A 57,466-nucleotide genomic window follows, 5' to 3' on the forward strand; every position below is an offset into this window, starting at 1 on the left:
CTGCAGCGTCGAGAACGGTGCTGTTCGACGACGAACTATCGGGGTGTACCACCATCGACGGCGTCGAGATCGGGCTCGTCGAACTCGAGTGCGTTCGCGACAGCGTCGGGAAGCTCCGGACGGGGTGCCGATTCGTGGCGCTCGATTTTCTCGGTCTTGCGCGTGTTTTCGTAGAGGGCACGTGCGACCGGAAGCCCACGGAGATACTTGTAGTCGTGGAGGACCTCGACCCCCCGCTCTGTGAATCCGTAGAACTGGGCGGGGAGATCACGTTTCCCCTCGCTTGGATCGTACGTGTAGCGTGCGAGGAGCCCGGCGTCGATCAACGTCTCCAACTGGTCTTTGATGGCCGCCTGGCTCTTCCCGGTCATATACTCGAGTTCGGCGAGCGACATTAGATGGGCGGGATGGCCCAGCAGCTCCTGGATGATGAGATGGCGCGTATCCTGGGACAGCAGCTTGAACAGCCGCTGCTGTTCCGCGAACGGCCCTGCATCGGCCGCACCAGTGTCGGTTTCGCTCATACGTGCTGGTACGAGGGAGGGCGCTATAACAGTTAGGGTTATCCAAGTTGGTGAATATAGAAAAAGCCAAAGTGGTTCAGAAGGGATAAGATGGTATGGTTTGAATCGGCAGCTAATGACCGACCCAAGCCCGCCGCCGGACGCTGGAGAAATTATGACCGTTGTTCACGAGGCCGTCGGGGGCATCGAACTTGAGCCTGCAGAGAAACGGGAAATCTGGCGGTTCACCCAGCGTGAATTGCCGTATCTCTGGAGTCAGCGGACATCGTATTTCATCTTGGGGAGCTATCGCGACCCCTATATCCGCCGGCTTCGCGCCGTCCAGAACGAACTCACGAAGCAGCTCGGTGCCTATCCGATCATGGGTGACCTCCTTGAACTCCCGACTGACCGGCTCAATACGTTCGATATTATGTTTTCGTTGCTCGCGACGTACAGCGACTACATCGTCGGGGTCTTCGAGAAGGAGAGTGGTGGGGAGGCGCCTGAATTGGGCGAGATTGATGACCCACCGTATTTCGACAAATCGTACGTGTTCCCACGTGATTACGCGTGGGCGACTGACGAGAACTTTGATTCGACACAGCACGTCGTTCAGGCCGCCCTTGAGATTGCGTTCGCAGACGATTTGTCGGAGGATGACGTCCAAGCAAAAATCGAGTCGCTCGTTGATCGCGCCCAAGAAAGCGGTCTCGACATCGACGAACAAGAGGTGTGGGATGTGATCGACGACCGGACAAATGAGGACGAAGAGCCGGCAACGTACAGTTGGGTCCATCTCAACAAATTCCGTAAATTCGAACTCCACGAACGGTGCTTCCCGTGGACGACAGAGGACGAACTTCGAACTAAGGTTGACGAACTCCCGTCCCCGACACCACGTCCGGAGTGGGAAGAGCGTGAGGACCAGTGAATTATCCTGTCCTACTCGCTTGGCGGTACACTCATCATAGTGAGTCGGCTCGGTAGTTTACTCTCGGGTAAACTACTTTACTACGCCCGGTCGAATACATCGTTATGGAGGCTGGTTCGGGTGTCGGTGACGACACGACACCACGGGAAGTCATCCACTTCATTACACAGCAGACACGGTTTTCGCTTATCAGCGATATTCTCGCTCACCCCCAACAGCTCCCATCGATGTACGAACTCGAGGAGCTCAATCCCAGTGTGAGCGATGCGACCGTCTACAAGCACATCCAGAAGCTGATCGACGCCGGCATCGTCACGGAGGTCGCCCTGGACGACGACCAGCACCGGCAGGGGTATCCCTGGAAGTTCTACGGCCTCACCGAAGACGGCCGCGAGTTCTTGGAGACGCACAATCTGCTCGCCGCTGAAGAGACGCTTCAGCAGATCTACGACACCATCGCCGATAAGCCCGAGAAGATAGTCAAGTACGAGAACGCGCCCCGTCCGGACGCCGTCTAACGGCACCTGACTCTGTTGAAACCCTCAGAACTTGATAAGAATGGCGTGCTGAATAGAACGCGCATGTCCAGCACGTAGGCATGCGGAGACGTCGGTTCCGAACAGGATTATGTATGCTGCTCTCGACCCACTGAGTATGATCGCCGGTGTTCCTGCGCAGTTCGAAGACAAATTCTGGGCCCGTCACTCGAATCCATGGAGCGGTTGGACACGTGTCCCGTCGGGCGCTATCATCGTCTACTCAATATATCGCCGTAACTGGCGGCTTTTCGCTGCCGCACTCGTGTGGACGGCAATCAATCCGTTCCTGTTCTCGCCACCCGACACCGAGGACGCGTGGATGACCCGCGCGATCCTCGCCGAGCGGTGGTGGGTCAGAGAGCGGACCAACCGGACCGTCGGCCTCGGGTACCCGAACGTCTGTAACACTGCTGGCGCGCTCGGGTTCATCTACGCACTATACGCCGCGTGGCGACAGTCACCCACGGGAGCGTCACTCGGCGTTGTGGCCAGCATCAGCCTGAAACTCTGGTGGCTCCGGGTGCTGGTCAGACAGTACGATCAACGAACAGACTGATGGTACTCCCTCCTGTTCGAGCTGACTCTAGCCTCTGTATCGGTCACGCCGGTTCTGACAGCGATTGAGTAGGTGTTGAAGGGACTGCTGTATAGAGGATGCGTATCAATCAGTCATTTCCGTCGGAACGGTCGATGCGCCCGAAGCGTTTTCCACCTTGGCGGGCTACCAAGCTGTATGGCACGAGCGGACCCGGCTGATTCGGAGGGGCCTGACCGAGAGATCCGGTTGCTCAAGAACCCGGACGGGCAGTGGACCGCTCGTGATCTCCGTGCGAACGTGACTGCCCAGGGCGAGAGTCGCAGTGCCGCGCTCGAAAACCTCGACGCCGTCGTCGAGGCAGTGGAAGGGGAAGGTGGTCACCCGCCGACCGACGAGGAGATTCGGGACCTCGGCGTCGATCCCGACGTAGCCCGATCGCAGGACGACGACCTCCCCGATGCGTTGCAGTAGCGATGGTGACGCGGGATTTCTCCGGTCAAGACATATACAAAGTCCTCGTGAACGTCGGTGGCTTTCGGCACGTCCGAACGACAGGCGACCATCTGATTCTTCGGTGGGACCCACCGGAAAGCCACGACACTACTGATCCACGGATTGTGACTGTCCCGGCCCACGACTCGATCAGTATCGGTACCCTCCATAATATCGCCGAAGACGCCGGGGCATCCGATTTCGAGGCGTTCTGCGAGTGGGTCGACGAGCACCGCTAACGTACTTCCATCAGACTCAGTTCTCGCTGTCGAGCGATCAATTCACGCTCTATATTCAGCACGACCGCTAAAACATATCACTACCTGAGGGTTTCAACAATACCCGGCACGTCTATTTCTGAATAGTTTGCTATTCGTACTCTTCCGCCCGTGACGGGATGGTACTCGATTAACCAACAAATCTATGCCGATACGGGCTCTGTTGGTTAACACGAGGCGACCGCTGATAGAGATTCCAAGCTTCTTCTCCTCTTCCCGTGAGTGACAAGAGATCTACACCCTGTCAGAGCCGGAGAGCGGACAAGCGGGGATCAAGGGGACAGCAGAATCTGACAATCGGCCGTTTTACTCCGTAGCCGAATTTTCTCACCTTTTACTTTCACTCTGTATGGCTAGAAGGTATATCTCTCAAGGCCAACGTCTCTACTACGGCGACGATGGGTGACGTGACGAAAACACTAGAGCTGAAGCTTGTCGATCCAAACGCACACAAGGAGCACAAGCTTCGGGAAACCCGAGACACCTATCAGAGGGCACTTCAGGCCGCCTTCGCCGCTGGCTGTGACACACAGGCAGCTGCCAACGACGTGGTTGTCGAGTACGACCTGAGCGGCTACGCGAAAAACGCCCTCAAGCAGTACGTCCCACAACTTCACAACAGCTACGACGCCGACGAGCTTCACGACGACCACCCGGTACGCTTCACCAACGAGGGACTGCAACTTGACCATCAGCCACAGAACGCTATCGAGTGGTACGTCAAAATCCCGCATCACGAGGATTACCACCTCTGGATTCCGGCACGAGCCAATCCCGAACAGCGGGAGTGGCTCGAAGCATTGTACGCAGACGACGCCGAGACGGGTGAAAGCCGGCTGTTCGAGCGGGACGGAACGTGGTATCTCCACATCACCGCGACCCGCGATGTGGAGGACGAATCCGAGGCATCCGCTGACGAGCGGACGCCGATAGGCGTGGACATTGGAGAAGCGAGTCTTGTCACGGTGTGTCACCGCGACGACTCTGGTTCTCCTGTTCGCCCCCGCCTGTGGGCCGACGACGGCAAGGCCGTTCGTCGGCTCCGCAAAACCTACTTCACCGCCAAGCGACGGCTTCAGCAGCGCGGCAGTGAGCGAATCGCAGCGTCCTACGGTGACGCACTATGGGACCGGATCGACGACATATTCCACCGTGTGACGCGCGAGGTAGTTGAGTACGCCAAGTCCGTCGAGAACCCGGTGCTGGTGCTAGAAGACTTGACGGACATCCGCGAGAACATAGATTACGGCGAGTATATGAATCGACGGTTGCACGGGTGGGGCTTTGCCAAGCTTCACGCACAGATTCGCTACAAAGCCGCCGAATCGGGGATTCCCGTCGCAACGGTGAATCCCCGAAACACGTCGAAGACGTGCCACGCCTGCGGTGAACATGGCTTCCGGCCACGACAGGCGACGTTCAGATGCTCGAACGACGGCTGTTGGGTTGGTGAGTACCAAGCCGATGTGAACGGGGCAATAAACATTGCAGACCGCTACCGTAGTGGAGAGAGTCACCGCCGAAGCGATCGGAATTCCGGGCAGAAGGCCGGTGACGATGACTCGGCTACGGATGGGGCCTCTTTGACCGGGCCACAAGACAGCCACGCAGATGCTGAAACCCAGCAGGAGACGCGTGGACCGTATGCGTCTTGAAACCAACAGGCCGCTACACTCGGCCTGAAATCCCGTGGTGGGATTCCTCCGCGTAAACGCGGAGGAGGAGGTCAATCAGCTCGCTGGTACGTATTGAGCCGACCGCTACGATCGACGGTGATCTGTCCTTCCTCTTCGAGCTTCCGGAGTTTGTTGTAGATCTGGTGATCGGGGAAATCCAGCTCTTCTCGGAGGTCTTCGATTGTTTTCGGGGCGTCCAACGAGACGAGTAGCGCGTTCTCGAGACAGTACGAGACGAGCCGGTCCGTGATTGGCGTGACAATATTGTGTCGCTCGTCGAGGACATCGAGCGTATCGAGCACAGCAAACGAGAAGAATTGGCCAGTGCGATCTTCCTGGGTCTTGATCTCTCGGAAGATGCTCTCCCAGTCGAGGTCGGCTTGTCTGGCGATCAGTGCGGCATCTTCGAGATCGCCTTCGCGTTCCGTAATCGATTTGAACACGAAGATATCGGTCAGCGAGAGCAGATGTACGTGAAGATCGCCGTACTCGAATGATTGGTCGCACCGCTCGATCATCGCCGGCGTCAACTGGAGCTGGCCGGCGACCGCCTCCACGAAAATATCCCAGCGCGGAAACCCTTCCTTCTCCAGCACAATACTGGGATCAAGCTGGTTGTATGCCGCTTCCAAGTCACTACGCTCCTCGTATCCCAGGTCCTGAAGCGCTTCGGCGATTGCAAAGAACGTCTGTCCGTCCTCAACGACGATGTCGACGTCTTTCGTCGAATCTTTCAACCCACGCAGAATGAGGTTGCCGCCTCCGAGAAGATACACGTCGACAGGCGTCTCCAGGTGGTCGCCAAGCTCTTCGAGCCCCCGTCGAAGGCTATCTTCCGGATGTTGGCCGCGCGGATAGACCCCATAATCGTTCGCGAGATCGATGAATTCCTCCCACGGGAGAAAGAGCTCATCGTGGTGGACCTCCCGCTGGTCGATGTATGCAAAGAGATCTGCCCATTTCTCGACGCACTCCCACCTGTTTGCGAGCCGCCACAGGTCGCTGGCGTCGAGGCTCGCGCGGTGGGTCAGATAGAATACGCCAGCCATCGCCATCTGTTTCTTGTTCTCAGCGACGGTCACCGCATGGATCAGAACCTCCTCGAGTCCCAGCGACCGATCACCTTGATAGACGTAAGTCTTCGCTGGGTGATAGTCAACACCGTAGCGAGTGAACGCCGAGAACGCAGTCGGCGTCCCATCGACGGTGTCCTTGCTCGTTGCGACCAGTCGGTCGCCGTTCGCGCGATATTCGGTTTCGAACGGTGTCGTTCGGGTTCTCGCTTCGAGGAACGACCGAAGCGTGTCATCGGTGATAGCATACCCGTCGTCCGTGTGTGCGATCGCACCCGTCTCCTGGATCTCGTTCAAATGCTTGTAGAGCGTGGACTTGGCGAACCCCTGTGTTTGTAACTCCGAAATCGTCTTCGGACCGTCGAGCAGCGCACCCAAGATGTCCTCTTTCGTCCCTATCAGCACGTTCTCGAGTGCGTAGCGGTCGAGGAGCTCGGCAAGCAGTGATGCTTCGTATGTTGGGGCCAGTTGGACGCCGTCAGTTCGGTCTACAAGATGGGCGTTTTCGAGGTCGCCAACGACCTCCGACGTCCAGCTCTGACTTTTATCGATGGCATCGGCTAATTCGCCAACAGAGTAGGACTGATCCCGCAAACAGTCGATTACCCGTAGCTCCGCTTCTCTCATATATTCCAATTCCACCGATGTGTTTATAACTATATCGGTGAGGATGGAATACAAACACCGGACGCTCAGTGTGGGTCGTCAAATGGTGAGTTTCACAGCACCAATTGAATTATCGACCCCCTCTATTGTGAGGCTTCTTTGATTGCCGTTGGTTTGACATCGGCAGCGTTCCCGGGTTGCTATTTTTTGAATAGTTTGCTATTCATACTCTTCAGCCCGCGAAGGGACGAAATCCGATTAACCAACAAATCTATGTCGGTACGCACTTTGTTGGTTAACACGAGGCGACCGCTAATGTCCTACGAGCCACCGACGCCGCCAGCCGAACTCCCGACAGAGATCGTCGACACGCTCAACGGCTACTCGCCAGACCAGCTCCAGCATGTCGCACGCTATGCCGAGGAGCTGGCAGAGCACAAAGCTCGCGAGGCCCGCCTCGAGGAGGAGTCGGAGGACGACGAGGTCGACGAGCGGCCGGACGATCTGCCGGACGACGTCCCGTCGAAGGCCACGATCACGATCAAGGAGATCAACGACAACCGCTACTACTACTGGCAGTGGAGGGAAGGAGAAACGGTGACATCTAAATATAAAGGTCCGGTCAACCCCGACGAATAGGTCGTGTTTAGTTAAGCGCCAGAGTAATATCCAATGTAGAAGAGCTGCAATGTCGATAATTACCGGAGAAACTGAGTTTCCGGTTACGGTTAGTAACTTAGTACACGGCAAACTCTGAACGGAACGCAGATGTGTGAGACTACTCGAAAGCTCACGAATCAGATCCTACACAAAATAATTACTCGCAGTATTAACTAAACACGACCGACGAATAACCCCGGACATTCATCAGTGATGACGGTTGCTAATGGTCGGCGAAAGGCCGAACCATGCCCGTCGAGGTTGAGTGTGATTTCTGCGGTGAGACAGTTTCAAGACCGCCGTCCGTAGTAGAGCGTGCAGAGCACCACTTCTGTGATAAAGCGTGTTACGGAAAGTGGCGGTCTGAACAAGAGGACGGCAGGATCGTCCTCCAATGCGACTACTGTGGAACAGAGTACAAACGATACGAAAGAACGCTCAAAAACGACCAGACAAACACCTTCTGTAGCAACGAGTGTAGGGGACAGTGGCAGATAGAAAATCGGCTTCAGACCGAATGTACGTACTGCGGGGAGAGCATCAAACGGATCCAGTCCGATATCGAATCAGCGGACCGGCATTTCTGTAGTCGAGAATGCAAGTGGGAGTGGCAGCAGGAGACAGCTACCTACGACTGGGAATCGACGCCGAACTATGGACCGTTGTGGAAAGAACGGCGTGAGCAGGTCTTAGAGCGAGATAATCGAACCTGCCAGGGGTGTGGCCGTAGCGAAGACGAACTCGGATATACGCCACGAGTGCATCATATCCGCCCGTTCTCTGAGTTCGACGAGGACGAGATCGAAGCAGCTCACGACCCATCGAATCTCGTCGCGCTCTGTGAGCCTTGCCATACCCGGTGGGAGGGTATCCCACTCCGTCCGAAGCTGATCTGATGGACACCCCGTGTGCAAAATGAAATTCGAACGGTGAACATCAAGAGAACCGGAGACTGAACCGATTTTCACTTCGATGACGGGGGGATGGTCGACCCTGCGTGTACACTTCGATAGAGGGGTGTGTCCGGATGAGACCATCCGAAACACATCGATAGAGGGGTGCCTACTGGGACTGACAGCATCTACTGATGAGGGTGAATTACGAAATCGGTCAAGCGGGTAGAAAATCAGCTTATGCAAAAATACTGCATTTCAAGCCCTCTAAGTGCATATTACATATCGATAGAGGGGTGTTTGGGACACATCACGGCGAAGATCCAGTTATCCCTCAATGTTATTCTATTATCAATTGGGATTTGCTATCAGACCCAACATACACTTCGATAGAGGGGTGTCAGGTAAGTCTAAGTTTGGTTCCTGATCTGGGCTTTGACGACGGACTGGACCTCGTCTTCAGAGACCATCTCAAGTCGTGAATCCTCACGAAGCGTTTCCAGAATCGTGTCCGGTCGCTCCGCAAACTGAAACTCCAGAAACATCCCGGAACTGGGGCCGTGGCTCCGTCGCTCAAAGTCAACAAGTGAATACGTGGTCAATTCTTTCATTTTGTTCACATATGTTTCTTGGTGATACTGATCGGCATCGATAGCCTCGGTGAGGAACTGGTAGACTCGATATCCCGTCGTACTCCGGGCAGCACCAGTATCAGTTTCGGCTGCGACGGCCGCTGTCGCATAGAGACACAATTTCTTTTGAGTACTGATGCCGCGAACGACTTCGAGAACGCGGTTCTTTTCGACTTTCGCCTGTGCGGCTCGTACGTGCTCCTCACGGACGCGTGTATCGCCCTCCCGTTCGGCGAGTTCGCCAGCAACCCGGATCAGATCAATCGCTTTTCGCGCATCCCCGTGTGTCTGGGCGGCAAAGGCGGCTGCGAGCGGGATCACATCGTCATCAACGACGTCTTCGTAGAATGCATCCTCCCGTCGCCGGAGGATTGATTGTAACTGATTCGCGTCGTAGTCGTCGAAATGAACGTCCTCTGGCGTAAACGAGCTGACTGCACGGCTGCCGACGGCGTCCATCATTTTCGTGTCATTCGAGATCGCGACGACAGACACGTGGGCACTCAGTTCGTTGTTTGCGCCGGCGCGAGAGAGTTGATACAAGAGTCGGGAGAACGCCGGCTCTTGTTTGTCTCGGCGACCCACAAGCATATCCAGTTCATCGAGGACGAAGACGACGGAATCGAAATTCTCGTTGACGATTCGATAGAGTTCGTCCCATTTTTCTTTCGTCGCGACGCCGTGTTTTGGGACCTGGATATCGACGTTCGCCTCATCTGCAGCCTGTTGGACGAGTTCATACACTGCAACGCCGAGCGTATCGAGATCCTGGCAGTTGACTTCGATCGTCCCGAACTGGATATCACGAGAGTCACAGATCCGACTGATGTTGTTACAGACGGCCTTCGTAATGAGCGACTTGCCCGTGCCTGAGGGACCATACAGGAACAGGTTCGGCGGTCGATTGTCGCCGAGGGCGACACGGAGCATCTTGGTGACTTCCTGCAGTTGTTCGTCCCGACCGACGATCCGGTCTTCTTCGACGACATAATTCGGATCTAAAAGGGATCGGTCTCGAATGAGTCCCTCCTCATCGTCGAACTCCAGCAGCATATCCTCGATCGACTGTGCCGATTCCTCGGTGGTTGTCGTCGATTCCGAGATGTCCTCAGGGTGGGTCGAATCCGGGAGATCTTCCGAAACGTCCGATTCAGTAGATTCAGAACGGAAATCGGTGTTCGTGATAGTCTCATCCTCCGGTGTTCTCGAATCAGATCGAGAACGGTCGGAGTCGTCAGTTCCCATATGGAAGGCCATACAACCAAGTTACAAAAAGATTCCCACCCCTATCGAAGTGTGATCATACGCATCAGGTTATGATTCTACGCGAATTCAAAAATTCAATCGTTGGTTGAGAATCGTATTCCCAACGTCCGACGAAGTGTTAACTCAGTCGGTGGATACAGACACACACCCCTCTATCGATGTGTTCGCCGTGTCGATGGGGTGGGAAGGGATACTGGAGAGTATCTTCAGTTCACACTGCCGTTAGCCTTCTTCGCTCGAATTGTACCTACGAGCCGACTAAATCCCCAAACCTTGAGAAATGAATTTCTTTCTTTTCTTCTAGCTTTTTAGAACACACTCACACACACCTCTATCGATGTGTTCGATGTGTCGGCTTTCTCTCCTCCTAACCGGTTTCAGTTCTCGTTAGCATAGATTCGCTTTACGGCAAATAGAGCAACGCTACTCGATAATTTCTCCAATTCATTGATGTCGATATCGTTTGTATTCGGTCAAACACCTCGCGTCCACCTATGGAACACATCGATAGAGGGGTGTCTGTATTTTCGGCTAGCTTCGCTTCTCGAGTCGCGGTTGACTTCTCCACGACTAGTGGCGTGACCTTTCGGCTCGGTTCCCTGGGGACCAGCACAAAACACATCGATAGAGGTGTGTCGCCTGCTGCCGTGTTCTTTACTACCTGCCGTCCCCGTCCCACCGTGATCAGGTAATCTCGTCTTGGCCCTATTGGGTTGCACCGGAGCCCAGCAGTACGTGGCCGGAAACGATATTAACCAACACAAAACCGATATACCCGGAAATGTTGGTTAACCCTCGTGATTCAGGGTAAAGGCAGTCAGCTTCGTTTTTCGAGTCTCAGCGATCTTCCGCCGGATCTCGCTGCGGCCCCAGCCAAGCGGTGCCAGCACACTCTCGACAGCTCTGACGAGTTGCGCCTCGTAGTACGACGCATCATACGACTCTATCTCTTCGTGGGCCAACGCGACCCGCTCTCGCGAGCTTTTCTCGTCATCGACGACTACGTACTCGATGTTCTGTCCCGGGTGGATGGCGAGGTCTTGGTCCCGTGCCCGCTTCAGCGCCGCCACGTTCCGTGTGTTCTGCGTGTATCCCTCCAGCGGCTTGGAGACACGATTCCGTTCGACGAGCTGCTCGACCGGCACCGTTCCAGCGTGGAGCCGATCGATGGCGTCCTGAAGACGGTCGAGTACGGCGTCCGGAGATCGAGTCGCGTCGAGCCGTTCGAGACAGTCCCGTTGGACGTCCTCGATGAACGATGGGGTCGAGCGCTGCCGAGCTTCGATCCCGCGTATCATAAACTCGTCGCCGGCGACCTTCCCAAAGTACTTCGTCAACGCGCCAGCGTCGCTCTCGCGCTGCGGCACGAACGCCACCCAGTCGTAGTGAGCCTCGTGTTCGAGGCGGATCTCGACGCGCTCGGTAATCTCCGTCGCGAGCGCCTCGAGGTCCTTGCGGTCCTTGTCGTCGACGTCGGGATCCGGGGTCACCCAGATGGAGTCAACGATGCCGTGGACGACCCGCCAGCCGCCGGCTTCCAGGCGCTGTTTCGCCGTCAGCAGAATCTCGCGAGCAAACGCATTGATTGCCTCGTGACACTCGATGCAGCCAAACTTCGCGTTGCTGAACCCCTGGTAGCCGAAGCAGGCGACCAGGATCCATTTCAGCGCGCCCGACCGCCCCTCAAGCTCCGCCAACCGCTCCTCGTCGGGGTCGTCTCGATCCTTCTCGCGACGGATGGCCGCCTTGATCTCGTCGCGAGCGTCGATGATCGGCTGGAGGACGTCGACGAGGTAGCCTCGCTCGTCGCAGATCGAGTACCCGAGCCCGGGGACGTCGTCGCGGTCGCTGTGGCAGTCACATCGGATGACGTCCGGCGAGACGTTCCGGGTACAGATGATGTTCGGGTACAACGAGGAGAAGTCGAGTTCGTGGACGTTTTCGTGGAGGCCGACCTCGGGCGCGAAGATGAAGCCGCCGCGGTCGGCATCGTGGAGCGTCCCCATCGGCTCGTAGAATTCGTGGCGCCAGGAGTTCCACGGGACGAGGACGCCGCGGTCGTGGGCCTCACAGATCTGGATCGCCGTGAGGACGTTCCCGATCGACGCCCACGCGAGCTCCTGGACGGGCTTCTTTGAGCGCGACACGAGGTCGAGGACGCCGTCGAGGTTCGTCTCCCCGTGGAAGAACGTGTTCGACTCGTCGATGATTGCCCGCCCGGGTACGTTGTACCTCGCCGGCGAGTGGCCGACGCGGCCGTAGCTCGAGTACGTCGACCGGCTCGCGAGCTGCTGATAATCGACGTCCGGCCACCGACTCAGCGAGAAGTCGTCGACGCCGGCGTCCGTCGCCATCTCGTACAGGGCCGGGACGATCTCGCTCGTCGAGCAGACCAGGACATCTGGATCGTGTGCGTCGAGCGCCCCCTGGACGGCGGTCAGGATCTCCATCGGCGAGCCGGTGACGGTGTCGTCGGCGACGGACAGTTCCTCGTAGACGTCGTTGCTCGTTTCGGTCACCGGGACGCTGAGCCGAAGCGTCGACAGCTCGCTCGCCGGCGTCGGATCGGCGCCGGTCTCCAGACAGTACCGAAACTCTCGCGAAAAGTCCACGTTGAAACAGGCGAGATCCCCGACTGGATAGGCCGACAGCTGGCGCGCTTGCCGGGCGAGTGGAGTGACGCGATCGATGTGGGCAACGTCGACTGCGAGAACGGCCTCCTCGTCTCGTCGAAAGCCGGGGCGTCGCGTGACCATCTCGGTCGCGACGACGTCTGGGTGCTGGTCGTACACTGACTGGAGTGTCGTGAGGTCGAGGTCGGCAGCTGGGTCGCGAGGGGCGACGTAGAAACGCGGGGTGTACTTGTCTCGTTCTGTTACGACGGCACCGTCGGTGGTCGCCTCCCACTCTAGGACGCGGCCGTCGTCCAGGAAGTCGATTGTGAACGGCATTCCTGTAGACCCAATAGTTGGTATTCCGGATAACCGATGGCGTGTCACTTCCGGATTTCAGAGAACGATGTTCTTTCTCGCAACCTCCTCGGTCGTGGCGACGACGGATGCTGGTCGTACACCGACTGGAGGATCGTAAGGTCGGGGTCGGCCTCTGGGGCGTGAGGGAAGACGTAGAAGCGTGGGGTGTATTGACATCCTCCCACGGCTGAACCGTGGGATTCCTCCGGTGAGGCTGTGGGCTATGCCGTCCCCACGGAGGCAAGTTTCCCGTCGCCGGTACTCCGGTATGTGCGCTCCTCGTTGGGACTTGCCCTCTCGGGAGAGCGTGGTGACTCCGACATTCATGGTCGTCCCACGTGAGGCGCACGGGCCGTGCCATCGACCCTGTCTCGAATTCAGTGCCAGTCTCCCGTTCAAGAAACGTTCGTGAGGCGTCGAGATCAGCGTGGCTCTCGTGTCCACACGAACACCGAAACACGTCGCCATAACGCTCTGTTTCCACCTGCTCGCCACACTCGACACAGGTTGCCGTCGTGAACGCCTCTGACCGCTCTTCGACAAGGATTCCGTACTCCTCGGCAGTGTCTTTGAGACGGTCGACAAACGAGCGGTGTGCCCAGAACTGGTGGGTCTTCTCGTTGACTTCTGGGTGCCAGTGTGTCGAGAGCACGTCAGTAAGGTCGCCCACGTACACCGTTGCTACGCCCTCATCATACAGCCGTTCCATCAGATCACGACAGAGTGCTTCCTGCGCGTGGTCACGGCGACGCGTTCGCTTACGGTACAGTCGGCGAATCCGCTGACTGCTGTACCGACCCTCGCGGAGTTTAGATTGTAGACGGGCGATCTCTTCGGTCGTCTCACGGAAGTCAGCGAACAACTCGCGACCCTCGTAGAGGAACCGTTTGCCGGTCGTCGTCGTACAGGCGACGAAGTTGTTTGCGCCCACATCCAAAGCAGCCGATTCGTCGGCTAATGGTGAATCCCGTTGCGAATCTGGTACTGTGACGGGCTGAAAGGCTCTGAACGTGTCGCTCACTTCGTCGTACTGTATTTCCAGCTGCCCTTTCTCGCCGTCCCACTTCGGGTTCCCAACAAGTTCCAGACGGAGTCGCTCGTAGTATCCGAGTCCGTACTTCTCTTTCAGATCTTGCCCTACAGGGATCTCGACTCGACTCCGCTCGCCGAGCTCAAGCGTGTACTGGTCGTTCCGGATAAACGTACGTAGCTCACGTCCAGCGTCTTCGCTACCCCAGTAACCGGGCGGAGCGGCATCCTCGCTGTCTTCACGGGCAGCAAAGAACGACTTCCACGCCGACTTATTCTTGCGGATTACTTGTTGAGCGGTGGCAGAGCCGAGGACACCGACGTACTGTTTCCGGTAGTCGGCGGTGTCCCACACTGACTTGCCATCAAAGAACTGTTGGCGACGTTCGTAGTTTAGTTCGTTCCAGAGACTGGCGGAGGCGTCCAACAACTTGCGGAGTAGCCGCTCATCGCCGTCAGTAAGCGGTCTGACCGCGAAGGTGTTGGTTCGCCTCACGACAACAGTTTCTTGTCATTATCTGACTAAAGGTCTTTTGGACGATGAGACCAAACATCGACATCAGCCACACGCTGGCTGGACGCGTGAAGGACTACAAGGAGGCTGCCGATATGGACAGTCTGAGTGAGGCGTATCGAGAGGTGATCGAAGCGGGGTTGGAAGCGGTGGAACGTCCAGACGAGTCGTAGTCAGTGAATAGACAGGGCCATATTGGCGGTCAGACCACCCCTGAAGATGTTGGCTCCGCTCGCTACGTGTCATCGCGCTCCGTCGCGACGGCGCCGTCGGCGGTTGCCTCCCACTCTAGGATGCGGCCGTCGTCAAGGAAGTCGATGGTGAACGACATTTGTTATTCACCAATCCACTGGGCATCCGAATCCGATAAGCGACGGCGTGTCACTTCCGGGCTCCAGCAAACAGGCTCGAAAAGCGTCCTCAACGCCACATTCTAGCTTGTTGTCCGTCATCGTCCGCTTCCGGAACGATTTCCGGAATCCGTCAGTCGATGTTAACCAACACACTCGGAGGTTCGCACCAAGTGTTGGTTAAGGCGTAACAGTGACGCTAACGGCAGCCGCGGATATGCCGTGAAAGCGGTTTTATTCAGTGGCTTGCTTAAGTGACTGATCGAGAGCCCGGTTCGTTTGTATCTTGACGAGATAGGCCCGATACGAGGCCGATGCCTCGGTATCCTCCACCAACCTTGATGGATCGAGGTCGGAACCCGCTCGCGACGCGAGGTCGCTCACGAGGACATCGTCTATATCTCCACCGATAAGAGCGGATTCAACGGCTTCGAGCCGTACGACGCGGTCGTAGACGCCCGTCGCAGCGATCCGAGCGGTCACGACCGTCCGGTCTTCGACGGCGACGTGTGCAGCGACGCCGACGAGCGTGTAACGCGAGGTAGGACTCGGCCGTTTGCAGTAGACGCTCCCGGTGCTTTGCTCGTGGAGTGGAACCGTGATCCGAGTGAGCAGTTCGTCGCCAGCGAGACCCGCTCGTGGTGATGTAAGCGCCGTTTCGGCGTCGATGTGTCGCTTGCCGTCGCGGCTGCGCGCGACCAGCGTCGCGTCGCCAGCGACCGCCGCGGCCGAGAGGTCCGAGACGGGATACGGGGTCACGAGGTTGCCGCCGATCGTTGCTGTGTTGCGGACCTGGGTGTCGGCGGACTTGCCGACGGCCTCCGTAAGTGCTCCCACGTGTTCCCCGAGTTCGGAGTGCTTGTGGACGGTCGCGTACGTCGTCAGGGCGCCGACGTCCGCGACGTCATCGCCGCACTCGACCCCGCGCATCGCTTCGATGGCCCCGATGTCGATGACCGCAGTCGGGCCACCGTCGCCCTGTCGGAGCGCCGGGAGGAGACTCTGTCCGGCGGCCAACACCTCTGCACCAGGATGTGCCTCCAGCAGTTCCAGTGCGCGGTCGATGGACGTGGGACGGGCGTACTCGAAGGACTCGGTCGCCATTAGCGGTTCCCTCCGACCGCTGGCGCCGTCTGCGGGCCGGGTTTGGGTGCCGGTGAGACACCGACACCGGCGGCGTACCGCCGTTCGAGGCTATCGTCTCGCACCACGGAAATGGGAACGAGCAATCACTCGGCCCCGTTGAGTCGGCGGAGTACCTCGTCGGGCGAGGCCGTGAGCTGATCGGCTGCCAGCGGACTGGACACGAAGTGAATGAGGCCCGAAGACTGGAGCAACTGTCTGACCGTCGACTGGGACAGATCGACCTGTCCGGCCACCTCGTGTATCGTCCGAGATCGGTTGATGGCCTCGGTAAGATCGGCGACCGTCAACCGCTCGGGAAGCTCTACGTCCGCATTCGACACCCCACTCTCCTGCCCGGGGGAGGCCTCGGCGAGGACGTCACCGACCGGTCGGTGCGTCCGTGGCCGGTCTTCCGCGTCGGTGTCCGCCGACGCGCTTCCGCCGTCGGTGACGGCGCTCTGTGCGGCCGACTCGCCGTCCGAATCCGCCTCGGGGCGGGCGGCCCCCTCCGCATCGGCGTCGGCCGTGGTCGAAGTCGACTCCTTCGACTGTGTCGATACGGTCGAGGCTTCCGACCCGTCCGCGTCGCGGCTGACCGACATGTCGCTGCGAGCCATTGCGTCGGCATACGACTGCGGCGTGTCGTCCGCCGGGTCGTGAATGTCGTGCTTGACCATATGTCGTCGCACGGTCTCGGAAGTCACGTCGACGTTGAGCGCGTCGGTCATCTCCGGGAAGGTGTCGTACTGCTCGTAGACAGCCTCCAGGGCTTCTGGATCCTTGTACTCGGGGACGGCAGCGGACGCGGACGGGCGTCCGTCGGCGTCGGCCGCCCGGGGTTCCGCAGTCGGCGCCGGTCCGATCGACTCGCCCGAGACCGCAACGGACAATTCGACGGCGACGCTGCCGTCTTGGACGGTCGCGTCGGCGAGTTCGATTGAGACGACGTCGTCGTCCGCCTCGGACAGAATCGGAACATCGACGACCAGATCGGCAGTGACAGATGTATCGGAGTCCGATAGGTCCTGATCGATCCCAGCGTGTTGGATGACAGTGTCGGACGATTCCAGTCGTCCGAGAACCTCTGATAACTCTTTGAAAGCGGTACTGACTCGCATAGTAGTGCTCTTACCGAAGATTGATCACGGGCACAATTTAATAAATCTTCCTCTCGATCGTTTTTGATTATCGAATTCAGATTGAATAATACAGTATTATTTGGTGTATATATAAACGAACAGCCAATAAAGGGGTGAGATCCCCGGCATCGGTGGGGAGGTGAACTACCCCCCCTCGATTCCGGAACGAGTGGGAGATGTACCACAGGTATGCCATCACCCCGAAAAACTTCTTCAAACCTGATTTTTAGCTTCTTCTCCGGTAAGTCTCTTAATTAGCTACTCAGGCACTTGTAATAGAATCTGTGAGATATATTCCAGTAATTTTGATAGAAAGGTTAAAAAACGTGCATATAGCACTGCGTGTATGAAACGAACCGGTCGCTGCGGCCGCCGAACCATGCGAGGGAGCGTGTGAGATGGAGATCCGACTCACGCTGAACGGCGAGGAGATCATACTTGACGCCTCCCGATCCGATTCGTTGTTGGACGTCCTCCGGCGGGCCGGATACACCGGTACGAAGCGCGGCTGTGAAACCGGCGACTGTGGGTTCTGCACCGTCCTCGTCGAGGGGGACGCGGTGAAATCGTGCATCCGGCCGGCCGCGAGAGCGGATGAAAGCGCGGTGGAGACGATCGAGAATCTGGGGACTCAAGCGGACCTTCATCCGATTCAGGCGGCGTTCGTCGACAACGCGGCGCTCCAGTGTGGCTTCTGCACCCCGGGAATGATTATGCGGACGAAGGCACTGCTCGCTGAGAATCCCGACCCCGAGAAGGCCGAGATCCGGGAGGCGCTCTCGGGGAATCTCTGCCGGTGCACCGGGTACGAAAATATCGTGTCCGCAGTGGTCGACGCGGCGGACCGACTGGCTGCCGGCGACCGTTCCGATGCGGCGACCGACGGTGGCCGGCAAAGGAAACAGTGTACCGCCTGTGATTACGAAGGAGTCCAGGAATGAGTCGGCCGGACGGTCCGGGCGGGGATCAGGACGCCGCGTCGACGTCGAGTTCCAAACCCGACTCGGCAGATGGCGATACGCCGGACGACGTATCGAGCGCGGCCGGACGCGACGCGGTGTCGACCGCCGCAGAGAAACGCGACGCGCGGAAGATCGTCACTGGCGAGGCGAAGTACACCGCCGACTACGGAGGGCGGTTCCCGGACCTCGCCGAGGCCGCCGTCCGCCGCTCCGACATCGCCCACGGGGTCGTCACCGACATCGACACGAGCGACGCGGAGGCGATGGAGGGGGTTTACGCCGTCCTCACGCCGGACTCGCCGGAGGTTCCGGACGGACCCTACACCTCGGCGGGCCAGTCGTATCCGGAACCATCGCCGAGGGATTTGCGCGCGCTCCGACGGCACGTCCGGTACGTCGGCGACCCGATCGCCGCTGTCGCCGCTGCGGACACCGGCACCGCGCGCGCCGCCGCCCGGGCGATCGACGTCACATACGAGGAGCGCCCGGCCGTGTTCGATCCCGACGTCGCAGTGGGCGAAGACGCGCCGCGGATTCACGACCCCGACGCGGTGGAAAACGTCCAGCCGGGCGCGGATTACGACCGAAACGTCGAGGCTCACCTCGCGGGGGAGATCGGAGACGTCGAAGCGGCTTTCGCCGCGGCGGCCGAGCGCGACGACCGGTCCGTCGTCGAAACGACGTGGGAGACCCCGTATCAGTCCCACTGCGTGCCCGAACCGCATACGACTATCGCGCGCCGCGACGAGGACGACCGGTACCACCTCGTCTCGAGTACCCAGGTCCCCTATCACGTGCGCCGACAGTTGGCGCACCTCTTCGACGTCCCGATCCGCGACGTCCGCGTGACCAAACCCCAAATCGGGGCCGGGTTCGGCTCCAAGCAGTCGATGGTGATCGAACCGATCGCGCTGGCGCTTGCGATCGCCGCCGATCGGCCGGTCAAACTGGAAGCGACCCGCGCCGAGGAGTTCCACGCGATGCGCTTTCGGCGACCATCTAGGGGTCGGATCCGGAGCGTCGTGACCGACGACGGCGACCTCCAGGCGATCGATATGTCGGTTACAACCAACTCCGGCGCTTACGGCCCGCACGGGATGACTGCGGCCGTCTCGGTCGGTAAGAAGCCGCTTCCACTGTACGCGGGCACGCCGAACCTCCGGCTGGACGCCACGGCCGTCCACACGAACCTCCCCGTCGCGGGCGCGATGCGAGGGTACGGCGCGCCGCAGGGCCACTTCGCCGTCGAGACGCACATTGCTGAAGTCGCTAGGGAGATCGGAATGGATCCGATCGCGTTCCGGCGGCGGAACCTGATCGGAGAGGGCGATGTCGAGACCGCATCGGCGATTCTCAAACCGGGCGACGGCCACGGTCGGCGGATCCGCTCGTGCGGCATCGACGAGTGCATCGAGCGCGGCAAGGCGGCGATCGGGTGGGACGACGTCGACCAGCCGCCGGAAGACCACCGCCACCGGGCCTGCGGTGTCGCGCTCGCCACCCAGGGCAGCGGCATTCCGGGCGACGAACTTGGTGCCGCGCACATCAAGATGAACGAGGACGGCTCGTTCATCCTCCAGACGGGCGCCGTTGACCTCGGCACCGGCGCCGATACCGTGATGGCTCAGATTGCCGCCGAGGTGCTTGGGGCCCGCCCCGAAGACATCCTCGTGCAGCCGTCGGACACGGACGTCTCGCCGTTCGACTACGGCGCGTACGCTTCCTCAACGACGTACGTGACCGGACAAGCCGTAAGGAAGGCTGCGACGGAGGCCCGCGACCAGCTGTTCGCCGTCGCCGCGCGGCTGCTCGATGAACCGGTCGACGACCTTGTCGCCCACGATAGGGCGGTACACGCCGAATCGAGCGGGGCATCTGTCACACTGGAGGATCTCGGGTACGCGTCGATCTACGGCGACGACGTCCGCGAGCAGGTGATGGGGGAGGCGAGCCACAGCACCGACGAGTCGCCGCCGCCGTTCGCCGCGCAGTTCGCCGACGTGACGGTGGACGAGCGGACCGGCGAGTTCGAGGTACACGAACTCGTCTGTGCGGTCGACTGCGGCGTCGCGATCAACCCGGACCTTGCGAGGGGACAGATCACGGGTGCGATGCATATGGGCTACGAGCTAGCGGCCGGCGGCGAGCTCACCTTCGACGAGGAGGGCCGACCGAACGTCGCCGGCTTCCGCGACTACGGGATGCCACGAACGGCGGACCAGCCGCCGCTGACGCCGATCCTCGTCGAGACCCACGAGCCGACGGGCCCTTTCGGCGCGAAGTCCGTCGCCGAGGTTCCGACGAACGCCGTCCCGCCGGCGCTGAGCAACGCGATCCGCCGGGCTGTCGACGTCCGGATCACCGATCTGCCGATCACGCCCGAGAAAGTCAAATCCGCGCTGGATCAGCGACGCGAGAGTGCCGACGATGTCTGACTCGACCGACGCGGTCGATCTCCTCGTCAGGGGGACGGTCGTCGACGTCACCACCGGCGTCGCCGCGGAGGGCGCGGTGGCCATCGACGACGGCGAGATCGTGGCGCTCGCAGAGCGCCCGGCTGACCGGGTGCTCGAAGCCGAGTACGTGACGCCCGGACTGATCGATGCCCACACGCACGTCGAACTCTCGATGGTCCCGCTCCCGGCGTACGGGGCGGCGGTCATCCCCCACGGCGTGACGAGTGTGATCCACGATCCCCACGAGATCGCGAACGTGCTGGGGCCCGCCGGCGTCCGCGATTTCGACAACGACGCGGACGCGACGCCGCTGAAACCGCGGCTGACCGTCCCGTCGTCGGTCCCGGCGACGGAACTGCAGGACGCCGGTGGGATCGTGGACCCCGCCGCGGCCGCGAATCTGCTCGGCCGCGAACGGGCCGTCGCGCTCGGCGAGGTGATGGACTTGCCCGCCGTGCTGGCCGGCGAGGACTCGGTCCACGCGAAGATCGAGGCGGCGCGCGACCGGGATCTGACCGTGGACGGACATATTCCCGGCATGACCGGTGACGACCTCCAGGAACTCGCTCGGTATCTCGACACGGACCACGAGAGCGTCGCGCTCGACGAAGCGAGAGCGAAGGCCGAAACCGGGTTCCGCGTCTACCTGCGCGAGGGATCGACGAGCCGGAACCTCGCGGATCTGGTCGATCTCGTTGACGAGGTTGATCCGCGCCGCCTCTCGCTGTGCACCGATGATCGCAATCCCGTCGACGTGCTCGAACGCGGCGGGATCAACGAGGCCGTCGTGCGGACGATGGAACTGGGCGTCGATCCGGTCACCGCGGTCCAGATGGCGACGATCAACACGGCCGAGGCGTACGACCTCCCGTTCGGCCGGATCGAACCTGGCGCTCCGGCGGACCTGGTGCTGCTCTCGGAGCTGGAGTCCTGGTCGGTCAACCACGTGATCGTCGACGGCGTCGTCGATCCGGTGGCAGACTCGCCGCCGACCGACTCCGCAATCCCCACCGACACGGTCTCGTTCGACCCCGTGACGCCCGCCGAGTTGGCGATCGAACACCCGGGGCCGGGTCCCGTGGACGTTCGCGTCGAATCCGCTGTCGGCAGCTTCCGGACTGAGGAGCGGATCGCCTCGGTGCAAATCGAGACGGCCGATGCGCCCGACGGCGTCCTGGTCGGCGATACTGAGGCGGACATCCTGCCGATGGCGGTGATCGAACGCCACGGCGGGCCCGGTACCGTCGGCCGCGGGTTCGTTCACAACCTCGGGCTCGACCGCGGCGCGGTCGGCACGACCGTCGCCCACGACGCCCACAACCTGATCGTGGCCGGTGTCACCCACGAGTCGATGGCCGCGGTCGCGAATCATCTCCGTGAGATCGGCGGCGGCATCGCCGTCTTCGATCCCGAACGCGAGGCGATCACCACGCTTCCGCTGCCGAGGGCGGGACTGCTCTCGGACGAACCACTCGTGGAGACGGCCCGGTCGTTCGAGGCCGTCGCCGAGGCGGCGGTGGAAATCGGGCTGTCGGTCCCCGGTGGGCTCCTGGAGGTGACCTACCTCTCGCTGGAGGTCATCCCCGCACTGCGGCTGACGAACGAGGGGCTCGTCGACGTTGAGAGTGCATCGTACGTCGACGTCGTGGTCGAGTGATCCGCGGGTCAAGCGATCTCGGGCGTCGCGATCTCTAAAGGCACCGAACACCTATGCGGCTGTGCGTCGAGCGCCGCGTATGGAGGAACCGAAGACGGTGCGGTTCGATGAACTGGATCTGGACGCCGTCGACGGAGGCGAACCCGCGGCGCGCTGGCTGGCGGGCTTTCCCTTCAGTCCCGATCGCCCCGGCGGGACGACTGCGGCGGCGACCGAGTTCACCGTCGTCTACAACGAGATCGAGCCGGGGAATCGCATCGGGACACACACCGACGCCGCCGCCGAACTCCTGTTCGTACTCACAGGCAGTGTCGAAGCGACCATCGGCGAAGAGACGACCACCGTCTCGGCTGGGTCGCTGACTGTGATCCCGGCCGAGACCGAACACCGAGTTCGGAACAACGGAACCGAGATGGCCGAGCTCGTCGGCGTCTTCGGAACCGCACCCGTTGAGTCGACGTTCGAGTCCGAGCCGGTCGTCGCGAAGGCGGATCACGACGATGACTGATCGCGCGGAGGCGCGGAACCGGCTGCGACTCACGCGCCCCACGAGCGCCCCTCGAACGCCTCGCGGGCCCGACGATAGACCCTCTCCGTGTCGACGCTGACCACGGCCCCGTCTTCGACCACGACCTCGCCGTCGACCATCGTGAACCGCACGTCCTCGCCGGTGGCCGCGTAGACCAAATACGAGTAGACGTCGTGAAGCGGGACGCCGCGACTCGTGTCCGTTCGGATTCCAACGACGTCGGCGCGCCAGCCCTCCCGCAGCGCGCCCACGTTTTCGAATCCTGCCGCAGCCGCCCCGTTGCGGGTCGCCATCCGGAACGCCGTCTCCGCGGGCAGCACCCGCGGGTCCTCGTGGGCGACCTTCTGGAGCAGCGCGGCCTGCCGCATCTCGGCGAGCGGGTCCAGAGTGTTGTTGACCGGTGCGCCGTCGTTGCCGAGCGCGACGTTGATCCCGCGATCGAGGTAGTCGACGACGGGCGCGATGCCCGCGCCCACCTTCATATTCGAGGAGGGGCAGTGAGCGACGTGTGTGCCCGTCTCCGCGAGGAGGTCGCGCTCGCGTTCGCTCGTCAGGATCACGTGCGCGAGCACGACGTCCTCGCCCGTGAGCCCCACCTCGTGGAGCCACTCCACGTCGCCCATCCCGCGCTCGGCGGTCACGTTCTCGATGACGGAGTCGTGTTCGCTGGCGTGCGTGTGGATCCGCACCGCCTCGTAGTCGTCGGCGATCTCGCGGGCCCCGCGGAGGCAGGCCGTAGAGCAGGTCGGCGTGAACCGCGGCGTCACGGCGTACCGGAGGCGATCGCCGTTCGAACGGTGATGCCGCTCGACGAGCGAGCGCGTCTCCGACAGCGCCGCCTCGGTCGGCTCCTGGAGTCCGTCTGGCGCGTTGCGGTCCATCAGCGCCTTCCCGAGCACCCCGCGGATGCCCGTCTCCGCCGCGGCCTCGAAGGCCCGAGCGGCGTGATCGACCGTCAGGTGATCGATACAGCAGGTCGTCCCGTTGGTGAGCAGTTCGACGTAGCTGAGCGTCGACGCCAACGCCAGTTCGTCGCCGGTCAGCCCCGCCTCGATCGGGAGGATGTGATCCTCGAGCCACTCGAAGAGGTCGGTGTCGTCCGCGAGACCGCGTCCCGGGCTTTGCACGGAGTGGACGTGGGTCTGGACGAACCCCGGCGTGAGGAGGTCGAACGCCCGGTGCTCGTGGTCGGGGAACTCCTCGCGGAGGTCGGCCGCGGGACCGACGGCCGCGATCTTGTCGTCGACGACCACCACCGCCCCCTCGTCGATCACGGTCCGGTGGTCGGCGACGACGGTGCCGGAGAGCAGCATCGCTACAGCGGCCCCTCGACCGGGGTGTCCTCCGGCCCGAAGGGGGTCCGGAACCAGACGGAGAACGCGAAGGTGTCCTTGACGGCCGCAAGGTCGCGGAGCGATCGGATGCCGAGGACAGTCGTACTCCCCCGCCCTGGCGCCGTAACGACGAGAGCATCGCCTGCGGGGGTCGCCACATCCGCGACAAGCACGTGTGCGTACTCGCTGGAGACAGAGATCGCGTCGTCGGGATCCGCCGGGTCGGGGTCCTCGACGGCCTCGGCGGCCGGGTCTGTGGCAATTCCCGTGTCCGAGTCGATGCGGTCGTCGATCGCGTCCCGATCGCGCTGCCAGGAGAGCCCCTCCAGCAGGAGCGCGTCGAGTTTAACGCTCCGTTCGCCGTCGTCGATCTCCAGGCGCTCGCCTTTCGAGACGAGTTTCCTGACCACGACCGACTCCTCACCGGCCACGAGTCGCCGTTCGGCAGTCCGCCGCGTGCCGCCGACGATGTGTTCCTCGGACATCGTCAGAGCAGCGGGAGCGTCAGATTCTTCGTGTTCAATACGGCATGATCGAGGTAGACGGTCCGGTGGCCGATTGTATAATTCCACTCGCCGTCGGCACCGGCAGGTCCCTCTCTGCGGAGCGTCGTGTGTCGCTGCGCGGAGAGCAGATCGTGATCCGGCGTGTCGCCGTAGCTCCTGAACACGTGTTGGTTGTTGGCGACGGTCAGTTCGTCTCCATCGGTCTCCAACACTCGGACGTTGCCGATCACGTGTCTGATCCGCGAACGGGGGTTCTCCGACCAGGCGTACTCCTTCGCCAGCCGGCCGACCCGTTCACGGATCATCTCGTAGTCCTCCCTGAGATAGTTCGTCTCCTCGCTGAACTCCGGCCGTTCGGAGCCCGGGTGGCGAGCCGATCGGACGGGAACTTCTAACCGGACGTCTTCGTCGAGCAGTTCGAACCACTCTTCCAGCGCGAAGGTGTCGAGCAGTTCCGCCTCGCGGTAGAGGAACTGCTCGACGCGATGCTGGGTCTCGGCGTCAACGGTCGTCGCCGTCGCAGGCCGCGGTGAGCTCACGCCGACCCCTCCCCGTCCTCGCGCATCAGTTCGTACCACGACCGCAGCATCGTCCGGGAGTTGCGCTCGTCGAAGTACAGTCCCTTCGAGGTCACCTCAGCGGGGCCGTGCAGCGGATCGTCGATCGGCTCCACCTCGTCGGTCATCGCGCCGATCCCCTGCTGCATATTTCCGCGAGTGTCCCGCAGTTCGTGCGTCACCGCCCCGCTACTTTCGGAGATGCCCTCCCAGATGGTTAGGTCGTCGGACTCGAACGCGCCGCCGGGGCTGAGGCTCTCCCAGCCGCGGTGGGAGTCTTCGAGGAACGACTCGTCGTCGGCGAGTTCCTTCGGGATGAGCCACCAACTGGTCGTCTCGGTCGTCCCCGGACCGCGGGGGTTCCACTTCCGGATGCAGGCCCACGGCCCGCCCCACCCGCCGGACTGGATGCCGTGGATGATCGACATATTCGGGAAGACCGTGCCGAAGTGAAACACCGAGCGGCCGAACAGTTCCCGCTGTTCGGCCGTCAGATCGTCGTCAAGGTGATCGGCGATCTCCTTGGGGTATCCCATATACGTGTCCGCGTCCGCGGAGAGGTAGTAACCCATCGAGTGGCGGTCGGTACACGCGAGATACGACGCCGCCGGGAAGTCGTCGAGTTCCTCCCACGGGCCCCGGGCGAGGTTTTCCGTTTCGAGGCCGGCCTGGTGGGTCGTGAGCACGTGATAGGAGTCCCCCGAGAAGTTGTCCGCGGAGATTTTCCAGTCGTGGTCCGATTCCCAGCGGTGCGGTTCGCCCACGACGGTCATCCCCGCCTCGGTCGTTCCGAAGAGGACGTCGAGATACCACGTGAAGTCGCCGAGATACGCCTCGAGGTCCGGGCCCTCCTCGGCGATCCGCCCGAAGACGAGCCCTTGGTAGGTGTCGAGTTCGGCCTCCTCCAACGAGATCTCGTCCTCGTCGAGGTCCTGGTAGGCCTCCGCCATATGCGGCATCCCCTGGAGGGAGCCGTCGTTCTTGTAGGTCCACCCGTGGTACGGACACCTGAAGTGGGATGTGTTGCCGTTCTCGGCCGTGCAGAACTGCGCGCCGCGGTGCATACAGCTGTCGAGGAAGGCATGAAGCTCCCCGGTCTCGTCGCGGGTCACGATGAACGGGTCCTCGCCGATGTACCGCCGCGCGTAGTCGCCCCGCTCCGCAAACTCCGAGACGTGCCCCAGATAGATCCACGCCCGCCCGAAGATCCGCCGGCGCTCGAGCTCGTAGAGGTCGCGGTTGTTCGTGATTGCGAGCGGATACCGCCCGGATTCGATCGCGTCTCCGGTTCGTTCGATTATGTCAGAGATACTGTCGGGTTCGTCAGATCTGCTCGGCATATTCATTGACGTTACTCACCCATACCAGTACAGAATAATAATTTGTGGGTCGACCCAGACGCTCACTCGGACGCCGCGTCCGGAACGGTGGCGACCGCCTCGATCTCGATGTCCGCACCGTCGGCGATCCGCTGCACCTCCAGCGCCGTCCGCGCCGGCGGTTCCGACTCGAAGAACGAGCGGTACACCTCGTTCATCCCGTCGAAGTCGCCGATGTCGGTCATATAGACGGTCGTCTTGAGGACGTGATCGGTCGTCAGTCCGGCCGCCGCGAGGATCCGTTCGACGTTCGAGAGCGACTGCTCGGTCTGGACGCCGATCGGGTCGTCGGCGAGCACGTCACCCGACGGCGTGATCGGGATCTGTCCGGCTGTGTAGAGTACGGATCCGTCGGTCGTTCCGTGGCTGTACGGGCCGAGGACGTCGGCGTTGTCGGGCGTGTCGATGGTTCGCTTCACGGTCCTGCTGCGGGCGGAACCCATCTAAATCCCGTCGGCCAACGGTCCGCGTCGATCGGGCCTCAGGCCCCACAGCGCTGTGTCGCCCGACACATCGATGTGCCAAACTGGGGCACGCCGAGGTTACGAACTCGGGACCTCGCCGTTGACCCCCTCGACGTAGCTCTGCATCTCGCTGAAGAGGAAGCTGTCGGACTCGCCCTCGAACTCGGTGTCCTGCCAGACGGTCCGGTCGCCGCTCTCGAGTTCCTCCTGGACCGTCTCGACCTCGCTGATCACGTCGTCGGGGACCTGCGGCCCCCAGTCGCCGAGGCCGACCACACCGGCGTCGAGGCCGTCCCAGTAGGCATCGGACTCCCAGGACCCCTCGTGGATGGCTTCCAGCGTCGGTGCGTAGAACTCCTCCCAGTTGAAGACCGCCGAGTTCCCGTAGTAGTCGCCGCCGGCCTCGGCCATCGAGGTGGTGTAGGTGAACGCCCAGGCCTCGTTCTCGGCGGCGGTCTGGGTCGCCGCGGTCGTCGTCTGGTGGTTGTTGATCACGTCGGCGCCGTTGCTCGTGAGGGCGTTCACCGCCTGTGTCACCGCCGGCGGGTCGACCCACGCGTTGGTCCACCTGACCTCGGCTGTCACGTCGGGGTTGACGCTGCGTGCGCCCTCGACGAAGGCGTTGATCTGCCGGATGAGCTCCGGAATCGGGAATGCGGCGACGTAGCCGAGCTGGTTCGTCTCCGTCAGCAGTCCGGCGGCGACCCCGCAGAGGTACCGCGCCTGGTAGAGCCGGCCGTAGTAGCGGCCCATATTCTCCTCGGTCCGGAAGCCCGAACAGTGCTCGAAGATCGTGTCGGGGTACTCCGGGGCCATATTCGCCATCGGGTCCATATAGCCGAACGTCGTCCCGAAGATGACGTCCATCCCGCTGGAGATGTACTGTTCGATTACCCGCTGGACGTCGCCGGGTGCCACCGCCTCCGAGAACTCCGTGTTCAGCCAGTCGTACTCTTCCGTGACGATCTGTCTGGCGTCCTCGTGGGCGCGGTCCCAGCCGACGTCGCCGACTTCGGCCTGGTAGATGAAGGCCGCGTTGACCTCCTCGCCCGAACTCGACGTGGTCGTCCCAGTCGATCCGCTCGTCTCCGTCGAACCGCTCGATTCGGTTGCGTCGCCGGATCCCCCGTCGGAACCGCCCGAACACCCCGCGAGACCGAGGATGCCGGCCGTTCCGCCGGCGGCTTTCAGTGCGTCTCGTCGCGTCAGTATCTGCTTGCTCATTAGTATACGAGTATCTATAATTATTTGTTTATTTGTTCCACGAATGTTTCGTGTTAATCGCTCAAGCTATTACATCACCACGTTACGATACAGGATTATAAACATTCTCAATAAGGCCGTTTTTCGGAGTCGCGGGAGCCGATCGGTGGGAATGTGGCACACAAAACGCACGGTGTGTCGACGGGGCTAGCGGGCGACGGAGACGCCGGTGACGGAGTCCCCGATCGGTCCCGGTGCACGGGCGACTTCACGGTCGCCCAGCCCCTGCCGATCGGCGGACCTCAGTCGGTCTCGCGACTGTACGACTGGACGAGGGCGGAGGGCTGGGCGAGCTCCCGGTTCTCGGCCCGGATGACGGTGATCACGAGCACAAGCAACGTCGCCAGGTACGGGTACGTCGACATAATGGTGGGGTTCATCACGAAGTCGATAACCGGGTTGAGCACCCCTGCCAGCGGCGCGCCGGCACCGAGGCTGAAGTCCAGGGCCTGCGAGTAGAGTTGCAGGGCGTTGAACAGCCCGAACAGGTACGCGCCGAGCAGGATCCGCTCGGGGCGCCAGCGCGCGAAGATGACCAGCGCGACGGCGATCCACCCGCGGCCGGCGGTCATCGAGGCCGACCAGATCTGATTGAACGCCAAGGAGAGATGCGCGCCCGCGGCGCCGGCCAGCGCCCCGCCGATGATGACCGCGAGGTACCGCATCTTGAACACGTCGACGCCCATCGTGTCCGCCGTCTCGGGGTCTTCGCCAACCGAGATGAGTTCGAGCCCGATGTTCGTGTGGTAGAGGAACAGCCAGACGACGGGGACGAGAAGCAGCGCTGCGTAGTCGGTGACGGTGCTCTGGAACAGCGCTGGCCCCAGGACCGGGATCTCGACGAGGAGGTCGCCGATGAGCGGCAGCGTGCGCTCGGGGAACCCCGAGACGGAGTTACCGGAGTAGCTGTTGCCGAAGAACGTCGTGAGCCCGGTGCCGAGGAGCGTCAGCATAATCCCGCTCACGGCCTGATCGGAGTTGAGCGAGATGCAGAGGAAGGCGTGGATGAGCGACATCGCCCCGCCCGCGAGGATCGCGACGCCCAGCCCGAGCCAGTAGTTCCCCGTGACGACGGTGGTGATGAAGCCGGTCAGTGCCCCGACGAGCATCATCCCCTCGACGCCCAGGTTGAGAACGCCGGCGCGCTCGCTGATCAGTTCGCCGAGCCCGGCGAGGATGAGGACGGTGCTCGCGTTGACGGTCGCGTTCGCGAGGCCCGCGAAGAAGCCGGCGCCCGCCATCAGACCTCACCCTCCGGACGCGTGCCGCGCGGCTCGTCACTGAGATCGCGTCCGAGCGAGAGGCTCACGCGGTAGCGCTTGAAGAACTCCGCCGTGATCAGAAATAGGATGATGAGCGCCTGGATGATATCGACGATGGCGGCCGGCACGCTCAGGAGCGTCTGGAGACTCGAGCCGCCGACGAAGATCACGGAGAAGAAGAGCGCCGCCAGGAGCACCCGGAAGGCGCCGTTGCGACCGAGGAGGGCGATCGGAATCGCCGTGAAGCCGTAACCGGGAGCGAAAAAGGCCCGGAGTCGCGTCTGGACGCCGGAGATCTCGCTGATGCCGGCGAAACCCGCGAAGGCGCCGCCCACCATCAGTACGAACAGGTAGATCCGGTACTTGCTCATCCCGGCTTGCTCGGCCGCCCGGTCGTTGGCGCCGATGAATGTGATCTCGTATCCCAGCCTCGTGTGGTTCACGAGCAGGTACGTCAGCGCGACGAAGACGACGGCGATCACGATACCGGACGGGAAGCCGATCCCCGGGATGACCGGGAGCTGGCCGGCGGCCGGGAGCTGTGCGGTCTGGGGGAAGTTTGCCCCGGGTGCCTGCATCGGCCCGCGGACGACGTAGTTCTTCAGATCGGCGGCGACGAACGTAAAGAGCAGCGTCGTGATGATCTCGTTGATCCCCCACTTCGCGCGGAGCCAGGCGGGGATCGCGACCCAGAGCGCGCCAGCAAGACCAGCCCCGAGGAACATCAGCGGCAGCAGCGCGAGGATCGGCAGCGAGACGTTCAGGCCGATCCAGGTCCCGGCGACGGCGCCGATGAACAGCTGTCCCTCCGCCCCGATGTTCCAGAGTTGCGCCTTCAGCGGGAGGTACACCGCCAGCCCGGCGAAGATCAGCGGGACGCCCTTTGCGACCGTTTCGGTGAGCCCGAACTCCGTAGTGAGCGTCTGGACGAACATAATCTCGTAGGCGGCAATCGGATCCACGTCCAGCGCCGCCAGCGCCACGGCGCTCACCGAGAGCGCTGCCAGCACGGTGAAGACCGGCGTCCCGTACGCCATCCACCGGGGGACGTCCGTCCGGGCTTCCAGGTCGACGTCGACCTGCATCAGGATTCACTCCGGCCGCCGTCGACGGCCACTTGTGGCTCCGCGCCGCCCGCCTCGCCGCCGTTCATCTCGAGGCCGACCCGGCGACGGTCGGCCGCCTCAGGCGTCACTTCGTAGACGAACTCGCCCTCGTACATCACGAGGATACGGTCGCTCAAGTCGAAGATCTCGTCTAAGTTCTCCGAGAGCAGGAGGATGCCGGTCCCCTGGTCCCGCTGCTCGAGGAGCCCCTCGCGGATGTACTCGATCGCGCCAACGTCGACGCCCCTTGTCGGCTGATTGGCAACGAGGAGCTTCGGGTCGCGGTCCATCTCGCGCGCCAGGATCAGTTTCTGGAGGTTGCCGCCGGACAGCTCGCCGGCCTGCATCTCCGCGACGTCGCTGACGCCGCGCACGTCGAAGTCTTCAACGAGCGTCTCTGCGTAGTTGGCCGATGCGTCGTAGTCGAGGCGGATTCCGTCGCCGAATGCCTCGTCCGTGTAGCCCTTCAGGATCGCGTTGTGCATCACCGAGAGGGACTCGGCACAGCCGTGTTTGTGTCTGTCCTCCGGGACGAAGGAGACGCCGTGCTCGATGAACGCCCGGGGCGGGGCGCCGGTCAGATCCGCGCCGTCGATCCGGATCGTTCCGTCGGTCACGGGACGGATCCCGACCAATGACTCCGCGAGTTCGATCTGGCCATTACCGCTGACGCCGGCGATGCCGACGATTTCCCCCGCGTGCACCGTCAGGTCGACGCCCGAAAGGGCCTCGATCCCGCGGTCGTCGTCGGTGCGGAGGTCCGACGCCTCCAAGACGGGCTCACCGGCCGTCAATTCATCCTTATCGATCTGGAAGAGTACGTCGCGGCCCACCATCATCCTGGCGAGGTCGGCGCGGCTGACGTCGGCGGTCTCGACGGTGTCGATCCGACTGCCGTCGCGGAGGACCGTCACGCGGTCGGTGATCGACTTGATCTCCTTGAGCTTGTGGGTGATGATGATGATCGAGAGCCCCTGGTCGCTGAGCTTGCGGAGCGTCTCGAAGAGGCGCTCGGCCTCCGCGGGCGTCAGGACAGCGGTCGGCTCGTCGAGGATCAGGAGGTCGACGTCGCGGTAGAGCGCCTTGAGGATCTCCACGCGCTGGCGCTCGCCCACGTCGAGCTGCCAGACGGGCGCGGTCACGTCGATGTCGAACCCGTAGTCGTCCGCGAGCGACTGGATCCGCGCCTCCGGGACATCAAGCCCCAGCGTGAACCGGGCGGCGAGGCCCTGCACCAGCCGGTTCGTCGTGAGCGACGAGACGAAGCCGTCGTTGTCGCCGTCGGCCCTGAACGCGCTCGCTGGCTCGCGCATCCCGAGGACGACGTTCTTCGCGACCGAGAGCCGCGGGATGAGCTTGAAGTGTTGGTGCACCATTCCGATGCCGGCGTCGATCGCGTCCTGCGGAGAGTCGATCGCGGCCCGCTCGCCATCGATCCAGACGTCACCACTGTCGGCCGAATACAGCCCATAGAGGATCTTCATCAGCGTGCTCTTGCCGGCGCCGTTCTCGCCGAGGAGCCCGTGAATCTCGCCCTTCCGGATGGACATCGAGATCTCGTCGTTCGCGACCACCCCCGGGAAGGTCTTCGTGATGTCCGCCAACCGGACGAACGCATCCTCACTCATAGTCTGTGATTGTACGGCTGATCGCGCTTATTCCATATAAGCTCTGTTTCATTGGCGATATTAACGGACATTCCGATACCGCTATTCGAAACACTACTTTGTTCGTCAAGTGCGGTGCGGCCGTCTCTCCTCCCCTCGAATCTGGGCGCAGCTTGGGGTTGTCCCACAGCGGGCGCCACACGGATGCCACACGTGTGGCGCCCGCCGCCGCAAGCCCCACGCGCCGAGCGCGGTCCGGCGGTTGTTGCCGGGCGAACGCTTTTCTCCGTGGTCCCGGACTCCGGGATATGGAAACCGATGCGCGATCCCCGGAGCGGAGCGATGACTGACCTGCTGATCACGAACGGGCGCGTCGTCACGCAGGATCCGGAGCGGACGGTGATCGAGGACGGCGCGGTCGCCGTCCAGGGCGAGATGATCGTGGCTGTGGGTCCCGCCGCGGAGTTCGTTACAGCCGACGCCGACCGTGTGATCGACGCCGAAGGCGGGGCGATCATCCCGGGGCTCGTGAACCCCCACACACACGTCTCGGACATCCTGCTCCGCGGATCGTTCGCCGAGGATCGTGGCCTGCTGGACTGGCTCTACAACGTGAAGCGCCCCGGGACGCTGGCGATGGAGCCCGAGGATCACGCCCTCGCGGCGACGCTGTACTGCGTCGAGGCCATCCGGGCCGGCGTGACGACGTTCGTCGAGAACGATACCGAGGTCCTGTGGGACGACTGGTCGACGATCGAGCCGAAACTGGACGTCTACGACCGCTCGGGGATCCGGAACGTCTACGGCGCCGGGATGGTCGATCGCGCTGCCATTCCTGAGTTTCAGGAACTCGTCGAGGACATCCAGGCGCGCGAACCCGACGTAGATCACCCGCCTCTCGACATCTTCGTCGTGGAGACCGAGGCCGTCGTTGACGAGGTAGCGTCGCTGATCGAGGCGTACGACAGGAGCGCCGGCGGGCGACAGGCGGTCTGGCCGGCGCCCGTCGTCGTTGAGACAACCACGAACGAGGGGTTCCGCCAGGCGTACGAACTCGCGGAGGAGTACGACGTGATGACGACGGTCCATGTCGCCGAGGCCGAGGCCGAAGAGAGCCGCGACATCTCTAGCATCGAGTACCTCCGGAACGTCGACTACCTCGGTGAACGGGCACTCTTGGGCCACTGCGTTCAGATCGAGGCGAGTGACGTCCGACTCCTCGCCCGGAGCGGCACGTCAGTAGCACACAACTATATGGCGAATATGCGCCTCGCGACAGGCTACGCGCCGGTCGTCGAGATGCTTGACGCCGGCGTCACTGTCGGACTCGGCACTGACAACTCGATCCTGAGCGACACCGTCAATCCGCTCGGCGACGTCCGTGCGATGGCGGGCGGCCACAAGGGCTACCACCGCGATCCGGGCGTCGTCCCGGCCCAACAGGCGTTCGATATGCTCACCATCGATGCGGCGCGCGCTATTGGCCGCGGCGACGAACTGGGGTCGCTCGAACCGGGCAAGCAGGCCGATCTCGCGATCGTCGACCTGGATCACCCGCACCTGACGCCCTGCCCGGATCCGGTGTTCGCCTTAGTCCACGCCGCACAGGGCTTCGAGGTCGAAACCGTCCTCTGCGCCGGATCAGTCGTGATGGCGGACCGCGAGATCGAATCGTTCGACGTCGATCTCGAAGACCTCCTGTCGAGAGCGGCCGCGGCGGCGACGGACCTCGTCGAACGGACCGGATACGAGTAGCCGACGATCCTCCGCACGCCGGCGGGCGGGACCTCAGGGCTTCTGGGACGCCGCGGCCTCGCGCTCGGCGTCGAGGTCCATCCCCGACGCGATCTCCGCGCCGCGGCGCCGGATCCGATCGGCGTCGACAACCGTCACCTCGCCGTCCTGCTGCAGCACGTTCCCGTCGACCATCGTGAATCGGACGTCGTCGCCGTGCGCCGAGTAGACCAGATGTGAGAACACGTCGTGGAGCGGCACGGCCCGGGTGAGGTCCGTGTCCAGCCCGATGATGTCGGCGCGCCAGCCCTCCCGAAGCGCCCCCAGCTTCTCGAAGCCGGCCGCCGTCGCGCCGTTCACCGTCGCCATCTCGAAGATGGTTCGGGCCGGCGTGGCGGTCGGGTCCAGCCGCTCGACTTTCTGCAGGAGGCTCGCCTGCTTCATCTCCGTGAGCGGGTCCAAGGTGTTGTTGCACGGCGCCCCATCGTTGCCAAGCGCGACGTTGATGCCCCGTTCCAGGTAGTCCTCGATCGGTGCAACCCCGCTCGCGAGCTTCATATTCGACGAGGGGCAGTGCGTGACGTGCGTGCCGGTCTCGGCGAGCACCTCGCGCTCGCTCTCGTCGGTCCACACGCAGTGGGCGAGCACGACGTCCTCGCCCGTGAGGCCCACCTCGTCGAGCCAGTGGATGTTCCGCAGTCCGGTGTCGCCCTCGACGGTCTCGATCTCGCCGCGGTTCTCGCTGGCGTGGGTGTGGATCCGGACGCCGTCGTGCGCGTCGGCCAGGTCGCGGGCGCCCCGGAGGCACGCTTCCGTACAGGAGACGGCGAAACGCGGGGTGACCGCGTAGCGGATACGGTCCTCGAACGCGCCGTGATAAGCGTCGATCAGCCGCTCGGACTCCGCGAGCGCCGCGTCGGCTTCCTCTTCGAGACCCTCGGGCGACCGCTGATCCATCAGTACCTTACCGAGGACGCCGCGGATACCGAGTTCCCCGGCGGCCTCGAATGCGCGGTCGGCGTGGGCGACCGAAAGGTGGTCGATGCAGGTGGTCGTCCCGCTCTCGATCAGTTCCAGATAGCCGAGTTTGGCCGCGACCGCCATCTCCTCGGCGGAGAGGCTGGCCTCCATCGGGAGGACGTAGTCGAACAGCCAGTCCAGCAGTTCGGTGTCGTCGGCGATTCCCCGTCCGAGACTCTGGACCGAGTGGACGTGACCGCCAACGAACCCCGGGAGCAGCAGATCGTAGGCGTCCGTCGGTCGGTCCGGGTACTGCTCCGCGAGATCGGCCCGACGACCGACGGCCGCGATTTGTGAGCCGTCGACGACCACGGCACCGTCTTCGATGACGGTGCGCGAGTCCGCGACGACGGTCCCTGTGAGTAGCATATCCCCAAGGAGGTGGGCGGCTACCGGGGCAAAACACTTGCGCCGCCACACGGACGGAGGTATGGCGCAAGTCTCGACGCCGACGCGACAGTGCAACCGTGGCGTCTATCAGTGGGGCACGGACACGGTCACTGCTCGTCCCAATCCGGGATCGAACGGTCGAGGAACCGTCCGTGACCCGGATCCCCCACGATGTCGCCGTCGGCAGCGACGAGTTCGCCGCGGACGAACGTCCGCTTCACCCGTCCGGTGACCTCGCGGCCGTCGTAGATCGAGTAGTCCGCGTTCGAGTGCAGCCGATCGGCGGAGATGGTGTGGGTCTCTTCGGGGTCGAACACGACGAGGTCGGCGTCGGCGCCGGGCTCGATCCGACCCTTCCTCAGGAGGCCGAACGTCTGCGCGGGAGCGGTACACAGCAGTCGGACCAGCGTCGGATACGAGAGGCCGCGGTTTCGTACCGCCTCGTCGTGGAACACGGGGAGGCTGGCCTGCAGGCCGTTGACGCCGAAGGCGCTCTCCCACCACGGGCCGTCCGTCTTTCGCGACTCGGGGAGCGGGACGTGGTCGGTCGAAACCACCGAGAGCACGCCGTCGCGCAGCTCCTCGAACAGCGCGTCGATGTCGCTCGGCGTCCGTAACGGGGGCGACATAATCGCGGCGTTGCCGCGGCGTCCGTAGAGCGACTCGTCGAACACGGTGTAGTGGGTACACGTCTCGGCTCTGACGTTCGAGCCGTCGGTGCGGACGGCCGCGATGGCGTCGGCGGCTGCCTCGGAGGTCGTATGAACACCGTAGTACTTCGCGTCGGCCGCGACGGCAACCCGGGCGATCGAGTCCGCGGCCATCGCCTCGGCGTAGTCGGGCCGCGATCGGGGGTACGCCGCGGTCGACGCCCCGTTGGGGGCCGCGCGGACTGCCTCGCCGCGGCGTTCGCACACCGAGTAGTCCTCGGTGTGAACCATTCCGACGGCGCCGAGGTCGGCGAGTTCGCGGAACACCTCGCCGATGAACCCGTTCGACAGGCGGATGTCGTCGGTCGTAAACATCTTGAACGACGTGACGCCGTCCTCCACGAGGTCCGAGAGTTCTTCGAGTACGGCCCGGGATTCCCGAGTGATGACGGGGTGGACGCCGCAGTCGATCAGCGGGGTCGCGTCGGTTCGATGGCGCTCGACGGCCTCCCTGAGCGTTCCATCGGTCCAATCGCCGTCGTCCCAGCCCTGCCACGCGAACGTGAGAAGGGTTGTGACGCCGCCGGCCGCGGCCGCCGCGGTCCCGCTCTCGTAGGAGTCGACAGAGTTGTAGCCGGCGATGTGGGTGTGTGGGTCGACGACGCCCGGGAGGACGAGGTTCCCGTCGGCGTCGACTCGGCGGTCCGCGGTCGGCAGCGCCGTCTCGTCGCCGACGCCCACGATGGTGCCGTTGTCGATCCCGACGGCCGCCTCGTACGTTCCGTCGGCGGTCACGACGGTTCCGCCGGCGACGAGCGTGTCGATGGTCATCGGCGGCGGGCCGCGACGCGAGTGGCCGTCGGGGGCTGACAGCCGGCAGTCGCCGTCGGGCGATCGGCAGCTGTCTGTGGCGTGCCGGGATATGATCCTCGACGACGGGCGATGACTGCGGAGTGGAGCGAGGAGTGCATACCCCGAGTGGTCGCCCCGGGCGAACTTATACTTTCGAGCGGACACACGCCGTGTCGCCGTGTGGCGCGTCGTCGTGGCCGGAGTGTATGATCTGCGGTCGGGGCACTCGCACTCGGAAGTCGGGGACCGACGAGGATCAGTCGTCCGCTGAAGCTGACTCCGGCAGGTCCTCCTCGAGGTTGGTGGGCGTCTCCGGCGCGAGGCCGTCGGAGTACTCGGTGGGGCCGGTGCCGACGCCGCCGCCGGGGATCGCGATGTTGAGCAGGAGCGCGGTGAAGCCGCCGGTCACGAGCGCGGATCCGAACAGCGTCTGGATCTCCGCGGGGAACTGTTGGAGGATCTCCGGACGGAATGCGACGCCGAGGCCGAGCGCCATCGAGAGGGCGAGAATCGTCGAGTTGCGGTGATCCAGCGTGACGTTCTGGGCGACGATCCGCGCGCCCGAGGAGAAGATCATCGCGAACAGGACCAGCGCGCCGCCGCCGAGCACCGCGTCGGGCATCGCCGAGACGACCGCGCCGACCTTCGGAATCAGCCCCAGGACGACGAGGAACGCGCCGCCGATCCCGGCGACGTACCGGCTGGCGACGCCGGTGAAGTTGACCAGGCCGACGTTCTGGGAGAACGAGGTGTTGGGGAGCGCGTTGAACACGGCGCCGAACGCGCTCATCACGCCGTCGGCGATCAGCCCGCCGCGCATCTCCGTCTGAGTGGCGTCCCGCCCGGTCGCGGAGACGGTCCCGGAGATGTCGCCGATGGTCTCCATCCCGGTGATGAGATAGAGGAACGCCACGGTGAGGATCGCGCTCGGCTCGAAGGCGAGGCCGTACTTCAGCGGGACGGGGACGGTCACCCACCCGGCGGAGGCGACGGCCGAGAGGTCGACGACGCCGAGTGTGAGCGCGGCGAGGTACCCGACGACGATCCCGACGAAGACGCTGACGATCCGCAGAAAGCCCTCGAAGAACTGGTTCAGTCCGACGGTGACGATCAACACGAGGCCGGCGAGCCCGAGGTTGGTGAACGACCCGTACCCGGCAGCCGAGGGCCCCGCGGAGGCGCCCGCCGCGTAGTTCATCCCGGTGGGGATGAGCGTGAGCCCGATCAGCATCACGACGATCCCGGTGACGAGCGGCGGGAAGTACTCGCGGAACCGGTCCAGCGAGAGGCCCATCACCATCTCGACCGGCGCGGCCACAAGCGCGGCCCCGAACACCGCCGCGATCCCGAACTGAGTGCCGATGCCGATCAGCGGCCCCAGGAACGCGAAGCTCGTCCCCATCACGATCGGTAGCCGCGCGCCGACGGGACCGATCGGGAACGCCTGCACGATCGTCGCGACGCCAGCGACCATCAGCGCCATCTGGACCAGGAACGTCGTCTCGCCGGTCACCGACCCGACCGCCCCCGCGAGGATCAGCGGCGGGGCGACGTTGCCCAGGAACATCGCCAGGACGTGTTGGAGGCCGAGCGGGATCGCCTCCCCGAGCGGCGGTTTGTCCTCGATGTCGTACAGTACGACCGAACTGGTCTCGTTAGCCATAGCCAAGCGTAGCAAAATTCGATTATTTAATGTCTTTCTTTATACACATAATATTTTTATATTCGTTTTGAAAGCCGGAAAATTAGACATCACTGGTGGAATTTCGCCCCGGTAGGGCAGTAGTTTCTGATTTTATCGTGACGCGTTGACGAGCGGATGTGGCACACGGACACACGCCACATACGACTGTGGCTCCGTGAGGTCGCTCCGTGCGTCCGCTCGCGGACGGCCACGTCAACCTCGCGGCCGCTTCCCAGCGTGCGGTCGCGAAGTCGACTGCGACCAGCCACCGTGTGGGAGGCGAGCGGTTAAGTGTCGGCTATCCGGACCTCGCCGACGAGATGGACCACCTCACCCTCGAAGAGTTGAACGACGCGGACGGGAAGACGTTCGTGGAGATTCTGGGCGGCGTCTACGAGTCCTCGCCGTGGGTGGCCGAACGGGCCCGCGCCGACCGACCGTTCTCGTCGGTCGATGCCCTCCACGACCGTCTGTCGCGCGCCGTCGAGGACGCGTCGCGGGAGCGGAAGCTCGACCTGCTGCGGGCGCATCCGGACCTCGGCGAACAGACGGAGATGACCGACACGTCCGAACAAGAGCAGGCGTCCGCGGGGCTGGACGAACTGTCTCCGGAACAGTACGAGACGTTCCAGCGCCTCAACGAGACGTACCGCGAGCGCTTCGGCTTCCCGTTCATTATGGCGGTGCGGGGCGCGTCACCGGACGCGATCCAGGCGGCGATGGAACGGCGCATCGAGAACAGCGAAGCAGAGGAGTTCCGGACCGCGCTGGAGCAGGTCCACGAGATCGCCCGCCTCAGGCTTGAGGAGCTGTTGTCGTAGCCGTCGGTGAGGTACCGAATCTAATACACGCTTGTTTCGACATCTCGACCGAAGCACGACGTTCGTCTACATTTTGAACCGATGATAAGATATTTTATTCAGTCTATCGGAGTAGGAGTGACGATGAACAAGACCGGATCTCACCGCCGACGGGAGGGCCGCCGCCGATGACCGACGCCTCGGAGACCGACGGGCAGCGGACGATGAATTACGGCAAGGAACAGGTCGCGGTCTACCGCACGTTCGGGACGTCGCTGGAGGGGATGCGGACAATCCCCGAATCGCAGTTTACCGGCCGTGATAACACCATCTTCGGCGCCGAGGTACGCGTCCAAGTCGAGGGCGAGGCATTCCTGCCGTCGTTTAGCGAGGGCGACAACAGTATGGTGGTGCCGACGGACACGATGAAGAACTTCATCCACCACCACCTCGGCGAGTACGACGGGGCCACCCTCGAGGGGTTCCTCCACTTCGTCGGCGAGGGGTTCTTGGAGCAGTACCCCCAGATGGATGCGATCCGCGTCTCGGCCGACGAACTCCCGTTCGACGAGCGTCCGGTGCCGGGCGAGGACGGGTTCGAGTCGAGCGAGTTGGTGTTCCGCGTCGCCGACAGAGAGTCGGGCTTCGGCGAGGTCTATCTTGACCGCAGCGAGGACGCGGCCATTCAGGAGCACACCAGCGGCGTGACCGGGATCGAACTCGTGAAAGTGAAGGATAACTCGTTCGTCGGCTACGTCCAAGACGAGTACACGACGCTGCCCGAGCGCGAGAACCGGACGCTCTACGTCACGCTGGACATCTTCTGGACCTATGCGGACGCCGAAGACGCGCTGGGCGAGGACCCCGAACGGTACGTCCCGGCCGAACAGGTGCGCGACATCGCCCAGGTGGTCTTCGACGAGTTCGACGTGAACTCGATCCAGGACCTGATCTACCGGATCGGCGAGCGGACGCTGGAGCGGTTCCCGCAGCTCGAATCGGTCAGCTTCGAGGCCAACAACCGGACCTGGCTGAAGGTCCGCGACGACCTCGAAGGCGACGCGAAGGTTTTGCGCGAGCCGCCCCGGCCCACGGGCTTCCAGCAGTTCTCGATGGATCGGAGCGATCTAGAGAGGGACGCGGAATGAGCGCGGCGCTGACGACGCACGTGCTCGACACGAGCCGAGAGGGGCCCGCGGAGGGCGTCACAGTGACGCTCGAGAGGCTCCCCTCGGACGGCGAACGGGCGACGCTCGCTCGGGGCACGACGAACGACGACGGGCGGCTTGACGACCCGCTGCTCGACGAGGACGAGATGGCCGCCGGCACGTACGAACTGGTCTTCGAGGTCGGCGCGTACTACCGGGAGCGAGGGTCGGAGTCGACGTTCCTGGAGTCGGTTCCGATCCGGTTCGTCATCGACGATCCCGACGAGCACTACCACGTGCCGCTGCTGCTGTCGCCCGGCGGGTACACGACCTACCGCGGGAGCTGAAGGAGTGCTCCGAACGGCCGGCCGGGCGGACGGCGCTCGCACGCCACTGGGAGCCGAGCGGCCCGAGGCGCACCGACCGGCAGGGACCCACGCGACCTCCGAGGTGTGCGGATGAACGGGCGGCGGTTCCCCGTCGACTGCGAGCGCCTCCGGCGTGACATCGAACGCAACGCACAGTTTGGCGCGGTGCCGACCGAGGACGGACAGGGCCGGACGGTGCTGCCGGGGACGAAGCCGAATCAGCGCGCCCGCGAGCACCTCGTCGAGCGGATGATCTTCGCCGATCTCTCTGTCAACGTCGACGCCGTCGGGAACATCGTCGGGACGTGGGCGCCCGAGGGGTGCGACGCCGACGCGGCTCCGGTGGGCGTCGGCAGCCACCTTGACTCTGTTCCCGAGGGCGGGATCTTCGACGGCCCGCTCGGCGTCTACGCAGGGCTCGAAGCGGTCCGGGCGATGCAGGACGCCGACGTGACCCCGCCCCGTCCGATCCAGGTCGTCAGCTTCACCGGCGAGGAGGGGACGCGGTTCGCCAACGGCGTCCTCGGATCGTCGGTGGCGGCCGGCCAACTCGACGTCGAGGCGGCGCTTGGCCTCTCTGACGGGACCCGGACGCTCGGCGAGGTGCTGGACGACATCGGCTTCCGCGGCGACGACCGCTTCGACGCGAGCGGCCTGCACGCGTGGCTGGAACTCCACGTCGAACAGAGCGAGCGGCTCGAACGGATGGGCGTCCCGCTCGGCGTCGTGACGACGATCACCGGGACCAGCCGGCTCCGCGGGACGATCGAGGGGACGGCCGAGCACTCCGGTTCGACGAAGATGTCCGAGCGGACTGATGCGCTCGCGGCCGCCAGCGAGTTCGTCCTGGAGATGGAACGCGCGGCACAAGCCGAAGCCGGGCCGGACGGCACCGCGGTTGCGACCGTCGGCGAGCTGTCGGTCGATCCAGGCGTCGTCAACGTGATCCCGGGGTCCGTCGAGTTCAGCGTCGACGTTCGCGACGTGGACGGCGCCGTGATCGAACGGCTCGTCGACCGGGCGGCGGAGACGCTCGACGCCCTCGAAGCGGACCGCGGCGTGGAGACGACGCTCGCCCGCCCCTACGAGATCCGACCGGTGGAGATGGCCTCGGTCTGCCGGGACGCGGTCCACAGGGCCGGAGACGCTCTGGGAGTGGAGACCGCGGACGTCCACTCCGGCGCGGGCCACGACACGATGCAAATCGCGACCGTGACCGACGCCGGGCTGTTGTTCGCCCCTTCGGAGGGCGGCCACTCGCACAACCCGCTCGAGCGGACCTATTGGATCGACTGTGCCGTCGCGACCGACGTGCTCACGACGGCGCTGTACACGTTGGCCACGGACGGCGACCCGAATCCGAACAGACGAACGAAACACGAACACACCCAATGAATCCACTTCAGTACCCGAACGGACAGGAGCGAACCGACCCGCAGACCGACCGCCGACCGGGGGGCGAACGGTGAGCGACCTCGAACTCGTCGTCGATGGCGAGGTGCTCTCGGCGTCGTTCCTCCCGGACGCCGCGCCGGCGTCGGTCGCCGCAGTGAGGGAGTTCACGCCCCTTCACACCGAACTGATGCACGTCAGGTGGAGCGGCCACGCCACCTGGATCAACATTGACGACATTGACCTTCCGGAATTGCCCCGGGAGAACCACACCGTATATCCGTCGTACGGCGACCTGTTGCTGTATCCGGGCTATCGGAACGAACAGGAAATCCTCGTTCCCTGCGGGCCGACGTGTTTCAAGAGCCCGGCCGGCGAACTTGCCGGCAATCACTTCGCCACGCTCGAGACGCCTCGCGATCGACTCGTCGAAATTGAGGAACGGACCCTCCGGGAAGGGGTGCTCGGCGCGACTCTCAGGCTGGCCGACTGAACGAGCCCGGTCGTCGTCGGACTCATTCTGGCTTCTCGGTGGTTCCTCGGTCCTCGCTTGACGCCGATATGTCGGCCAATCACGGGCGGCTATGTAGGAGCATCGGATGTAGCCATCGTGCTCGCCCACCACAGTACTGTCGGCGGTTGCCTCCCTAACACGCGACCGTCGTCCAGGAAGTCGATTGTGAACGGCATCTATCGCTCTAGCACTGTCGAACTGCCAATTAGCGATGGCGTGTCGTTTCCGGAGTTCAATGGATAGCCCCGAGACCGCTCAGAGTGCCGTTTTCTCGCCGCTGGCCTGTACGTCCGCGTTTCCGGAACGAGTTCCGGGAACCGCCAGCCGGACGCTCTCGGAGTTTGCGCCTCTCGAATGTGCAGGCGCCACCGCGGCGGTCGGAGCGGAAGAGAAATCTGAAACAACGCCTCACGCAATCGGATCGAGCGACTTCATCGAGAAATCCGACTTCGAGCAGTACCGTTCTGCCAGTGCCATCAGTGCCCGAGTGCGCCGGATATCGGCGACATTGTGGACAACGAGCGGCTCGAAGCGGCCGTCCGCCCAAGCGGAGACGGCCTCACGGCTGTCGGAGAACGGATCAAGTTCGTTCAGTCCGGCGCCGAGCAATTCCTCGCAGACACCACTCAGGGAGTCGTTGCTAGTATTGAACCGAGTCTCGAAGACGTCCATCACGTCGACGTACGGGAGCGCGCCGAAGGGCCACTCGAGGCCGTGCCTGCAGTGTCGCGTCCGCAGAAACGGCAAGTCGAACCCGCCATTCCACCGCTCACCGTTGTACGCGACGAGTTTCGCGTCACGCTGCCTGAGCGTCGCGGTGACGAACGTCGCCAGATCTGTCAGGAGATCCTGTTCGCTGTCGTGGAGCGAGAGCTGGACCGGCGCCTGAAAGGTCTCGTTCAGCCGCTCAGCCAGACTTTCGGGCGGTGTCGTTCCTCCAGTGTTGAGAAACACCCGGGACGCCACCGCCGAGTCGAACCCGATCACTGTGAGTTCGTCTTCGGTCTCAAATCCCGTCGTCTCGATATCGAAGGCGATCGTCATCAACTCGGTCATTCCGCTCCTCCCGTGTCACGGTCGACGGCTGGATGCGATGATTCGTCCTCGAGTTTGGACACTCGCCGTTCGAGTGCTGCCAGACGCTCCTCGTGGTCCTCGAGGTGTGCTTCCTGTTCGAGGTCGATACTGACCAGTGCTGGTAGCAGCGGTGTCTGGTGGTTCAACAACCCGCTTGCATCGGCGTGCGCGCGTGCATACTCGAACAAGCGATCGAACCGGGGCTGATCGCGCCCTCGGAGCGCTCGCCGGAACGTCGCCCAGCGTTCTTCGATCGCCCGCAAGGCGTCACGATAGGTCGGATTGGTCCGGCCCATCCTACGGCCCCCCGGCCGGCGCCGCATCGAGCCACGCGTCCTGAAGAGGCGCCGCTGGAAGCGTCATCCGTTCGCCCGATGGCGTGACACTGGAACCGACCGTCGACGCCGAGCGGGGCTGTGCCGTATTACGGACCGACTTTATGCCCACCTGTTCGGCTCGAACCCCGAGCAGCTGGCGCCAGTACGCAAGCGTGGTCTGGTAGTACGAGCCGTCGTCGACAGGGTAGACTAGCGTCTCGAAATCCTCGCCGACGAACCGGGGCCCGAATCGGGTCTGCTTGCATCGTAGCCGGTGCTGGGCGGCCACCTCGATCGGTGCCGCGAACTCGTCGGCTGCCGTCCGGGTCAGTAGCACCGGGACGTCGTAGGCATCGGCGTATGCCGTCAAGCGGGCGAGCGTCCGTGCTTGGAGTGTACGCGCCTGCCGCTCGGAGAGAACATCCGCCGCACGGTACTGGGCATCGAGCGCTGGTGCGACGAGAAGCGACGGCGTGACCGGAGTATCCTCACGAATGGTCCGCGCTACGGCGTCGGAGAACCCACAGACGGCGCCGTAATGCTGGTACGGCGTGAACCCGCGAGCGACGCTGATACGGTCGAGCAACCGAGGACTGGGGGCGAGCTGTGCGAGGCTGGTGGTCGTCGCGTAGCCCCGGGCATCGATCCAGAACGCTGGCCCGTCGTGGAGGAGCAGGTGATCTAAGACCAGGGAGTGGACAACTGGGACGCCACGTGACTGGTCCAGATCAAGCAGCACCAGACCGGTATCAAGCGAGGGCAACAGCGACGCGTCCGTTCCCGGGTCCACCCGTTCGACGAGGTCTCGGTTCTGGTCTGCTGGCCGGGTCGGACGCCGAACTGCCATCGCGTCTTCGCCAGGGGGGTCGGTGTGTCGTTGCTGACGCATACACTGTCAGAGAGACGAGATTCGGATAAGCGACGGTGTGGCGTTTCCGGAAACTGCCGAAAAGCGGGTCCCCCCATCTTACTGGCTCGGACGGTCACCTCGAGTGGGAGTAGCCGATTTCCGGAGCTGGTTCCGGGTGCTCGGTCCAAGATCCTGGATGGAGTCGTCGTGCAAGACTCGATCGCTCAGTTCAGGTGTAAGAGCTACCACCGCGAAGTTCATCTATCCGTTCACTGGGAGGATATTCCTGCAAGAAAGAGAGATTGAATGCAGCACGACACCCCTTCTTGTTTCACGTTTCTCACGGTGCACCGTCCGCTCACTGACCTTTGGTATGAACGGCGGTACCCGTGGTGTCAATATATAGCGCACGATTTTCTTCCTTAGCTCATACTGAACGACTATCTCCCGGAAACACGCCCGGTTCCCTGGATGGAAACGTGTCCGCACACGCCGTAGTATCCGTCCCTGAGGGCCGAAATTAGTGTCTTACAATAATCCGATGGTTTCAGCAAAAATTAGTTAATATGGTGGATGCTATTATATCACACGGACGATTGTTGGAAGTGACACCATCCACACAGGTGGTGTGGCCGCTATCGTGTGTGGCGACCAACCGCTGTTCCGACGCGGATACCACCCGAAACGCCACTACGACTTATGAAACGACACATCGAACTCCCGTCGGACGCACAGGACGTTATCGACCAGGCCGTCAATCACATTGATAGACGGCTCTTATCGGACGCCGACACCGCAACGGTGGTCCAAGAGACGCTCGTCGACCTCTTCGGGGAGCGCCAAGTGTACGAGCAGTATCGGGCCGGTCGGGAGCTACCGCCGATGACCCGGGTCAGACTCCGGAGTTACAACCCGAAAAACGCCTTCATCGAGGCCGAACACTGGGCCGAGCAGGAATACGAGGAAATTCAGGAAGCGAAATACCTCCAGTACCTCTGGCGCGGCTTCGACCTCTCGCCGCTGTCGAACAACGTCGCGTTCGCGCTCCCGTTCCGTCAGATGCTCGCCAACCATCTCTTCGCAGACGCAGGCGACGGCCTCCGTCTGTTCGGCGGCATCAAGATTCAGTGCGGCCACAACATCGAGATGGGCGACAACACCGTTGTCCACAACGACGTGTTGCTCGACGACCGGGGCGAACTGGTCATCGGCGACCGGGTCTCTATCGCGGACCGGGCCCACATCCACACCCACGGCCACGACGTTGTCGACCAGTCCGACGTGACCACCTACCGGACGGTCATCGAGGACGACGTACGCCTGGGCTACGATGCTATGGTGAACGCCGGTTGTCGGATCGGCGAGAACGCGATGGTCGGCACCTCTGCGATGGTCCGGGGAGACGTGCCAGCACACCACATTGCCGTCGGCTCCCCTGCTGAAGGAGTAAAGGTCAAACCCGGGTGGGAGTCCGTCGCCGACGATCCCGGTGCCCTGACGGACAGACGATCGTCCCGGGAACTCGACCGTGAACTGGACAACGACGTGGCTTTCTTCGACGAGTTCGACCGGAACCTCGCGCCCTCGAACGGACACTAAGGATGTCGTTCCGGACCTCGGGCGGACTGTGCGACCGTCGTCGAAGACGACCGGCTGCGTGAAGTGTGGCGGGGCGGTGTACGTTCTCGTAGCGAATTGGGTACCCCTGACTACTGTCCGGCGTATCGTTCCGATCTCATAGATCTCACCGACGACGATCTTGGTTGGGTTGGTGGTCAGGTATCCACCTGAACGATGCTCACTCTCAAATGGTATTTTCGACGCGGGGATCACACGATACGCACTCTTGTTCCAATAGCTGATTCAGGAGATCAGATGAGAAAATAACGGGGTAGCTTAGTTGTTCGTCGAAGTAGCAGGGGGATCTACGATAGAATAGGTCCGGTCCCGGCTGGTGCCCTCGGCTTCCAGAAGATTGTACTGAGTCATCTTCGAGAGATAGTTCCGAACGGTACGCTGCGTTCGGGGATCGTCAACGGCGTCCGCGTACCGGTCGTGAATCTCGCCCGGGCTCAGCGGTCCGTGCTCCCGAAGGATGTCGTAGACTGTGCGCTGGTGAGGTGTAAGCGAGTCGAGACTCTTCTGCCGGATCTGTGCCCGGCTGTCGTCGGCCGCCTCAAGGAGCATATTATCGGTGATCCGGTCTGTATTCGTTCGATCAGCAGTACTCGCCGCCGTCCGCAGGATCCCAATTGCCAGTCGGGCGTCGCCGGCAGCGGCATCGGCGATTCGATAGAGCTGATCGTCTGTGATGACGTCCTGTTCGAGGCCCCACTCCACGCGGGCGTGCAGGATATCGACGAGCTGCTCGTTGTGGTACTTGTCCATTCGGACGTGCTCGCTGGACCGCAGCCGACTCACGAGTCGGTCGTCGACACGCCCGAACAACTCTTCCTCGTTGTTGGCGATACAGATCACCGCGAACTGCGGGACCGTGTGAAGGTTATAGATCAACCCCGGATCCTCGAGCTGGTCGGCCTCATCGAGGATCACGACCGTCCGGGAGTCGTCGTACTGCTGTAAGCGATCGATGAGCTCGTCGTGTGGGGTCGACTGGCGATGGATGTCGATCGTCCGTCCCAGATCGTCGAGGATCTGGTAGAGGGCACGGAACCGCGTGTAGTTCTGCCAGCAGTTGACGTAGGTCGCCTCGACGTCGAGGACTTCTTCGCGCAGCCGTTCGATGACGAACTTCGAGATACAGGTCTTCCCGGCTCCACTCGGCCCGGTCACGATCGCGGTATCAGCAGGCTCACCGTTCGTGATCGGTTCGAGGACGCTGGAGAGGTGATTCACTTCCGCGTCGCGATGCTCGACCTCACGGGGAACGAAGCCGGCACGGAGGACGCGAGCATCACGGATCATACAGCGTTCGCTTCACACGTATCTCGCATCGGTACTAAATACTGACTGGGGTCTTTCCGGAAAATCGAATCCGGGCTTTGGGTCCTGCTTGAAACGCCGCTGTCGGGTGATTTGTTTTCGGAAACAGACCAGTTCCGGGAAGCGCGAGACGGGGGTGGACTCCAAGCGACAGTGAACTATATGATGACACGCGGACTGCCAACTGTCGTCGCTCAGTCAGTGTTTGAGTCAAGAGCGGGTTTACTTGTATGCCGTCAGTAACGGGACGTGATATGACCGGCGAGCACGCATCCGGGTACCGTCGTCGGGAGTGGGGCCGCCCTCAAACCGACTGGAAGACTCCGCCAAGGGAGCAGCTACACGCAGACACTCCCCATCGGGAGAGCGACGACTGAGCGATGCCGGGACTCGTGACTCGCCTCGAAGCGGGGATGGAGCGTGCGCGAGAGCATCTCGTATTGACCGCCGTGCCGATCGTGATTGCGTTGTTGAATACGAACAAGATCCTGACTGTAGTCGGATTCGATGGTGGACATATCGGCTTCAAATTCGGCTTTCCACTATCTGTGATTACGGTGTGGCAGTTCGTGAGCGTCCCCAATTCTGGCGTAACGGTAAACACGGGGCTTCCGATCGAGATGCTGCCGGTCGCAGTCGTCACCGTGCCAGTGCTGATCGGCCTCCAAGCACTCCTCCAGGCAGGCTATTTCGGGAGCCTGAAAAATGCGCTTCTGGGCGAGCCCTACGACTTCGTCCAGCAGTGTCGCCAGTATTTCGGCCCGTTCCTGATCGTGACCGCGGTTCCGTATCTCGCGTTGCTACCCCTTGCGTTCGGGATTTTCGGGGTCGGTTCCCTTACCGAGAGTGTCGGCGGAGCCGCACTGCTGTTTGTGCTCCCGGCGATGGTGCTCTATCTCGGTGCAGCGTATCTCTTCTATCCAACCCCGTACCTGATCGTGCTCCGTGGGAACGGATTGATTGACGCCGCTCGGCAGTCGTATGCATTGGCGGTACAGGGCGGGCCGTACGTGACGTACACGATCGGCTTTGCGCTGTTTGTCTTCGGGGTGTCACCGTTCGCCACTGGCTTCGTCGTGAACGTGCCGGTACTTGGTCTGCCAGTTGGCATTCTCGCAGGGAGCGTCCTCGGTTTGGGAGCAAACTTCACGACGATGCGATTCGTCGCCGACATCGACCCAGCAGCATCCGAGACAGTCTCGTGGGACACAGAATCTACTGACGGGGCACAGACGTCAGTCTAGTGAGGGTATCAGCGCGAATCCTCGCCCGGCGCAAAAGATAGTGTCGCCGGCCGGGGTCAATCGATCCGATCGAGCGACCCGTAGAGTTCTTCGTTCTGGATGTGTGTACAGAACTGCGCACAGAGCCGACAGCAGTCCGCTGCATCGGTGAACGTCCGGACGCTTGCATCCCAGCGCGTCTGGACGGCACCGAGCATCGCACTGCGGACTGTTGGCTCGGTCGCGACCATCACCCGGCGCGTACGTTCCGGTGGCGTCACGTCGGCCGCCGGCCCCTCCATCTCGCCCCTCGAGAAGAGGTCCTCGAGTACGCTCCCGATTTCGATGCCGACACCGAGGTTATCACCGACCTGTGGGGCGATGAACACCGTTGCGTTGCTCGCGCGTGCGAAGGCGATGCTCTGTGTGGCGGCGTCCATCTCTTCGAGTGGGATCCCGACATCGATCGCCAGAAATGCGTTAAAGCCCCGGTCACGGAGGCAGTCCCGCGTCTCTTGGAGCAGTCGCAAGACCTCGTCTTCGGCGTACTCACCGCTGGTCTCGTCCCACGACGCAAACGACGGCGCATCAGTGTCGACGTCGGCGTCAGTCGGCAGCAGCGCGTCGACGTCGAACGTCCGGTACGGCCCCATCAAATAGACGAGAAACTGCTCGCGCCGGACAGGCGCGAGTGCATCCGAATCACCGACGGCACGAGGGAGATGCTCGATAATTCGTTGCCGCATTCGCATCGCCGATTTGGATGGTTTGTATATAAATAACGGTGTTGTAAAGAATATTCTAGTCGAGAACGACTAAGTAGATGGCACTCGAATATGAATCTGAGGCTGCCAAGATGTCCGAAACCGACCGTCAATCATCCGAGGATGTGCGCCGTCCAGAGCCGCCGCTCCCCGAGGAAAGCGGGTTGGCGCTCGAGGAGTACCTCGCGATGCAACAGGCGATCGGTCATCCGACGCGGTTTCGGATCCTACGTACGCTCGTGGCCAACGACGAGCTGAGTGCCGCTCATCTCAAGGCCGCGGTCGACGTCGAGTCACACAACTTCCACTATCATCTCGATGAACTGGTCGATGTCGGACTCGTCGATAAGCGTCAGCGCCGAACTGCTGACAGTCAAGGCTTCTACACGTATTATCGACCGACTGCGATGGGACGCAGCATCTTAACACACGGCGTCGAGGAACTGATGCGGCGCGAGCGCGCGTTCAACGACGCATACTCGTAGGGCACCGCCGAAGAAGCCTCCCTCTGGGTCTGGCGTGCCGAATACTTCGAGAACCGCCCCCCGTCCTGCAATCGGTTACAGCCCATCATCGAGCATCACCCTGTTTGGTCAGTAGTGGGGATGCTGGTCTGATATAGCATACATCCACATCCCGAGGTGATCACTATGAAGCCGGATACTTACTAGATAAAGGTATCATAGAACTATTCACAGGTGGTAGTTTACCTCCCTGCCACTCGTGACGTGGAGGACCAACCTGAGGCATCCGTCGACGGGCAGATCCCCCCCCGGTGTAGAAATCGGAGAAGTGAGTCTCGTTGCAGTGTGTCACCGCGACGAGAGTGAGTTTCCGGTTCGCCTCCAACTGTAGATCAACAACGGCAAGGGTGCTCGTCGACTCTACAAAACCTAATTACTCCTCGAAGGTCATCCCGTAGCCCCACTCTTCGAGGTGTGCTTCGACCTCGTCGAGATGATTCAGACCCGTCTTCATCAGCGCCTCGCGAAGGTCAGTCAGTGAGACGTTATCGTCAAAACGCTCCTCTAGCTCCCGCTGTGCCTCACGTTCACTGCTTTTTGTGTCGCTCTGCAGGAATAATGGGACGCGATCACGGCCCTCTTGGACGCCCTCTCGTCGGAATTTGTACGGGATTTGTATCGACTGTCGTGTTCGAGACGATTGCGTTGTCTCCGTCCGTGTCGTTTCCACTTCAGCGGAGGATGAATCACGAGAATCGGTATCTTCGGTCGCGTTTGCACTTTCATCGCTCGATGCAAACGGATCTTCACCCGCGCCCTCTTTCATCCCCGTCATACGGATAGCACCTCGTGGTTGAGGTCGCCCGGATTCGGTGGATTCGGCGCCTCAATTCCGACCTGTTGTTCCAAGTGGCGTGCGATCCGATCGAACTGGGCCAACGTCTCGAGTTCGTAGTCCCGCTGTCGATCGCGGTGTTCACGGACGTACTCGAATGCTGAACACTGTTGCATCCAACACCCTTCCATCAGTGATGCCCGCTCGCCGATGATTTCCGGAACTGGGTAGTCGATCTCTTCGAGAATTGTCCGCTGATCTCGCGTGTTCTTGAATCCAACTGGCACCGCAGCAAGCACGCCCACTTCGACGTCCAGTTGTTCCTCAAGGCCGGCGACAAGTGATTCGAGTCCTTCGACGGCGGCTCGTCCCTTAGCACTCGGTTCGACGGGAATGACCAGCGAACGCGTTGCGTGGATGGCGTTGTAGAGATGCGGCCCCTCGGTGGCCGGCGGATCACAGATGAGTACATCGTATTTGTCCGGGACGCCAGCTTCCCGAAGAACCCGAAGTAGCTGTGCGTGCATTCCGAACGCCTCTCCCATCGCTTCCGCTTGGTCCTTTTCGCGTTGGAGGTATTCGGCGAGGTCCGAGAGCATATTGTGTTCCGGAACGATGTCGACGCCTTCGACAGTCCGGATGAGATCATCGAACTCACCACTGGGTCGCCGAATCATATGTCGGACGAGGTTATCGACGGATTCGGTGCGATCGGTGTCGATTCCAAAGAGCCGTGAAAGGTCGCCGTCCTGCGGATCAAGAGGGATGACTAACGGCTTCAAGCCCGCTCGTGCGTGTGCAACGGCTAGATTAGCGGCCGTTGTCGTTTTCCCCACCCCACCTGCTTCGCTGTACGTTGAGTACGCCAGCATACCTATTCATTGATGCCATTCATCTTGAATCTTCGGTGTGTTCATTCATTTTTGTATTTCTTTGTGTGGTGCAGTTACGTTCACTAATGAACATAGCTAGTGAACACAGTAAATGAACACAATTAATGAATGTATGTAATGGCGTGAATCACTTATTGGTGTTGCTAAATACGAGGACCGAAGAAGTGGCCCCGTTACCTCACTTCCGGATCCGTTACCGGCTCGGCAAATGCTACTGATTCCCTCACATCGGTAATCCTGACCTCGGCCTTATCACCCGGTTGGGTTCCTGGAACGATCACAATGAATCCTCGCTCGACTTTCGCAAGACCATCACCCTGGTCACCTAATGTGTCGATAGTTACTGACCGTATTTCGCCTTCTTCAACCGGTGGTGTCTCTTCCCACTGGGATGTCGAAAGCTGATCGTCGTTCGGTACTATCTCTCGGTCGTCCGTTTCGTTCCGGGTTCTGTCTGGAGCAGCCAGCAACGCAACCCGGAAGACGTCATTCGTGGTGAGGGAGCTCTCGTCGATCATCTCTTGAGGAATCGAGATACTGTATCGGTCACCGTGTTCTTCGAGCGTAGCTTCGAACAGAAGTCGAAGGGAATCTGGAATTTCTGCCATTATCGCCTGTACAGCGGAGTAGCTAAAGGTAATTGGGGTGTGCATCGAATCATCTGCCTGGAGAAACAGAAGTTGAGACTGGTCGTCTCAATGCATATGGCATTCTGGCGCAGTTCATAAATAGTATGAAGGCGTAGTCTGGGATAGAACGATGGCACGAATCACCGGCTCCTATCCAGATGACCTCGACCTCCTCATTGAGGGAGCTGTCGAGGCTGGTGTGTTCGGGGGAAAGAGCGACGCGTTGCGCGAGTTCGTGCGTGAATACTTCGAGGACCACGAGAACGAACGTATTGCAGCTGCGGTCGCCCCTCTACGAACGCGAGCGGATCACACTCGGTGATGCCGCCAGACTCGCTGATGTCGACCGCTGGACGATGCGTGACATCCTCCGTGAGCACGGTGTTAAACTCCGCCTCGGGCTCGTTGACGAAGACGACGCAGCCTACGAAGTAGAGGCAGCACGCGAACTCGAATTCGATGATGAGGACTCGTCTGATGAGGAGTCACGTGCTAAATGACAGGTAACGATCTCCCAGCGAACCCGAGCGTCTTGAACACGACTGTCCTCTCGAACTTCGCGTACATCGATCAGCTGTGGGTAGTTGCTAGGCTCTCTGGAATCTGTACGGTACCAGTCGTGCGTGAGGAGCTCGAACACGGCATCGATAATCACCCATATCTCCAGGAAGCACTCGATACGCTTGATGACGAAATCCCAGTCGCGACGATTTCGGATACTGTCGCAAACAGAGAAGCCGTTGTTGGTGAGCATCTCGACCCCGGGGAAGCACAGGCGTTCGCTCTTGCCGACGCACACGACGGTCGGCTGCTGACAGACGACGGAGATGCCTGATCGTTTGCGAAAGACCAGGGCGTGACCGTTGTCGGATCGGTTGGCGTTCTGTTGGCTGCAATCGATGTTGGGAAGATCGATGAATCAACCGCTGATGAGTGGCTGTCGACGTGGATCGACGAGATCGGCTACTACGTCCCGTATCGAACGATCTCGGAGTATCGATGACTGATTTAGGGTTCGAAACACCTGATTAGTGTGCCCGTGAACACGTCTATTACCGATGAGTGAAGCCGACAGACGGCTGTACGAGGAGAGCGAGCAACGGTTTCTAGATCTGTACGCTCATCTGTTGCAGAGAAACAATAGTTGAGACTGTCTTTCTTAATGCATACGTCTCTCAGATCTTTTTTGACAATTTCTCTTACTTGGGCCTACGGCTCAACGGTCATTGAGTACGACTACTATTCTCAACTCCCGCACCTCGATGGCACGAATATTACTCTTCGGATAATATCTGGATGAAGAACCCGATAAAAATCAAGAAGAGACCGAGGTAACCCACCCCAGTTGAGACCTCGTCGAGAAGTGGCGTAGAGCGTACAATAAGACGAGCGAGTATGCGTGCGATAATACAAAACAGCCCAGCCAACATGATGTATCCTGGCCATCGGGAGGTATTCTCAGTCGGAATGTTATCTCTCTCAGACACGTTCAGACGACTGTTTTGTAGTATGTTACAACTTTCGAGTGGGAGGAGAATCTCAAGGGGGACTCAACCGAACAGTCGTTCTCGAATCGAGCGAGAATGCGGCCGTTCGGCGAGTAACACAGTCGTGTCGAGGTCGTCTAGGACGGACAACGTCAGCGCCCCTCCGACGATTCGCGAGAGTAGCCCCCGCTCTGTGGCTCCGACGATGACCAGCGTCCGACCAGTCGCGGCATCTCCGATCGCGGTTTCGACATCACCCGTCTCTACAAGTAAGTTGACCTCGTCCAGTCCGTGCTCAGTGACCCATTCTTCCAAGAACTCCTGACCCGTCTCCACATCCTCAGCCACGTGGAGAACCGAGACGTTCGCGTCGGCTGTCTCCTGTAGTGCCCGGGCAACTTCCGCAGACAGCTCAGAGGAGTGGCCGCCCGCAGTCGGGACGAGGATCTCGCTCGGATCGAACTCCTGTCCGTCGAGGACGAGCACGTCACAGGGTAGATCGTGAATCAACTCGTCGAGTGCCCCTTCGGCACGGCTTCCCGCGAGACGCGTTCCCTGATGACCCATGATGAGCCGGTCGACATCGTGAGCGCGAGCCGCATCGAACACCTCGCCAATGCCCTGATGCGAGAGAATCGTCCGTGTCTCGACGGGGACCCCGAGCGCTTCGGCGTCGGCCCGGGCATCAGCCAGTAGTTTCTCCGAGGTCTCCGAAATGCGCTCGCGCCGATCGGCGGCTGCCGCCAGCGACGTCTGGTCCGGCACCTGAATGACGTGGGTTGCGAGGAGCCGTCCGTCGTCGTGTTTCGCGAGCGCCGCTGCCAATGCGACGAGCGAGTGTTCGGTCCGGGGGTTCGAGAGTGCGACCATCGTCGTCGGAACGTCCGTGTCCGCTCCCGAACCATTCGGTGCGACGGTTGCGGCTGCGTCGACGACGGGGGAGGGTAGCTCCTCCCCGCGGTTCAGGATGTGTCGGCCGAGGAGCCCCTGTCTATCGGCCCGACGGCGTGCGTACGCGAAGTACCACACCAGCGCCGCCACGACAAAGGCGGCAGACAGGAGCAGTTCACGCTGGCCAACGAACGCCAGTAAGCCGAGTGAGAGTATCATTCCGAGGATGGGTGTGATCGGATACAACGGCACCCGGAACGCGGGGGAGTAGTCGGGATCGGTTTCCCGGAATACGATGAGTGCGGCGTTCATCAGTGCGTAGACGACCAAGTGCAGGACGCTCGCTGCCTTCGCGAGCACCTCGATATCCTGGCCTAGGAGTGCGATGAAGACGACGATCATCGCACCGGTGACGAGTATCGACCGGTACGGCGTCGCGTACGACGGGTGGATCTCGTTGAGCCAGTTGGTGACGATCCGATCGCGGCCCATCGCGAAGTTGATCCGTGCTGACGCGAGGATCGACGCGTTCGCGCTCGACGCTGTCGCGAGCAGCGCGCCAAGCGTGACAATCGTTACGGCAATTCCCGCGAGCTCGCCGGGGAACGCGACTTGCGTTGCCTGTGTGAGCGGTGCACTCTGGCTCAGATCCGCCCACGGCACCACCCCGAGCATGATGCTCACCAAGATTGCATAGAGAATAGTCACGATGACGACGCTGCCGATGATCGCCAGTGGGAGATTCCGCCCGGGGTTCTTTAGCTCCTCGGCGACGGTCGCGATTTTCGCGTACCCGAGGAACGAAACGAAGACCAGTGCCGTCCCCGGGAGAATCGCACCGTAGCCGAACGGCGCTGCCCCACCGTCGCTGAGGAGTGTCGCGAGGTCGAACGACAGCCAGCCCTGGACTGCGAACAGGGTCAGGATTGCCAGTAGAATAGTGACGATGACCGTCTGTACCCCACCAGTCTCCTTGGCACCAATGTAGTTGACGCCCACGAAGACGGCACCAGCGACGAGCGCACCGACCTGAATGTCGGTGAGGAACAAGAGCCCGGGCATCGGAATCAGAGTCGCGAGATACTGCCCGAAGCCGATGCTGTAGAACGCGCTCGCGAACGCCAGCCCCATCCAGTCGCCGAGGCCCGCGATGGAACCGAACAGGGGGCCGAGGGCCCGGTTGACGTAGTAGTAGCCGCCGCCGGCTTTCGGCATGGCTGTCCCGAGTTCGGAGACCGACAGCGCGTTCACCATCGCGATGACCCCACCGATCACGAACGAGATCACGACGACTGGGCCGGCCGTGCTGGCTGCCACACCTGGCAGCACGAAGATCCCCGCACCGATCATCGTCCCGATCCCGATGGTCAACGCCGAGAGCAGTCCGAGGTCCTTCGCGAGTTCTTCGTCGCTCATTCGCCGACCTCCGTCCCGCCTGCCCGCTTGCGATCGTTCAGCGACAAGCGGGTCTCATCTACCGCATGGAGTGAAACGACCGGGAGTTTGGGAGCGGTCACAAGTCGGGCCGCGGTATCGCCCGAGAGTAATCGGGCGAGACGGTTGCCTCCGCGAGGACGGAAGGCAATCGCTGTTGCACTGACGTCGAGCGCGGTATCGACGATCGTCTCGGCGACGTTCGTCCCGAATTCGAGTCGGCGTTCGACCACTACCTCGTCGCCGAGTCGTGATTCGACAGCCGAGAGGAACTCTCTCGCGTCTGCCTGCCGTTTCTCCATTGGTGCTTTGTCGACTACTCCGCCCCCCTTTTCGATGACATGCACCACAGTGATGCGTCGAATATCACTCATATGTGGTGTCAGGGCAGTTGCGGTCACGGTTGCGTCCGTTTCGTTGGCGACTGGAACGACGACGTGGTTGAGGAGAGACATTCGTCAGCCACCTCCACTGATCGTCGATACACACGAGTGCTGACTCGGCTGATACTCTCGAGCGATCGGCCGCCGTGGGATTCGCCATCCCGTGCCGAGACGGCGAGCGATGACGCTCGCTCGGCGTCTACCGAATGGATTCCAGTCGGCCTTCTTTCCGTCCATAGTCGAGAGGAGTTTTGAGACACTATAAAATCTCGCATTGAGTTTTTGATTTAGAAGAATTAGGTACTCGATATTTTTAACTTAGAAATATTATGGTTTAGCTGGCTGTCGGACGCCAGCCGAACTCTCCATGTGACGGTGAAACCCAATCTGCGTCAATTCCGGGTTTAGAACTGTTCTCGCGGC

51 protein-coding genes and 3 pseudogenes are annotated in these 57,466 nt (G+C 62.0%); 25 read left to right on the forward strand and 29 right to left on the reverse strand.

The window, feature by feature from the left end:
• Positions 1-35 precede the first annotated feature (35 nt).
• Positions 36-524 carry an ArsR family transcriptional regulator gene (locus OS889_RS16160; RefSeq protein ID WP_372391781.1) on the reverse strand — a complete coding sequence of 163 codons (489 nt, stop codon included), beginning with the start codon at positions 522-524 and terminating at the stop codon, positions 36-38.
• A gap of 115 nt (positions 525-639) precedes the next feature.
• Between OS889_RS16160 and OS889_RS16165 the strand changes: the two genes are divergently transcribed.
• The 6 genes from OS889_RS16165 to OS889_RS16190 all read left to right on the forward strand — a co-directional run bounded on the left by OS889_RS16165 (position 640) and on the right by OS889_RS16190 (position 4,939).
• On the forward strand, positions 640-1,437 hold the full coding sequence (locus OS889_RS16165) for a DUF8170 family protein (RefSeq protein WP_372391784.1): 798 nt from the start codon (positions 640-642) through the stop codon (positions 1,435-1,437).
• 104 nt (positions 1,438-1,541) lie between these two features.
• Entirely contained in the window at positions 1,542-1,955 is a 414-nt protein-coding gene (locus OS889_RS16170; protein WP_372391786.1) for a PadR family transcriptional regulator, read from the forward strand.
• A gap of 136 nt (positions 1,956-2,091) precedes the next feature.
• Positions 2,092-2,532: a DUF6653 family protein gene (locus OS889_RS16175; RefSeq protein WP_372391788.1), complete on the forward strand. Its 441-nt coding sequence runs from the start codon at positions 2,092-2,094 to the stop codon at positions 2,530-2,532.
• Positions 2,533-2,709: 177 nt separating this feature from the next.
• Positions 2,710-2,985 carry a type II toxin-antitoxin system HicB family antitoxin gene (locus tag OS889_RS16180; RefSeq protein ID WP_372391790.1) on the forward strand — a complete coding sequence of 92 codons (276 nt, stop codon included), beginning with the start codon at positions 2,710-2,712 and terminating at the stop codon, positions 2,983-2,985.
• A 2-nt stretch (positions 2,986-2,987) separates the two neighbouring features.
• Entirely contained in the window at positions 2,988-3,245 is a 258-nt protein-coding gene (locus OS889_RS16185) for a type II toxin-antitoxin system HicA family toxin (protein ID WP_372391793.1), read from the forward strand.
• Positions 3,246-3,682: 437 nt separating this feature from the next.
• Positions 3,683-4,939 (forward strand): RNA-guided endonuclease InsQ/TnpB family protein, encoded by a 1,257-nt coding sequence (locus OS889_RS16190; protein WP_372391795.1) that lies wholly within the window; start codon positions 3,683-3,685, stop codon positions 4,937-4,939.
• Positions 4,940-5,010: 71 nt separating this feature from the next.
• On the opposite strand, the gene OS889_RS16195 is transcribed toward OS889_RS16190, so the two are convergent.
• The gene (locus tag OS889_RS16195; RefSeq protein WP_372391798.1) at positions 5,011-6,660 is read right to left on the reverse strand and encodes a transcriptional regulator; all 1,650 of its coding nucleotides are present in this window, start codon (positions 6,658-6,660) and stop codon (positions 5,011-5,013) included.
• Between the two features lie 294 nt (positions 6,661-6,954).
• Between OS889_RS16195 and OS889_RS16200 the strand changes: the two genes are divergently transcribed.
• On the forward strand, positions 6,955-7,278 hold the full coding sequence (locus tag OS889_RS16200) for a DUF6788 family protein (RefSeq protein ID WP_372391801.1): 324 nt from the start codon (positions 6,955-6,957) through the stop codon (positions 7,276-7,278).
• A 269-nt stretch (positions 7,279-7,547) separates the two neighbouring features.
• Positions 7,548-8,195 (forward strand): HNH endonuclease, encoded by a 648-nt coding sequence (locus OS889_RS16205; RefSeq protein ID WP_372391803.1) that lies wholly within the window; start codon positions 7,548-7,550, stop codon positions 8,193-8,195.
• A 407-nt stretch (positions 8,196-8,602) separates the two neighbouring features.
• Here OS889_RS16205 and OS889_RS16210 read toward each other — a convergent pair whose 3' ends face one another.
• The 3 genes and pseudogenes from OS889_RS16210 to OS889_RS16220 all read right to left on the reverse strand — a co-directional run bounded on the left by OS889_RS16210 (position 8,603) and on the right by OS889_RS16220 (position 14,587).
• The gene (locus OS889_RS16210; RefSeq protein ID WP_372391805.1) at positions 8,603-10,069 is read right to left on the reverse strand and encodes an orc1/cdc6 family replication initiation protein; all 1,467 of its coding nucleotides are present in this window, start codon (positions 10,067-10,069) and stop codon (positions 8,603-8,605) included.
• Positions 10,070-10,878: 809 nt separating this feature from the next.
• Positions 10,879-13,041 (reverse strand): type B DNA-directed DNA polymerase, encoded by a 2,163-nt coding sequence (locus OS889_RS16215; RefSeq protein ID WP_372391807.1) that lies wholly within the window; start codon positions 13,039-13,041, stop codon positions 10,879-10,881.
• Between the two features lie 242 nt (positions 13,042-13,283).
• Positions 13,284-14,587: pseudogene (locus tag OS889_RS16220) on the reverse strand (RNA-guided endonuclease InsQ/TnpB family protein).
• Between the two features lie 44 nt (positions 14,588-14,631).
• Between OS889_RS16220 and OS889_RS16225 the strand changes: the two are divergent.
• The gene (locus tag OS889_RS16225; RefSeq protein ID WP_276274261.1) at positions 14,632-14,778 is read left to right on the forward strand and encodes a hypothetical protein; all 147 of its coding nucleotides are present in this window, start codon (positions 14,632-14,634) and stop codon (positions 14,776-14,778) included.
• A 411-nt stretch (positions 14,779-15,189) separates the two neighbouring features.
• Here the strand turns inward: OS889_RS16225 and OS889_RS16230 are convergent, their stop codons facing one another.
• Together OS889_RS16230 and OS889_RS16235 are read right to left on the reverse strand one after the other, a co-directional pair.
• On the reverse strand, positions 15,190-16,059 hold the full coding sequence (locus OS889_RS16230; protein WP_372391810.1) for an FAD binding domain-containing protein: 870 nt from the start codon (positions 16,057-16,059) through the stop codon (positions 15,190-15,192).
• Between the two features lie 125 nt (positions 16,060-16,184).
• The gene (locus OS889_RS16235) at positions 16,185-17,198 is read right to left on the reverse strand and encodes a DUF8073 domain-containing protein (protein ID WP_372391812.1); all 1,014 of its coding nucleotides are present in this window, start codon (positions 17,196-17,198) and stop codon (positions 16,185-16,187) included.
• 419 nt (positions 17,199-17,617) lie between these two features.
• Here OS889_RS16235 and OS889_RS16240 point away from each other — a divergent pair, with 419 nt between their 5' ends.
• From OS889_RS16240 to OS889_RS16255, 4 genes are all read left to right on the forward strand, one after another.
• Positions 17,618-18,160, forward strand: a complete 543-nt coding sequence (locus OS889_RS16240) for a (2Fe-2S)-binding protein (RefSeq protein WP_372391814.1) — start codon at positions 17,618-17,620, stop codon at positions 18,158-18,160.
• Positions 18,157-20,616: a xanthine dehydrogenase family protein molybdopterin-binding subunit gene (locus tag OS889_RS16245; RefSeq protein ID WP_372391816.1), complete on the forward strand. Its 2,460-nt coding sequence runs from the start codon at positions 18,157-18,159 to the stop codon at positions 20,614-20,616. The genes OS889_RS16240 and OS889_RS16245 overlap by 4 nt, the downstream gene beginning before the upstream one ends.
• On the forward strand, positions 20,609-22,294 hold the full coding sequence (locus OS889_RS16250; RefSeq protein ID WP_372391818.1) for an adenine deaminase C-terminal domain-containing protein: 1,686 nt from the start codon (positions 20,609-20,611) through the stop codon (positions 22,292-22,294). The genes OS889_RS16245 and OS889_RS16250 overlap by 8 nt, the downstream gene beginning before the upstream one ends.
• 79 nt (positions 22,295-22,373) lie before the next feature.
• The gene (locus OS889_RS16255) at positions 22,374-22,802 is read left to right on the forward strand and encodes a cupin domain-containing protein (RefSeq protein WP_372391821.1); all 429 of its coding nucleotides are present in this window, start codon (positions 22,374-22,376) and stop codon (positions 22,800-22,802) included.
• A gap of 29 nt (positions 22,803-22,831) precedes the next feature.
• Here the strand turns inward: OS889_RS16255 and OS889_RS16260 are convergent, their stop codons facing one another.
• The 9 genes from OS889_RS16260 to OS889_RS16300 all read right to left on the reverse strand — a co-directional run bounded on the left by OS889_RS16260 (position 22,832) and on the right by OS889_RS16300 (position 32,322).
• Positions 22,832-24,136: a 5'-deoxyadenosine deaminase gene (locus OS889_RS16260; protein ID WP_372391824.1), complete on the reverse strand. Its 1,305-nt coding sequence runs from the start codon at positions 24,134-24,136 to the stop codon at positions 22,832-22,834.
• A gap of 2 nt (positions 24,137-24,138) precedes the next feature.
• A complete protein-coding gene (locus OS889_RS16265; protein WP_372391826.1) occupies positions 24,139-24,642 on the reverse strand; it encodes a hypothetical protein in 504 nt (167 codons plus the stop codon).
• A gap of 2 nt (positions 24,643-24,644) precedes the next feature.
• A complete protein-coding gene (locus OS889_RS16270) occupies positions 24,645-25,202 on the reverse strand; it encodes an aromatic-ring-hydroxylating dioxygenase subunit beta (RefSeq protein ID WP_372391827.1) in 558 nt (185 codons plus the stop codon).
• A complete protein-coding gene (locus OS889_RS16275; RefSeq protein WP_372391828.1) occupies positions 25,199-26,560 on the reverse strand; it encodes an aromatic ring-hydroxylating oxygenase subunit alpha in 1,362 nt (453 codons plus the stop codon). The genes OS889_RS16270 and OS889_RS16275 overlap by 4 nt, the downstream gene beginning before the upstream one ends.
• Before the next feature lie 62 nt (positions 26,561-26,622).
• On the reverse strand, positions 26,623-27,018 hold the full coding sequence (locus OS889_RS16280; protein ID WP_372391830.1) for a RidA family protein: 396 nt from the start codon (positions 27,016-27,018) through the stop codon (positions 26,623-26,625).
• A gap of 123 nt (positions 27,019-27,141) precedes the next feature.
• On the reverse strand, positions 27,142-28,293 hold the full coding sequence (locus tag OS889_RS16285) for a BMP family ABC transporter substrate-binding protein (protein WP_372392009.1): 1,152 nt from the start codon (positions 28,291-28,293) through the stop codon (positions 27,142-27,144).
• A 275-nt stretch (positions 28,294-28,568) separates the two neighbouring features.
• Entirely contained in the window at positions 28,569-29,567 is a 999-nt protein-coding gene (locus OS889_RS16290; RefSeq protein ID WP_372391832.1) for an ABC transporter permease, read from the reverse strand.
• Positions 29,567-30,673, reverse strand: coding sequence for an ABC transporter permease (locus tag OS889_RS16295; RefSeq protein ID WP_372391834.1), 1,107 nt, complete (start codon positions 30,671-30,673; stop codon positions 29,567-29,569). The genes OS889_RS16290 and OS889_RS16295 overlap by 1 nt, the downstream gene beginning before the upstream one ends.
• Entirely contained in the window at positions 30,673-32,322 is a 1,650-nt protein-coding gene (locus OS889_RS16300) for an ABC transporter ATP-binding protein (protein WP_372391836.1), read from the reverse strand. The genes OS889_RS16295 and OS889_RS16300 overlap by 1 nt, the downstream gene beginning before the upstream one ends.
• A 321-nt stretch (positions 32,323-32,643) precedes the next feature.
• On the opposite strand from OS889_RS16300, the gene OS889_RS16305 reads away from it, so the two are divergent.
• Complete coding sequence (locus OS889_RS16305; RefSeq protein ID WP_372391839.1) at positions 32,644-34,056, forward strand: amidohydrolase family protein; 1,413 nt, start codon at positions 32,644-32,646, stop codon at positions 34,054-34,056.
• Between the two features lie 33 nt (positions 34,057-34,089).
• On the opposite strand, the gene OS889_RS16310 is transcribed toward OS889_RS16305, so the two are convergent.
• The 3 genes from OS889_RS16310 to OS889_RS16320 all read right to left on the reverse strand — a co-directional run bounded on the left by OS889_RS16310 (position 34,090) and on the right by OS889_RS16320 (position 38,610).
• Positions 34,090-35,424, reverse strand: coding sequence for a 5'-deoxyadenosine deaminase (locus OS889_RS16310; protein ID WP_372391841.1), 1,335 nt, complete (start codon positions 35,422-35,424; stop codon positions 34,090-34,092).
• A gap of 128 nt (positions 35,425-35,552) precedes the next feature.
• Entirely contained in the window at positions 35,553-36,926 is a 1,374-nt protein-coding gene (locus tag OS889_RS16315) for a dihydroorotase (RefSeq protein ID WP_372391843.1), read from the reverse strand.
• A 277-nt stretch (positions 36,927-37,203) separates the two neighbouring features.
• Positions 37,204-38,610, reverse strand: coding sequence for a uracil-xanthine permease family protein (locus tag OS889_RS16320; RefSeq protein WP_372391845.1), 1,407 nt, complete (start codon positions 38,608-38,610; stop codon positions 37,204-37,206).
• 341 nt (positions 38,611-38,951) lie between these two features.
• Here OS889_RS16320 and uraD point away from each other — a divergent pair, with 341 nt between their 5' ends.
• From uraD to OS889_RS16345, 5 genes are all read left to right on the forward strand, one after another.
• A complete protein-coding gene (uraD, locus tag OS889_RS16325; RefSeq protein WP_372392011.1) occupies positions 38,952-39,452 on the forward strand; it encodes a 2-oxo-4-hydroxy-4-carboxy-5-ureidoimidazoline decarboxylase in 501 nt (166 codons plus the stop codon).
• A 167-nt stretch (positions 39,453-39,619) separates the two neighbouring features.
• Entirely contained in the window at positions 39,620-40,579 is a 960-nt protein-coding gene (pucL, locus tag OS889_RS16330) for a factor-independent urate hydroxylase (RefSeq protein ID WP_372391847.1), read from the forward strand.
• Entirely contained in the window at positions 40,576-40,926 is a 351-nt protein-coding gene (gene uraH / locus OS889_RS16335; protein WP_372391849.1) for a hydroxyisourate hydrolase, read from the forward strand. The genes pucL and uraH overlap by 4 nt, the downstream gene beginning before the upstream one ends.
• A 111-nt stretch (positions 40,927-41,037) precedes the next feature.
• Entirely contained in the window at positions 41,038-42,342 is a 1,305-nt protein-coding gene (locus OS889_RS16340) for a Zn-dependent hydrolase (RefSeq protein WP_372391851.1), read from the forward strand.
• Between the two features lie 70 nt (positions 42,343-42,412).
• Entirely contained in the window at positions 42,413-42,832 is a 420-nt protein-coding gene (locus OS889_RS16345) for a DUF3830 family protein (protein ID WP_372391854.1), read from the forward strand.
• A gap of 429 nt (positions 42,833-43,261) precedes the next feature.
• On the opposite strand, the gene OS889_RS16350 is transcribed toward OS889_RS16345, so the two are convergent.
• Genes OS889_RS16350 through OS889_RS16360 form a run of 3 tightly spaced genes read right to left on the reverse strand, consistent with a single transcriptional unit; the run spans position 43,262 to position 45,136 of the window.
• Positions 43,262-43,909, reverse strand: coding sequence for a ribonuclease H-like domain-containing protein (locus OS889_RS16350; RefSeq protein ID WP_372391856.1), 648 nt, complete (start codon positions 43,907-43,909; stop codon positions 43,262-43,264).
• Positions 43,906-44,226 carry a DUF8156 family protein gene (locus tag OS889_RS16355; protein ID WP_372391858.1) on the reverse strand — a complete coding sequence of 107 codons (321 nt, stop codon included), beginning with the start codon at positions 44,224-44,226 and terminating at the stop codon, positions 43,906-43,908. Before OS889_RS16355 ends, OS889_RS16350 begins: the two co-directional genes overlap by 4 nt.
• A 1-nt stretch (position 44,227) precedes the next feature.
• A complete protein-coding gene (locus OS889_RS16360) occupies positions 44,228-45,136 on the reverse strand; it encodes a hypothetical protein (protein WP_372391860.1) in 909 nt (302 codons plus the stop codon).
• Between the two features lie 660 nt (positions 45,137-45,796).
• Between OS889_RS16360 and OS889_RS16365 the strand changes: the two genes are divergently transcribed.
• Positions 45,797-46,696 (forward strand): acyltransferase, encoded by a 900-nt coding sequence (locus OS889_RS16365; RefSeq protein ID WP_372392013.1) that lies wholly within the window; start codon positions 45,797-45,799, stop codon positions 46,694-46,696.
• Between the two features lie 63 nt (positions 46,697-46,759).
• Entirely contained in the window at positions 46,760-46,888 is a 129-nt protein-coding gene (locus OS889_RS16805) for a DUF7571 family protein (protein ID WP_443673232.1), read from the forward strand.
• A 105-nt stretch (positions 46,889-46,993) separates the two neighbouring features.
• Here the strand turns inward: OS889_RS16805 and OS889_RS16370 are convergent, their stop codons facing one another.
• Positions 46,994-48,022, reverse strand: a complete 1,029-nt coding sequence (locus tag OS889_RS16370; RefSeq protein ID WP_372391862.1) for a Cdc6/Cdc18 family protein — start codon at positions 48,020-48,022, stop codon at positions 46,994-46,996.
• Positions 48,023-48,420: 398 nt separating this feature from the next.
• Here OS889_RS16370 and OS889_RS16375 point away from each other — a divergent pair, with 398 nt between their 5' ends.
• Positions 48,421-49,284 carry a hypothetical protein gene (locus OS889_RS16375; RefSeq protein ID WP_372391864.1) on the forward strand — a complete coding sequence of 288 codons (864 nt, stop codon included), beginning with the start codon at positions 48,421-48,423 and terminating at the stop codon, positions 49,282-49,284.
• 56 nt (positions 49,285-49,340) lie between these two features.
• On the opposite strand, the gene OS889_RS16380 is transcribed toward OS889_RS16375, so the two are convergent.
• Positions 49,341-50,009, reverse strand: coding sequence for a DUF7509 family protein (locus tag OS889_RS16380; protein ID WP_372392015.1), 669 nt, complete (start codon positions 50,007-50,009; stop codon positions 49,341-49,343).
• A 110-nt stretch (positions 50,010-50,119) separates the two neighbouring features.
• Here OS889_RS16380 and OS889_RS16385 point away from each other — a divergent pair, with 110 nt between their 5' ends.
• A complete protein-coding gene (locus OS889_RS16385; RefSeq protein WP_372392016.1) occupies positions 50,120-50,512 on the forward strand; it encodes a winged helix-turn-helix domain-containing protein in 393 nt (130 codons plus the stop codon).
• 412 nt (positions 50,513-50,924) lie between these two features.
• On the opposite strand, the gene OS889_RS16390 is transcribed toward OS889_RS16385, so the two are convergent.
• The 3 genes from OS889_RS16390 to OS889_RS16400 form a co-directional block, all read right to left on the reverse strand.
• Positions 50,925-51,326: a DUF7970 domain-containing protein gene (locus tag OS889_RS16390; RefSeq protein WP_372391866.1), complete on the reverse strand. Its 402-nt coding sequence runs from the start codon at positions 51,324-51,326 to the stop codon at positions 50,925-50,927.
• A complete protein-coding gene (locus tag OS889_RS16395) occupies positions 51,323-52,198 on the reverse strand; it encodes a ParA family protein (protein WP_372391868.1) in 876 nt (291 codons plus the stop codon). The genes OS889_RS16390 and OS889_RS16395 overlap by 4 nt, the downstream gene beginning before the upstream one ends.
• Positions 52,199-52,392: 194 nt before the next feature.
• Positions 52,393-52,827, reverse strand: a complete 435-nt coding sequence (locus OS889_RS16400) for a TRAM domain-containing protein (protein WP_372391870.1) — start codon at positions 52,825-52,827, stop codon at positions 52,393-52,395.
• 151 nt (positions 52,828-52,978) lie between these two features.
• On the opposite strand from OS889_RS16400, the pseudogene OS889_RS16405 reads away from it, so the two are divergent.
• A pseudogene (locus OS889_RS16405) lies at positions 52,979-53,348 on the forward strand (UPF0175 family protein).
• A pseudogene (locus OS889_RS16410) lies at positions 53,345-53,851 on the forward strand (PIN domain-containing protein). Before OS889_RS16405 ends, OS889_RS16410 begins: the two co-directional pseudogenes overlap by 4 nt.
• Positions 53,852-54,398: 547 nt before the next feature.
• Here OS889_RS16410 and OS889_RS16415 read toward each other — a convergent pair.
• Both OS889_RS16415 and OS889_RS16420 read right to left on the reverse strand, forming a co-directional pair.
• A complete protein-coding gene (locus tag OS889_RS16415; RefSeq protein ID WP_372391872.1) occupies positions 54,399-56,642 on the reverse strand; it encodes an amino acid permease in 2,244 nt (747 codons plus the stop codon).
• Entirely contained in the window at positions 56,639-57,115 is a 477-nt protein-coding gene (locus OS889_RS16420; RefSeq protein WP_372391874.1) for a universal stress protein, read from the reverse strand. The genes OS889_RS16415 and OS889_RS16420 overlap by 4 nt, the downstream gene beginning before the upstream one ends.
• Positions 57,116-57,466 lie beyond the last annotated feature (351 nt).

Source organism: Halobellus sp. MBLA0158 (assembly GCF_041477585.1).
Taxonomy (GTDB): domain Archaea; phylum Halobacteriota; class Halobacteria; order Halobacteriales; family Haloferacaceae; genus Haloquadratum; species Haloquadratum rubicundus.

Coding starts and splice junctions, on each gene's coding strand:
- OS889_RS16160 (WP_372391781.1), bottom strand. CDS start 524: ATGAGCGAAACCGACACTGGTGCGGCCGATGCAGGGCCGTTCGCGGAA.
- OS889_RS16165 (WP_372391784.1), top strand. CDS start 640: ATGACCGACCCAAGCCCGCCGCCGGACGCTGGAGAAATTATGACCGTT.
- OS889_RS16170 (WP_372391786.1), top strand. CDS start 1,542: ATGGAGGCTGGTTCGGGTGTCGGTGACGACACGACACCACGGGAAGTC.
- OS889_RS16175 (WP_372391788.1), top strand. CDS start 2,092: ATGATCGCCGGTGTTCCTGCGCAGTTCGAAGACAAATTCTGGGCCCGT.
- OS889_RS16180 (WP_372391790.1), top strand. CDS start 2,710: ATGGCACGAGCGGACCCGGCTGATTCGGAGGGGCCTGACCGAGAGATC.
- OS889_RS16185 (WP_372391793.1), top strand. CDS start 2,988: ATGGTGACGCGGGATTTCTCCGGTCAAGACATATACAAAGTCCTCGTG.
- OS889_RS16190 (WP_372391795.1), top strand. CDS start 3,683: ATGGGTGACGTGACGAAAACACTAGAGCTGAAGCTTGTCGATCCAAAC.
- OS889_RS16195 (WP_372391798.1), bottom strand. CDS start 6,660: ATGAGAGAAGCGGAGCTACGGGTAATCGACTGTTTGCGGGATCAGTCC.
- OS889_RS16200 (WP_372391801.1), top strand. CDS start 6,955: ATGTCCTACGAGCCACCGACGCCGCCAGCCGAACTCCCGACAGAGATC.
- OS889_RS16205 (WP_372391803.1), top strand. CDS start 7,548: ATGCCCGTCGAGGTTGAGTGTGATTTCTGCGGTGAGACAGTTTCAAGA.
- OS889_RS16210 (WP_372391805.1), bottom strand. CDS start 10,069: ATGGGAACTGACGACTCCGACCGTTCTCGATCTGATTCGAGAACACCG.
- OS889_RS16215 (WP_372391807.1), bottom strand. CDS start 13,041: ATGCCGTTCACAATCGACTTCCTGGACGACGGCCGCGTCCTAGAGTGG.
- OS889_RS16225 (WP_276274261.1), top strand. CDS start 14,632: ATGAGACCAAACATCGACATCAGCCACACGCTGGCTGGACGCGTGAAG.
- OS889_RS16230 (WP_372391810.1), bottom strand. CDS start 16,059: ATGGCGACCGAGTCCTTCGAGTACGCCCGTCCCACGTCCATCGACCGC.
- OS889_RS16235 (WP_372391812.1), bottom strand. CDS start 17,198: ATGCGAGTCAGTACCGCTTTCAAAGAGTTATCAGAGGTTCTCGGACGA.
- OS889_RS16240 (WP_372391814.1), top strand. CDS start 17,618: ATGGAGATCCGACTCACGCTGAACGGCGAGGAGATCATACTTGACGCC.
- OS889_RS16245 (WP_372391816.1), top strand. CDS start 18,157: ATGAGTCGGCCGGACGGTCCGGGCGGGGATCAGGACGCCGCGTCGACG.
- OS889_RS16250 (WP_372391818.1), top strand. CDS start 20,609: ATGTCTGACTCGACCGACGCGGTCGATCTCCTCGTCAGGGGGACGGTC.
- OS889_RS16255 (WP_372391821.1), top strand. CDS start 22,374: ATGGAGGAACCGAAGACGGTGCGGTTCGATGAACTGGATCTGGACGCC.
- OS889_RS16260 (WP_372391824.1), bottom strand. CDS start 24,136: ATGCTGCTCTCCGGCACCGTCGTCGCCGACCACCGGACCGTGATCGAC.
- OS889_RS16265 (WP_372391826.1), bottom strand. CDS start 24,642: ATGTCCGAGGAACACATCGTCGGCGGCACGCGGCGGACTGCCGAACGG.
- OS889_RS16275 (WP_372391828.1), bottom strand. CDS start 26,560: ATGCCGAGCAGATCTGACGAACCCGACAGTATCTCTGACATAATCGAA.
- OS889_RS16290 (WP_372391832.1), bottom strand. CDS start 29,567: ATGGCGGGCGCCGGCTTCTTCGCGGGCCTCGCGAACGCGACCGTCAAC.
- OS889_RS16295 (WP_372391834.1), bottom strand. CDS start 30,673: ATGCAGGTCGACGTCGACCTGGAAGCCCGGACGGACGTCCCCCGGTGG.
- OS889_RS16300 (WP_372391836.1), bottom strand. CDS start 32,322: ATGAGTGAGGATGCGTTCGTCCGGTTGGCGGACATCACGAAGACCTTC.
- OS889_RS16305 (WP_372391839.1), top strand. CDS start 32,644: ATGACTGACCTGCTGATCACGAACGGGCGCGTCGTCACGCAGGATCCG.
- OS889_RS16310 (WP_372391841.1), bottom strand. CDS start 35,424: ATGCTACTCACAGGGACCGTCGTCGCGGACTCGCGCACCGTCATCGAA.
- OS889_RS16315 (WP_372391843.1), bottom strand. CDS start 36,926: ATGACCATCGACACGCTCGTCGCCGGCGGAACCGTCGTGACCGCCGAC.
- OS889_RS16320 (WP_372391845.1), bottom strand. CDS start 38,610: ATGGCTAACGAGACCAGTTCGGTCGTACTGTACGACATCGAGGACAAA.
- uraD (WP_372392011.1), top strand. CDS start 38,952: ATGGACCACCTCACCCTCGAAGAGTTGAACGACGCGGACGGGAAGACG.
- pucL (WP_372391847.1), top strand. CDS start 39,620: ATGACCGACGCCTCGGAGACCGACGGGCAGCGGACGATGAATTACGGC.
- uraH (WP_372391849.1), top strand. CDS start 40,576: ATGAGCGCGGCGCTGACGACGCACGTGCTCGACACGAGCCGAGAGGGG.
- OS889_RS16340 (WP_372391851.1), top strand. CDS start 41,038: ATGAACGGGCGGCGGTTCCCCGTCGACTGCGAGCGCCTCCGGCGTGAC.
- OS889_RS16350 (WP_372391856.1), bottom strand. CDS start 43,909: ATGACCGAGTTGATGACGATCGCCTTCGATATCGAGACGACGGGATTT.
- OS889_RS16355 (WP_372391858.1), bottom strand. CDS start 44,226: ATGGGCCGGACCAATCCGACCTATCGTGACGCCTTGCGGGCGATCGAA.
- OS889_RS16360 (WP_372391860.1), bottom strand. CDS start 45,136: ATGCGTCAGCAACGACACACCGACCCCCCTGGCGAAGACGCGATGGCA.
- OS889_RS16365 (WP_372392013.1), top strand. CDS start 45,797: ATGAAACGACACATCGAACTCCCGTCGGACGCACAGGACGTTATCGAC.
- OS889_RS16370 (WP_372391862.1), bottom strand. CDS start 48,022: ATGATCCGTGATGCTCGCGTCCTCCGTGCCGGCTTCGTTCCCCGTGAG.
- OS889_RS16375 (WP_372391864.1), top strand. CDS start 48,421: ATGCCGGGACTCGTGACTCGCCTCGAAGCGGGGATGGAGCGTGCGCGA.
- OS889_RS16380 (WP_372392015.1), bottom strand. CDS start 50,009: ATGCGGCAACGAATTATCGAGCATCTCCCTCGTGCCGTCGGTGATTCG.
- OS889_RS16385 (WP_372392016.1), top strand. CDS start 50,120: ATGTCCGAAACCGACCGTCAATCATCCGAGGATGTGCGCCGTCCAGAG.
- OS889_RS16390 (WP_372391866.1), bottom strand. CDS start 51,326: ATGACGGGGATGAAAGAGGGCGCGGGTGAAGATCCGTTTGCATCGAGC.
- OS889_RS16395 (WP_372391868.1), bottom strand. CDS start 52,198: ATGCTGGCGTACTCAACGTACAGCGAAGCAGGTGGGGTGGGGAAAACG.
- OS889_RS16400 (WP_372391870.1), bottom strand. CDS start 52,827: ATGGCAGAAATTCCAGATTCCCTTCGACTTCTGTTCGAAGCTACGCTC.
- OS889_RS16415 (WP_372391872.1), bottom strand. CDS start 56,642: ATGAGCGACGAAGAACTCGCGAAGGACCTCGGACTGCTCTCGGCGTTG.
- OS889_RS16420 (WP_372391874.1), bottom strand. CDS start 57,115: ATGTCTCTCCTCAACCACGTCGTCGTTCCAGTCGCCAACGAAACGGAC.